This window comes from Gilliamella sp. A7, from assembly GCF_002142015.1.
Taxonomy (GTDB): Bacteria; Pseudomonadota; Gammaproteobacteria; order Enterobacterales; family Orbaceae; genus Gilliamella; species Gilliamella apis_A.
In genome coordinates this window covers 1-50,138 of record NZ_NASN01000016.1, presented here as the reverse complement: position 1 = coordinate 50,138, position 50,138 = coordinate 1, and the positions used below count along the sequence as shown (strand labels likewise).

Sequence of the window (50,138 nt, the reverse complement as noted above, 5' to 3'; positions counted from 1 at the left end):
AAGTAATCGGAAGAATAGGCAATAAAAATATTATCTATTCAACCTTTTTAATATTAAGTTATCAACGTGAAATACTGTTATAAGCACGTTTATAAACATTTTTATAAATATAGTCATAACTATTATTCAGGCAAAAATACTTAATCCTGATTGAACAACCTCAACATGATGATCAATTTTTTGTTGAATTGGATTGATATCATCCAATAGTTGCTCTGTTTCAAATTGTTGTGGTTGTTGATAAGAAGATGACTGTTTAGAATCATTCATCATTGAAAAATCACTGATGTTAGTGTGTTGTAAAGTGATACCTTGTTGTTCCAATGAAGTTCTTAACATGGGGAGTGCTGATTCTAACACCCCCTTAACCATATTATGCGCAACTGCCATGTGCAGATCGATTTTGTCATCAATCATGGCTAATTTAATATGTAATGAGCCTAGTTCTTGTGGATTTAATTTTATTTCGGCATTTTGAATACCTTGTCGACTGATCAAACAAATTTGTTCATTTAAAGATGCTTGCCACTTACTAATATCCATTGGCATCGGTAAATTTAAGTTCAATGTGGTTGAGTTTGTTACAGAGGTTGCTGGGTTAAATAACGATGATTGGCCATTTAGCGCTGTTGATAAAGCCATTTCTGATGGTGTATTAGCCAAATTAGTAGTAAACAATTTATCTGTCAGAGTTGACGTTAAATCAGTATGATGATCATTGCTATGATTATTTACCAGCGTATCTGTTGGTTGTGTCTGATTAATGATCAAATGTGTATTTTTGGTCGTTTGTGGTTGATTATTTTCCCAAGCCAATAAATGACTAGGGTTTGGTTTATTGGTTTTGTTGATTAATTGCACACTGTGATTAATTGAGGCAATAATCTCGGCAGCTTTTTCATCAATATTGATGAGCTGTTTGATATCATCAACACATTGTATATCCAGCTTTGAGTCAATCATGGTTGGATTAGCTTCTAATAATGGTTTAGTTTCATATATTGGTTGATTTTGCGGTTGAGTATCTGATTGTCTATTTTGCTGTATATCCTCTTGCTGATTGAGTGGCATAGAAAATAGTATGAACAACTCTTGACTATCGATTCGTTCTTTCTGTTCTAACTCATTGTCTTTTAAGCTTGTAGCATTAACCTGATTATTATCACTTCGCCATTGCTGTTTTTCGGTAAGTTGTAATAATTTTTGGAAAAAATCATCATCAAGAATAGATAACTTGTTGTCGTTTAACTCAAATTGTTGAGATGAGATTAATGGAATATCGCTAAACTGATTAATATTCATTCAATGTTCTCCTTGCTATCTGCTGTTGAGCAAATTCATCGGTTAATTTTTGTTGTAAACGACTCTGTTGTAGTAACAGTTTTTTATGTTGTTTATCTAATAATGTAGTATAAGTATTTAGGCTTTTTTGTGATTGATTAAGCTCATTGGTGATCTGCTTTTGTTTTATATCTAAAGTTAATAGTAGTTTTTTTTGTTGCGCTATACCTTGTTCAATCGCTGTAATAAAAGCATTAAAATTATTTAATTCCGATCCTTTAATGCCACTGGATAAAGCATTATTTAGCCGTTGTTGGTACTCGTGATAATAATCATTTAATACATTTAGTTGTGATTGTGCATTACGTTTATTTTCGTGTGCATGTTTTAATTTAATCAATTTGTCATCAACTGCTTTTTCAGCGAGCTTTTTTAACGTTATAAATGCAAATTTACCATGATGTTGATTGGCCATAATTCTTTCCTAATTTATCAGCGAGCTGTAACAATATTGATTAATTGTTGATAAGCGTCTTGATAACTACAATACTCATTGATTCCTTGTTGTAAAAATTGCTGCATAGCTGGAAAAAGTGAGATAGCTTTATCTAATAATGGATCGGTTCCAGCAACGTAAGCACCAACATTAATCAAGTCCCGATTGCGCTGGAAACTTGAAAATAATTGTTTAAATAACCGTGATTTTTTTTCATCTTCTGGCGGGGTAAGATCGGTCATTACACGACTGATTGACGCTTCGATATCAATGGCTGGATAATGCCCCGATTCAGCTAGTGAACGTGATAACACTATATGACCATCAAGAATTGCCCTTGCTGAATCCGCAATAGGATCTTGTTGGTCGTCACCTTCGGTTAATACAGTATAAAAAGCAGTAATTGCCCCTTTTCCTTTGGCATCATTACCTGCTCTTTCAACTAATGCTGGCAATTTTGCAAATACTGATGGTGGATAACCTTTGGTTGCCGGCGGTTCACCGATGGCTAAGGCTATTTCCCGTTGTGCCATGGCATAACGGGTTAGTGAATCCATGATCAGTAATACATTAAACCCTTGATCACGAAAATTTTCGGCAATTTTTGTGGCATAAGCTGCACCTTGTAGACGTAATAATGGCGATACATCGGCTGGTGCCGCGACAACTACTGAACGCGCTAAGCCTTCTTCACCAAGGATATTTTCGATAAAATCTTTTACTTCCCTGCCTCGTTCGCCAATCAGACCAACCACAATAATATCAGCTTTGGTATACCTAGCCATCATACCAAGTAGGACACTTTTACCAACACCAGAACCAGCAAAAAGCCCCATTCGTTGACCTTGGCCAACGGTTAATAATGCATTGATAGCACGAATACCGACATCTAATACTTGATGAATAGGCGTGCGAGCCAGAGGGTTTAGTGATTTATTGATTAATCCTTCATATTCAATATTTTCTGGTAAAGGTTTGCCATCCAATGGTTTGCCCATTGCATCAACTATTCGTCCTAATAAGCCCGTACCAATAGGTAAAACTTTATGGCTAAAATGAGTTAAATCATATTGTGAGGTATATACTCTGGCATCAAGTAATATGCCATCGGTTGATTCAAATGGCATCAGATATAAGGTTTTACCATTAAAACCAATAACTTCACACTCAACAGCTTGTACTTTTCCATCTAATTGCCGTTCGACAAAGCAGTTAGAACCTAAAGGTAATTTTAAACCCACGGCCTCTAAAACTAAGCCCGAAGCTTTAACTAAGCGACCATATTGACGGATTAACGATATTGACTGTAATTTTTGTTGCGCACAATCAATTTTAGTCATCCATTGCCTACAAAAGTCCACCTTAATGTTCAACTCCATGTACATTATCTGAGATGATTTGCCAATGATGGGTTACACTGGCGTCGATCTCATTGGTTTGGGTAAATATTTTGCAACCCCCTAATTCGATATTGGCATCGGCTATAAACTGCCATTGCTGTGGTTGCAACTCATTATTCAGTTGTGGTTCAAGCCATAACAAGTCTGTTGGATTAATTCGTACTACAATTGGTGGGTTAACAATTGTATTTTGTTCAATTAATGATTTTATAATATGTAATAATTGTTTTTGTTTTACTTTTGATAATGAACCAACTGTTTTTTCGGCAGCAAGTAAAGCTAAGTCAAATAGCTTTGGTACAATTCTCTCATCAATTTGGCTAATCGATTGTTGAAAGCTGATTGCTAAATTTTTGATGGCATTTATGCTAGTTAATTTTTCTGCCGTTAACTGTTGTTCTATTGTGTCCAGCCCTTCTTGGTGACCGAGAGTGAATCCTTGCTCATAGCCAGTCTGTTTGCCAATATTGAAACCTTCTTCTTTACCTAAATTAAAGCCTTCTTGGTATGCTTCATCTCTTGCTTGTTGTTTAATATTTTCGAGTTCTAGCAATATTGTCGGGCTATTAATATCAAAAGAGTCTTCATCTTGATCATCGTGGCTATCTGGCTCTAATGGTGGCGCAAATTCTTCCAACTCTTCTGGCTGTTGCTGGCTGGTTAATGGTGATAATTCGCTAAGTGCCAAATCTTGGAAATGCAATGGTTTCCAACTTACACTATTAGTATGATTATACATATTCATCATCACCACTTGTTAAGATCATCTCACCAGTTTCTGCTAAGCGCCGTGCAATAACCAAAATTTTCTTCTGTTCGGTTTCGACTTGCGACAAGCGAACTGGTGGTCTGTTTTCTAAATCTTCTCGTAATATTGAGGCAGCGCGTTGTGACATATTTGCTAATAGCTTGTCGCGTAGCGTTTCTGTTGCCCCTTTCATGGCGATGATTAAGGTTTCATTATCCACCTCTTTGAGTAGACGTTGGATACTTCTATCATCGACATCAACCAGATTTTCAAATAAGAACATTTCATCAATGATTTTTTGAGCAAGTTCATTGTCATAATCACGTAATGCATTGATAACCAATTCTTCTTGTTGTGATTTCATCAGATTGATAATTTCTGCTGCGGTGCGGATGCCACCCATGTTATTAAGTTTAATATTTTGTCCATGTAATAAGGTTGATAATGATGTCGATAACACTTCTAATGCTGATGGTTCTACACCACCGAAAGTTGCAATACGTAGCATGACGTCATTACGTAATTGGTCATCAAATAAATTTAAAATCTCAGCAGCCAAATCGCGATTTAAGTGAACTAAAATGGTGGCGATAATTTGTGGATGTTCTTTTTTAACTAAATCAACCGCACGTGCAGCACCGACAAAGTTAAGCATTTTTAAACCATCAGTGGTATCTTCGATATCGGTATCTAATAGTTCATCAAGTAAGCGGTTAGCTTTATCACTACCAATTGATTTTTCTAGAACTTTTCTTAAATAGCCATTGGTATCCGTATTTAATACTGCACAATCATCAAGAGTATTTTGACACTCATTAAGAATATTTTTCAGTTGTTCTTGAGTTAATTGTGGTAATCCCATCATGGCACTGCTAATTTTTTGTACCTCTTTATGGTTTAAAAATTGCATTACTTTGGCTGCTAATTCTTCACCTAAAATCATTAAAATTGTCGCCGCTTTTTGCGCTTCAGTTAAATTCATTACTCGGTGTCCTTATTGTTCATCCAACCACGTATAATCAGAGCCAATACACGTGGATCTTTCTCGACAATTTTGCGGATGTATTGCTGTTGTTGCATATTATCTTCAAAAATTTTCTGTTGCAGTTTACTGTGCGCTTTGTAATCAAGCTTATCCTCACTAGCCATTGTGCCATCAGATGAACTGTTATCAGTATTAAGATATTGTCTTTGAATTTTAATCCATATCGAGCGTAATACTTTGCGCCATACAAACCAGATTATTAAAATGTAAATCAGATATTTAATCGCGACTTTCAGCATGTCGAAAACTTCATGTTTTTGTAAAAAGAGCATGGTGGCATTTTCATCTTCAATTTGATCGGTAAATTTTAAATTAGCCACTGTTAATGAATCACCACGCAAGTCAGAAAACCCCATTGCTTGACGGGCAAGCGCTTCAATATGGGTGAGTTCCTCTTGATCTAGTTTTACCCATTTTTCAACGGCTTCCTGTTCTGAATTTTCTTCATTTGCCGATGTGATTTCATCGGCTGAAATAAATTTATAATTAACTAAAACAGCGACAGATAAACGCTTGATACGACCTTCAGGGATTTTGCTGTGAATAACTTGACGATTAACTTCAAAGTTCAATGTTTTATTTGACTGTAAATGATACATTTTTTGTTTATCGTCTTTATCTTTGGTATCGCTCTCACCATCAATTGGTGCACTAGGCGTTGGTACCGGTTGATTAGATAAAGCGCCCGGCACACCACCGATAATGTTGCTTGATGCTAATTGGCTATTTTCAATTTGTTGCTTACTGCGAATAGTTTGGTTGCTGGCATCACTATTGGGATCATAAATTTCCGATGTTGACTCTTGCCGACTAAAATCGATATCAGCATTCACTTGTACCTTAACATTTTGTTGTCCCAAAATAGGGATAATAATTTTTTCTACTCGTTCTCGTACTAGATTTTCGATGCGTTCACTATATTCTAATTGGGCAATATTAACGTTACTGTCACGGTATCTTTCACCGGTTAATAAATTGCCTTTTTGATCAATAATCGTCACCTTATCTGCTTGTAATTCTGGAACACTACTCGAAATTAAATGAATGATGGCATCGATTTGACCTTGAGATAAAGCTCGACCTGGTAATAAAGTTAATGCAACAGATGCCGAAGGGAATTTTCTTTCTCGAACAAATAAAGAGGGTTTAGGCATCGCTAAATGCACTCTGGCATCATCTACACTACTAATAATGGCAATGGTTCTCGATAGTTCGCCTTCTAACGCCCGTTGATAGTTGATTTGTTCATTAAACTGACTCATGCCAAAACTTTCTTTGTCGAGTAGTTCAAAACCAATTGCGCCACCTTTAGGCAAACCCTGCTGGGCTATTCGTAAACGAGTATGATAAATTTGATTTTGGGGAATTAAGATAGTTGTGCCAGAGGATGAAAATTTGTAGGGAATATTTAACTTATCAAGTTGGCTAATGATTTCACCGCCATCCTTATCATTCAAATTACTAAATAATACGCCATAATTATCGTCTTTAAGCCATAAGTAAGTAATACTACTAATTGCTATTACAATTACTCCTACAATAAGGAGTAGCATTTTACGATTTATTTTTAATTGATTAATAAAAGGTAACTTACTCAATATTGATTCGCCTTTGTTACCAACTGCCTGGCTATCCATATGTATCCTAACACTAAACTGACTAGATTAATTCTAGGGTTTATTATCTGTGTATTTAAAAAAATCAATAGCTAAAAAAGCATATGCTTTACCCTTTAGTTATCGCTTTTAGATTGTTATCTTTATGATAATTTACGTTATAACTTGATTAAGACGAATAACCGTGACCTTTATTATGAATAGTATTGATGCCTTCAATAGTACAACATTAACCCAACTTGATTTTTCACATAAGCAATCTATTAATCATAGTGAACAAAATTTTATGGCTGAATTAAAAATGGCATTAGATAAAATCAGTCAAACACAAATAGACGCTAGCCAGCAAGCTAAAGCATTTGAGATGGGTGAAGCCAATATCGCATTAAATGAGGTGATGGTTAGCATGCAAAAGTCTTCAGTTTCTTTACAATTTGGTATTCAAGTTCGCAATAAATTAGTCGCAGCATATCAAGAAATCATGAATATGAACGTTTAAACCATTATCGGATGGTTACTTATCGACTAGATGATATATTTTGGTTTTAAAAATAGTATTAATTAATCACCAATTTTTATCCTAAATTGGCCTAACCTCACCACTACTGTTGTTACAACGACTATCGAGATACTCTTTATAAGATTATTTTTGAAGTTAAAAATGCTTTAGTTATTGCAAAATGAGTTAGTTACCAGTACAAGCAAAGTGTTTACATTAACGATGTAAAATTAATCAAAAAAGTTTGCGGAGTGAGGTTTTTGGCAGATAAAGATAGCTAAAAAACCCCGTTCCTCAATTATTTTTATTCTATTTTTTTGACTACTCTGTGAAAAATCTAAATTAAATTGGCGATTGTTTGGTAGCTATCTATTTTTGCTTGATAATCAACCTGCTCACCAATTAATTGGCTTAATTCATTATGTCGCAGATGGATTAATTGCTTTAATTGCTCATGATAACTAAGAATATTATTGATATACATTTGAATAATATTTTGTTGTGATAATGGTATATTATCAATAGTAGTTAACCCATTTTTGAGTTGAATATCACGTGCTAACTGCTGATACTGAGTTTGCCAACTAATTAATAATTCCCAATTTTCTTGTTGTGCATTAATTAGCATTTGCTCAACAACATAATTAAGTTGCTCGTATTGTTCTAGTACTAGACTCGTATTCAATGTTGCTACATCCATAACTATGCTATCTCTCGCCAAGCTTGGGCAATATTATTAAGCAGATCAAAACAAGTTTGCAGTATTTGCGTATCATTATGTAGATTAGCGAAAACCAGTTGCTGACTGATGTATTGATATAATTGATCTAAATTTTCAGCAATTTCACCGCCTTGCTCTAAATCAAGGCAACTTTTAAGCCCATTATCAATGATATTAATAGCTTTAGAAATGGCTTTTCCTTTACCAGCAATATTACCTTTTTGTATATATAACTCAGCTAAGCGAATAGCATTTAATGCGCCATCAAATAACAAAACAATAAGCTGATGAGGTGAAGCCTGACTAACGCTGGTTTCTAAATTAACTTGTTTATAAGCTTGAGATCCCATTTTATACATTGTTATGCCTTATTTTTTCAAATTCGCCATCATTTCAAATTGGGTGGTAAGGTAATTACTCATACCATTTAATTCATTGATTAAGATATCTAGTTTTGTGAATTGTACCCGATAACGCTCGATAGTTTGGTCAATAGAGTTATTAACTTGGTCATAGCGTTTATCTAATGATTTTAAGGTAGAATTTAAACCGTTAGTTGCCGTATCAATCATGCCGTCGCTATCAATAAAGCTACTTACTTTGGCAAAGACTTCGTTGGCAATGCCAGTTGTTTCACCATCACCAGTAAATAAAATGGCGACTGCGTCACTGTTTTCTTTAAGGGCTTTTTCTAATTCGTTTTCTTTAATCACTAGCTTGCCATTACTATCCATATTGATACCAATTTGTGCTAGTACCGATAATTCTCCTGTTTGACCTTTAGAAAATATAGAGCGAATACTTTGATCAATATTACGTAGTGTTGAATCACCAATCAGTGGGCCATTACTATTATTTAATTCATCTGAATTGGCATCACCAGCGGTAAATTGCGTTAAGCTTGATATGGTTGATTGTAATTGATTAAAGGCATCAACCCACTCTTTAAGGGCTTCTTGAGCTTTGTCATTGTCAGCACTGATGGTTAAATTTTGCGCTGTTGTAGTGACTGCTTTTAATGTGATATCGACACCAGGAATAACCTCTTTGACGGTATTTGATGAACTATTAATCGTTATACCATTAAAGCTAAATTTAGCATCTTGCGCTTTAGCTACTTCACTCATAGCTGATGAATCAGCTTGATTAGCATTAAAGCCAATTAGTGAATTAAGCTTATCATCATCGGATGATATAGAGGTAATGGCTTGTTGTTCACCAGTTTCTTTCGATGTGATAACCAGTTGATAGCTATCAGTTCCAGAACGGACAATAGTTGCATTTACCGTTGTGTCACTGGTTGAACCATCTTCATTAATCACCTTAGCTTGATTGATTGCATTGGCAATCGATTCGAGCGATGTATCATCTTTGCCTAACGTGATATTTAATTTTTGGCCATTAGCTTGTTCTATTGTGAGGGTACGGGTTTCATTATCATTACCTAACGTTGATGTTTTATCATTTATAGCATTCGTGGCAACACTATGCGCAGTGGCAAGTTGTTCGACGCTAACCGCATAATTACCTAATTGGGCCTTGCTATTTACATTAGTGGTAAAATAGTTGTCATTACCAGATGCAAAACGCGCTTGAAACAGCTCTTTTTTTTGCAGTTTTGCTGTTGCGCTGTTGAATGTTGATAATGCACTTTTTAATTTACCAAAACCGCTTATTTTATTATTAACTGCTTTTTGTTGGGCTTTTATCGGTGTAAGACGATTTTTCTCAACGGCTTCTAATTGATCTAATACTTCATTTAAATCAATACCAGAACCAATTCCTAATATACTCATTGCCATGATTGATTATCCTAATATAAATTCTTTCATCCCTTGTTTTATCGACCAATACCGTAAAAAGTTTAGCTGTTTTTAGTTTTTTATCTTTACTAATAAATAAGTCGGTTTTGGCAATGAGAATATTGATAATCAGTTTTATCTATTAAAAAATGAGTTAGTTATCTCAATCAATAGTGTTGTTAGCTGTCCTTTATGTTGCCTAACATTAAAATTGTGTAGTGAAACTTCCAATATTATTACTATTGATTGATATAGAAAATATATTGCCATGAATTAAATTGGGACAAGCTTAAGCTTTGTTGCCACAAATTTTTATTAAAGAAGGCTATCAACCAGTCGATTCGGCGATACATAACATCGATTACTACACATATAAATATCTATAATGTCCTTTAATCATGTCCATCAAACGACTTAGTTATTCCGCTTTATTTAACCTCAGCAAATAAAAATTCAAAAAAATATTAAAGTTTCCTTTTTTAATACCGATAACTAAACCATCAGCATATATATTGAATTATTTTTCAATATCTCGTTGATCTAACTAATCAAATTAAAGGAGATAAAAATGGCACAAGTAATTAATACTAATACTATGTCTTTAATGGCAAGAAACAACCTTAATCATTCTCAAAGCGTGCTTGGAACTGCAATTGAGCGTCTATCATCTGGTATGCGTATCAACAGTGCTAAAGACGATGCGGCTGGTCAGGCAATCGCTAACCGTTTTTCTTCTAGCATTCGTGGTTTAACTCAAGCTGCACGTAATGCCAATGACGGTATTTCAATTGCTCAAACTACTGAAGGTGCATTAAACGAAATCAATAATAACGTACAACGTATACGTGAATTAACTGTTCAAGCAGCAAACGGTACTAACTCTGAAAGCGATCTTGTATCAATTCAAAATGAAATCGATCAACGTTTACAAGAGATCGACCGTGTATCAGCACAAACTGACTTTAATGGTACTAAAGTATTATCAGAAGATAAAACACTTAACATTCAAGTTGGTGCAAATGATGGTGAAATCATTGCTATCAATTTAAAACAAATTGACAGCGATAAATTAGGTTTATCTGGTTTTAATGTATCTGATGCGCCAACCGCAGATCCATTAAAAACAATCGATGAAGCATTATCAAAAATTGATGAATTACGTGGTGAGCTTGGTGCGGTACAAAATCGTTTTGAATCAACCGTAACTAACATTAACAATACTGTAAATAACTTAAGTTCAGCACGTAGCCGTATTGAAGATGCAGATTATGCTGAAGAAGTATCTAATATGACTCGTGGTCAAATCTTACAACAAGCAGGTACTTCAGTATTAGCACAAGCTAACCAAGTACCACAATCAGTATTGTCTTTATTACAATAAAACAATACAAGTACATAACTAGAATTACGGTCACTCTAATTTTGTACGATAACAATAGTGGTATTTTTTAATACCACTATTGTTAATAATGTTAATTACCTATTTTTTAATATCTTATTCTTGCCATTAACTCAATCAATTATCGTCATAATAATCATTAGCATTTTTTTACATTGGTTCAGAAAAATGAGTGATAGTCTGTATAACTCTCAAGGTGTAGTGAATCAAATCGATTGGCAACAATATCTATATTTAGTTCGTAATGAAGCGTTGAAATTAGCTGTTCGATTGCCAACCACGATCGAACTTGATGATTTACTGCAAGTTGGTTATATAGGTTTATTAGAGTCTATTAAACGCTATGATGCATCTCAAGGTTATACTTTTACTACCTTTGCTACTCCGAGAATAAAAGGGGCTATGCTAGATGAATTGCGTAGTCGAGATTGGTTGCCGCGGCAAACACGGAAAAAAATTAAAGATGTCACTAATGCTATTAATCAATTAGAACAAAAATTAGGCATACCTCCCAATGATCAGCAAATAGCTGCTCATCTGCAATTATCTCTTACTGAATATCACAAAGTATTATTAGATTCAAATTATAGCCAAATCTGTTCTTATGATGAGATTCACAAAAAACTCGGCGATAATTTAGATGCGTTAATTGAGCCTGACGCCGATAACAATCCTTTTGCTTCCATTATTAATGATGAAACTCGTAATATTATTGTTCAACAAATTGGTAACTTACCAGAAAAAGAAAAAATGGTTCTAGCTCTCTATTATCAAGAAGAATTGAATTTAAAAGAGATTGGAAAAGTGTTGGATATTAGCGAATCTCGTGTAAGTCAATTACATAGCCAAGCAATTAAACGAATACAGAGTAAAATTGTTTTATAAAAAAAAGAATTAAAACAGTAAAACATGGAAAAATAAATTGAAAATAAATTGAAATGATTTTTTTATTGACCTTTCGAGTTTAAAAATGTAACTTTAAGTTTAAAAAAAGTGGTGTTAGTTGTGTTTTGTTAATTTTGCGTTTTTTTATGCGAGCGCAAACAGATATGGATTGTGGTGGTTAAATTGGGAAATATACAAGATGACGATATTTTGAAATGTATTCATCATTTAAATCTTTCAACGCTTTTATTAAGTCAAAAGATGATTGAAAAAGATAAAGTGATGGCGATGTATCGATTAGGAATTGATGAAAAAACAGCTGATGTCTTGAGTAATTTAAGTGCTTCTCAAATGTTGGTTCTATCTGAAACCAATCAATTAACATTTCAATTTAGATTTAAAAATTCGGCAATGATGGAAAAATTAACTGAAGAGTCTCGCGTTAGTGATATAAAGCAGATGCATACAGGGATCCTTCTATCAAGCTTACTTTTAGATTCAATTAATAAGTAGGTAGATGATAAAGATGAGTAGCACAAGCATTATTCAAAAGTATAAAGAAGTTCAATTAGCTATTCGATTAATTTCACTCGGCGCTAGAATCCAAATGTTAGAAAGTGAAACCAATTTAAGCCGTGGTAAATTAATTAAATTATATAAAGAAATTCAAGGATGCCCTCCTCCTAAAGGTTTACTTCCCTTTTCAACCACGTGGTTTATGACTTGGGAGCCCAATATTCATTCAAGTATGTTTTATAATGCCTACCACTTTTTAGTTAAACATGGTATTAAACCTGGTATTCAAGCCATTTTAAAAGCCTATCAACTCTATTTAGAGCAGTGTTCCTTTCCTCAAGATGAAGAGCCTATTTTAGGATTAACCCGAGCATGGATTTTAGTTAAATTTGTTGAAAGTAATGTCATGCAGCAGTCAAGTTGCAAGGAGTGCAAAGGGCGATTTATTACCCATGCTTATCAACCGCATAATAGCTTTGTGTGCAGTTTATGTCAGCCACCATCAAGAGCAGAAAAAAATAATAAAACACATAAAGAGAACCATGCCAAATGTTTACAAGTTTTATCAATACCAAATGCATTTAATTTAGTTACAGCAAATCAGGTAACAATTTAAGTAAATATTAAGCAGTAAAACAGAGTTAGTTATATTTTATGGAGATAAAGGAAAGCCAATGCTAATAATTATAGGATATATTGTGGTTATCGCTTCAGCCTTAGTCGGCTATGTGCTAAGTGGCGGGTATTTGGCGGTACTTTTTCAGCCATTAGAGTTTCTCATTATTGGTGGGACAGCTATTGGTGCTTTTATTGTAAGTAATGAAAAGAAAGTTATCAAAGCAACACTTAAATCGCTAGGTAATTTATTTAAAACCTCAAAATATAATAAAACACTTTATTTAACATTAATTAATTTAATGTACACCATATTAACTAAAGTGCGTCAAAGTGGTGGCTTATCGATTGAAGAAGATATTGATAATCCCAAAGAGAGTGAGTTATTTAAAAAATACCCACTTATTTTAGCCAATCCGCAAGTTTGTGATTTTATCACTGATTATTTACGTTTGATGATCAGTGGCAATATGGAAGTATATGAAATCGAAGCACTAATGAATGAGGAAATAGAAACCTATACTCATGAACTTGAAAAACCAGCTGATGCCATTGCTAGCGTCGGTGATGGTTTACCTGCTTTTGGTATTGTAGCGGCTGTTATGGGGGTAATTAACACCTTAGCACAAGCAGACCGACCAGCTAGCGAATTGGGTGAGCTTATTGCCCATGCTATGGTTGGTACCTTTTTAGGTATTTTACTTGCTTATGGTTTTGTATCGCCTTTAGCAGCCTTATTAAGGCAAAAAAATGCCGATACAGTAAAAATTTTAGAATGTACTAAAGTGATTCTTATTGCCAGTATGCATGATTATGCTCCGCAAATTTGTATTGAGTTTGGTCGCAAAACAATTTTTTCCCACGAACGGCCATCTTTCTTTGAATTAGAAAAATATATTCAAGAAGTGAAAGATAAAAATGCTAACACAAGAGAAAATAATGAATAATGAAAAAGAAGTCAGTAAGAATAGTTATTTCTAAAAAGAAATCCGGCCATGGCGGTGGCCATCATGGTGGATCATGGAAGATTGCTTATGCTGACTTTATGACGGCGATGATGGCGCTATTTCTCGTCATGTGGTTAATTGCTAAGTCCAGTCCACAGGAGTTACAAGGCATTGCTGAATACTTTAGAACACCATTGATATTAGGTCAAAATGGTGGCAAAAATATCAGTGATAGTGAAAGCCCGATACCGGGTGGTGGCGATGATATATCAAAAAACTTGGGTGAAGATAAAAATACCATATTGAATGATCATCCTGTTGAGTCTGATTTGAATCAAGATGAAAAAAAGCAATTAATTGATGCAGCGAGTAAAATATATGAAGTATTTGAACTTGATCCTCGACTACAAAAATTAGCCGCTAATCTTATTGTTGAACTAACTGAAATGGGACTAAGAATTCAGATTTTAGCCACCGATGATAAACCGATGTTTGATGTCGGTAGTGCGGTGATTCATTCTAATATGCAAGAAATTTTGTATGCTTTAGCGCCAATCATAAATTCGTTACCTAATAAAATGACGTTATCTGGTCATACTGATGAGCGTCAGTATATAACCGGTGATCGTGGTTATAGTAACTGGGAGTTATCCGCTGATAGAGCAAACTCATCAAGAAGAGAACTGATCGCTGGCGGATTAGATTCCAATAAAATTATTCGCATTATCGGTTTAGCCGATACAGTGGGATTAAATAAGCCAAATTACAGCAAAGATGCCAATCGCCGTATTAGTATTTTAATTTTGAACAAATCAGCGCAGCAATATATTGAAGATGAAAATACCATGACAGGCATCGATTTTTTAAAACAGGCCAAACAAATTAAATCAGAATAATATCAACATAAATAATCAGATTAAGCAGGTTAAAAAATTAAAATCAAAAAAAATCCATTTTTATCTAAAAATAATTAAAGTTTTTAAATTGTATGCCGATATAAATAATAACAATTTAGTTTAATAATTTTATTATTAACAGAGATTATATTTAGGAGCTTTTATGTCAAATTCATTGATGAATACCGGTATTAGTGGATTAAATACAGCACAAAATATGCTTAATGTGATTAGTAATAATATTAGTAATGCACATACAGTTGGTTATAACCGCCAGCAGCAAATTTTGCGTCAAGCAAACGGCACTAAATATAATTTTGGCTTTGTGGGTAATGGTGTTGCGGTATCATCAGTTAACCGCGCATATAACAGTTTTGTGGTTGGTCAATTACGCCAATCACAATCGCAAAACGGTTCGATAAAAGCCTATTACAATGAATTATCAAAAGTCGATAATTTACTAGCTGAAAACGAAAACAGTATTTCCTCACAATTAAATAATCTGTTTGCTAGCTTAAATAAGCTCTCTTCCAATGCAGGTGATGCAGCAACCAAACAGACAGTGATTAGTGATCTTACCTCTTTAGTTAGCCAGTTCAATAAAACGGAATTGAATTTAAAAAATCAGATTGCCAATATCAATACTGAACTGACAAATAACATAGATAAAGTTAATACTTATACCCAACAAATTGCCGATCTCAATCAAAAAATTGCCAAATTACAGGCTGTCAGTGGTGGTCATGAACCTAATTCTTTACTAGATGAACGAGATCAACTGGTAACTGAATTAAGCGAACTGATAGGTATAACTGTTACTGAACAAAATGGCCAATATAATATTTCGCTTAGCAATGGTTTAAGCTTAGTACAAGGCGCATCGACAAATCAGTTATCGGTGCAGCCTTCGGCCTCTGATCCTGCCTTAAATACGATTATTTACACCCATAATTCTGGTGCGACACAAGAACTGACAAGTCAAAATATCGCATCAGGCCGATTAAATGGATTATTAGCTTTCCGTGATGGACCACTCCTTGAAGCTCGCAATCAATTAGGGTTGCTGGCGTTAAATTTAGCTGAGCGCTTTAATGAAGTACATACGTCTGGCGTTGATGTTAATGGCGATCCTGGCGAAAAACTATTTGATTATCATAAACCGACTAGTATTGCTAATAACCAAAATCAAGGTAATGCTACCGTTAAAATGGATTATAACTCAGTAACTGAGGTCAAAGCTTCTGATTATAAAATAGAGTTCAATGGCAACGATTGGGTAGTAACCAGATTATCTGATAATCAACAAATTACCCCACAAGTTAGCGATGGTAAGTTAGTGTTTGATGGCTTATCGATTGAAATAACTGGCAATGCTGTTGCTGGTGATAGCTTTTTACTTAAGCCTGTTGCCGATGTAGCCTCATCATTACAGTTGCTGGTTAAAGATGTAAATAAACTCGCGACCGGTATTAACGATGATGAAAATGGTAGTGGTGATAATCGAAATGTGGCAAAACTACTTGATATACAAAATGAAAAACTAGTTAATGGGACTAAAACCTTAAATAGTGCTTATACATCATTAGTTAGTTATATAGGTAGTGAGACGCAGACAGCTAAAATTTCAGCGCAATCGAGTCAAAATATCACTCAACAAATTTATGAGCAGAATCAATCTATCTCTGGTGTGAATATCGAAGAAGAATATATTTCTATGCAAGTTTATATGCAATATTACCAAGCAAATGCCAAGGTTATTGATGCAGCAACGACAATATTTGATACCATTTTAGGTTTGGCCAAATAATAAAAGGATTTAAACATGCGACTTAGTACTCATTCAATGTATCAAAAAAATCTAAATAGTATTTTAAATACCAATACCAAGTGGCAAAAGTCAGGATTACATTTGGCAACCGGCAAGAAAATATTATCACCTTCAGATGATCCAATGGGTGCTTCACAAACATTAATTTTAAAGCAAGCTCAATCAAGAAATAACCAATTTCAGGCAGCACGAGATAGTGTTGATAAATCATTAAGTCGGCAAGATACAGTATTAAAAGAAGCAAATACTGTGATTCAATCAATCCAAGAAACTTTAGTTTATGCTGGTAATGAGACGTTAAATGATGAAAACAGACAAGATTTAGCTAATAAGCTACAAGGATTAAAAGATCAGTTAATTTCGTTAGCCAATGCTAAAGATACCAATGGTAATTATTTGTTTGCTGGTAATAAAAATGATACCCCCCCTTTTGTGGTCGATGAAAGCGGTAAAGTGAATTATGTCGGTGGTGCAACCACGATTAATGTTTTCATCGATGATACCCGTGAAGTATCGCTAAGTTTTACTGGTCAACAGATTTTTATGACAGGCGCCAATACAGAAGTAGAAAGTGATGTCTTTGCGAGTATCGATTATGCCATAGAAGCATTGCAAATTGGTTTAGATGATAATGATCCTGAAGCTATTGAACAGTTTCGATTAGGTTTATCTAAAGCCAGTCAAGGTGTTGATAACTCATTTGAAAACATCTCGACTGTTAGAGCTGCAGGCGGAAATGTATTGGCTGAAGTCGAAAGATTAACCGCACTGGGTAAAACCTTAGATATTGATTTTGAAACGCAAATTAGTCAAATTGAAGATGTTGATTGGTATGAAGCAATTTCAGATTATGTGATGCTACAAGCAAATTTACAAGCAGCTCAATATACATTTATGAACATGCAAAATATGTCATTATTTCAAATGAAATAATCTATTATTGATTTTCATACTTCCTAAACATGACTATTCATCTAACAAACAGGGGGTTACACCTCCTGATTATCAAATTTCTTACTATTATCATTTTATTGTCATACTGTTTTTTATATTGCTATGCTGATGACCAGCTATTTGCCAAAGGGTGAGAAACGTGATTATAGGTGATCTCGATATGTGCAACTAACGCATTATTAGTTATTTATTGACTATAGCGCAGAGTTTGGTCTACTTTTTGGCTGTGATAATAATGTAATTTATTTAACAGTTATATTTATTTAAGCACTATTTAAAGGCGATTTGTCTAAATCCAGATATTGATTTTTGCGGTGTATTTTTGGCAATTTGCTCGATCCGACCAATAATTTGGATCAGTTTCTCGCTATAGTTAGGATCAGTTGCATAGTGTGCGTCTTGTAGTGCTTTGGCTGCTGTTCTAGCATCGGGAGCATTAACCACGGCACGATAACGTGGGCTTTTGGTTAATAAATTAAGGTAATCAGTTAATGCATGTTGTTTACTGTTGTACACCCTAAATTCATCTTTAATTTTAACCATATTGTTATTTAGGAATTCTTGAGTAGTTAACCTAGTTGAATTACCTTGCCATGATGAGGTTGTTTTTATACCGAAATAGTTATAACTCGGCTTATTATCAGCCGTTTTTATCTGTTTTTTACCCCAACCGGTTTCTAAAGCTGCTTGAGCAATAATGACTTCATAAGGGATGCCAGATATTTTCGATGCCTGCTTTGCTGGCTCAAACCATTCGACGACAAATTGGCTAATATGGTCTTTATCAACTTTGTTGAGCGAAGTTGGCAAGGTTGATTCATTAACATTGGCTTTGGTTAAATTGTTGGCTTTATGCTGTTGATAAAGCATTTGCCCTAATGCTGCTGGCGATAAATTGGATGAATTATCACTAAATAAAGATTGTGCCAATCGCATATTAGTTTGATTATTATTCGCTTGAGCTTGTGAATGAATATTAAGCGTAGAATGTGGCTGATTAGTTAATTGTTTAACAATAACATTAGATAGCCCCAAACCTTTACCTGCCGCTTGTTGAGCAATTTGTTGATCAAACATAGAGGTAAATAATTGCATTGCTGATTGATTAAATAAACCGCCATTGGGTACCGCTTTGCGCATAGATTGCATCATCATATTTACAAATAGTGTTTCAAACTGATCGGCAACTTGTTTGATGCTGTCAGTTGATCCACTAACAGCATTACGTTTCAATTGATTAATGCTAGAAAAATCATAAGCAAAACGATTTATAGACTGATTTATTAGGTTTTTCATTTCAATAGTTCTGCTTTAAATAGTTTCCAATGCGGCATGCAAACAACCAGCGGTTTTTAATGCTTCTAGTATCGACATTAACTCAGTAGGATTGGCACCTAATAAGTTAAGTGAATGAATAACTCGATTTAGATCGGCGCCAGACGCTAAATTCTGCAGTGCGCCACCATCTTGCTCGATAGTTACTTCATCATCTGGAACCACTGCTGTGTTGCCACCGGCGAGTGGTGTATTGGGTTGGCTAACTTTCAATTTGTTATTTACCACTACGGATAAATTACCATGTGCAACGGCACAATTGTCTAATTGTACTTTTTGATTCATGACCACGACACCAGTACGTGTATTAATCACCACTTTAGCGGAAATAGGGCTAGCACTAATTTGGAGATTTTGAATTGTAGATAATAATTTAACTCTTGCTTGACTGTCTTGTGGCATGGTCAATTTTACAGTCATGCCATCTAAAGCAATGGCGATATTTTTTTGCACTTTGTTAATGGCATCAGCAATTTTTGTAGCCACAGTAAAGTCAAAATGGTTAAGATGTAAATGCATAGTGCTGTTTTCATCTAAGCGTGTAACTAATTCTCTTTCGATGGTTGCACCACTAGGAATGGTTGCAGCTGCCATTTGATTAACCGTTACACTACTACTTCTACTGCTTGCCCCCATACCACCAACAAAAAGATTACCTTGCGCAATCGCATAAACTTGGTTATCAGCGCCTTTTAATGGTGTCATAATCAATGTACCACCACGCAGGCTTTTGGCATTCCCTAATGACGAAACAACCACATCAATTTGTTGGCCAACACGCGCATAAGACGGTAATTTAGCCGTGACCATTACCGCTGCCACATTTTTTAACTGCATGTTGCTTCCTGATGGCACGGTAATACCTAATTGTGAGAGCATATTGGTGATACTTTGTATCGTAAATGGTGTCTGTGAAGTTTGGTCACCGGTACCGTCAAGCCCTACCACGATACCATAGCCGACTAAGGCATTTTCGCGAACGCCTTGTATTGTCACCAAATCTCTTATTCGCTCGGCATAACTAGAAGGGACAACCACAATTAGCAAAACAAAACAGATAAAAGTACGTAATTTATTTAGCATAATGATACTCATTAAAATGGCGAAAGATTAAAAAACAGGCGCTGTAACCAACCCATTGTTTGTGCTTCATCAATGTAGCCATTACCTACATATTCAATACGAGCATCAGCGACCTGAGTTGATATAACGGTATTACTACCACTTATTGTCCGAGGGTTAACAACACCTGAAAATCGAATAAATTCTGTGCCCTGATTTATTGCAATTTGCTTTTCACCAATCACTTTTAAATTACCATTAATCATGACATCTTGAACGGTGACGGTAATGGTACCGTTAAAGGTATTTTTAGCATTAGCACCACCAGAACCTTTAAAATCATTACTACCTGAGATATCTGTATCTACTTTGCCACGACCAACCAGCCCATCTAAAAAGTGCGGTACGGTTTTTACCCCTAAATTGACCCCACCATTACGGCCGGCATTAATGGATGAACTTTTACTTGCGCTAACGTTTTCTTGTAAAACAATCGTTAATACATCACCAATATTGCGTGGTCGACGATCTTCAAACATCGGTTGATAACCAAAACTACTTGGTTGTGAGGCTTGATAAATGGAACCACTGCTGTTCACAATTTCTGGCATTTTGGGAACAATACTGGTATCGCCTTCAACTAATGCTTTTTTAGGTAATTGACTACAACCAACTAACGACAAAGTTATTAAAATATAAAGATATCTCATTACCGCTATCATTTTGTTAGATTTATAATTGATTTAAACGTTGCAACATTTGGTCAGATGCCGATATTGCTTTACTATTAATTTCGTAAGCACGTTGTACTTGAATCATATTAACCAACTCTTCGGCCACATTCACATTCGACGTTTCAATATAACCTTGGTATAGCAGTCCAGCACCATTTAGTCCCGGTGTATTTTCAGTTGGTGCACCAGAACTTTCGGTTTCTAGATATAGATTTTCACCAACGCTTTCTAATCCGGTGTCATTGATAAAAGTGTGTAATGTTAATTGACCAACTTGTACTTGAGTTGATTGATTAGCTAAGGTGACATTGACGATGCCATCACGTGCTACGGTCATTTTTATAGCATTGGATGGAATGTTGATTGTTGGTTGAATTTCATAACCGGCAGCTGTTACTAACTGACCATTTTGATTAACTTGAAAAGCGCCACTGCGGGTATAGGCTTGCGTTCCATCAGGCATAAGAACTTGGAAAAATCCTTGTCCATTAATGGCAATATCACTACTGTTATCGGTTAATTCTAAATTACCTTGGCTATGAATTCGTTCGGTTGCAACTGGTCTTACACCAGTACCAATTTGTAATCCTGAAGGTAATGTTGTTTGTTCTGAAGATTGCGCTCCTGGTTGGCGAATTGTTTGGTATAACAGATCTTCAAAAACGGCGCGTTGGCGTTTAAAACCACCTGTACTAACGTTGGCCAAATTATTGGAAATAATATCCATATTCATTTGTTGCGCTGTTAAACCGGTTTTTGCAATCCATAGTGATTTAATCATTGCTGTTTCCTATTTTAGTTAAGTTAACGATAATATTTGGTTGGCTTTTTGGGCATTTTCGTCGGCAGTGGTAATTTGTTTCATCTGCATTTCAAATTGACGTGAATGGCTAATTAGGTTCACCATAGCTGTAACCGGATTAACATTACTGCCTTCGAGTACTCCAGACATCAATTTTGCATTAGGGTTATCTTGTAACACGGCACCACGATTATTTATGGTTGCCTCAGTTGCATGGAAAAATCCATTATCACCACGTACCAATTCATTGCGTTCAAGGTGAACTTTTTTTATTTTTCCTACTTGGGCAATGGTGGTGCGTTTATCGCCAGCACCTAAAGCTGATAAAGTCCCATCAGTACTGATACTAACTTGTGAACGCTGAGGTACTGTTAATACGCCATTATCACCAAGTAACGGAAAGCCTTGAATGTTAAGTGTGCCGTTTTCATCGATTTGAATCGCACCATTACGGGTATATCCTTCACTGCCATCAGCTAACTGTACTGCTAGCCAATCGTCTTGGGATAAAGCAACATCTAAATTGCGTCCAGTGTAATTAAAGGCTCCGATTGTTGAATCATAGGTTGGCGTAGTTGCCGTTACCATAGTTCTTGTCGGCATACTACTACCGACAATGGGGACGGCTTTCATTGCTGTTAATTGCGCCCGAAAGCCAACTGTCGATACATTAGCTAAATTATGACTAGTTATGGACTGTTGATTTAATGTTTGGCTTGCGCCAGACATAGCAGTATAAATAACGCGATCCATAAATACTCCTTAAATTATCTTAAATTAACCAATGTATTAAGAATTTGATCCTGAGTTTTGATGGTTTGTGAATTAGATTGATAATTACGTTGGGCAACAATCATATTGACTAACTCTTGGCTCATATCGACATTGGATGATTCAACTGCACCACTGGTTAGTAAACCAAAAGTACCGGTATTAGCTGAGCCTAATACTTCACCACCAGATTTAAGGGTCGCCCGCCAGTTATTGTTACCGGCTGATTCTAAGCCATTAACATTGGCAAAATCAGCCATGGCAATTTGACCTAACAACATCGTTTGTTGGTTAGAATAGACTCCATAAATTGAGCCATCATCACTGATACTATAGCCAACCAGATCACCAGCAGCATAACCATCAACGACAGGGGTTTTAATGCTACCGACTTCTTTACCCATATTTTGTTGAGTACTGTTTGCTAATGACAGCGTGAAGCTATTGTCGGCTGAACCATTAAGCCCATTAATATTAATCGTCATTTCTGGATCACTAATTAATTTGCCTGATGAATCAAACTCCATTTGCCCTAATGCTTGTAGGCTTGCGTTAGGATCACTACTATCAAGATAATGAACATCCCATTGATTATCTGCCGTTTTAACATAAAAAAGCTGAACGTTACGTTGATTACCTAAAGAATCATAAGTGGTGATCGTGGTTGAATAATTAAAGGTATCTGCATCGGTGGCATTAACTGGCTGTTTTTCAGGTACTTTGCTATTTGAATTTAAGTTTGTTTGCAAAGAGGCTTTATTGGTTGCTGATGCATTTAACATCTCTTGTGAAATCTTTAATGGGCCTGGTGCTGAACCTTGTTGGATCTGTGGTGGTGTGCCTGTGGCAAGATAACCGGTTAATTGAAAACCATCGGCTGAGATAATATTACGATCAGCGTCTAATTGAAACTGGCCATTACGGGTATAATAGATTTGACCACTACTATCAACTAAGCGGAAAAAGCCATTACCAGAGATAGCAACATCTAGACTATTATTGGTTGACGTTGTTGTGCCATCATTAAAATTTTGCATAACCGCAGCCACTTTGACGCCCATTCCTACTTTTGAACCAGCATAGATATCGGCAAATGAAATGCTAGCACTTTTAAAGCCAACTGTTGCAGAATTGGCAATATTATTACCAATAACATCTAACTGTTTTGATGCGGCATTCATACCACTAATTGCTTGAGAAAATCCCATATTAACTTATTCCTCTTTAAAGAATTTGACGTACTTCGTCAATACTAATTGAACCAAGTATCCCTAAATCAAGTAATACTTTATTATTAACTTTGCTATTAATTACGCCGTACACAACCGAGTAAGATAGTGGTGTGGATGATACTTTTTGCCCGTCATAAGTGGCATTAACCGAAAACGTATAACTACCATCTGGCGCCAGTGTTCCATCATTCAGTTCCCCATCCCAAGTAAAAGAGCTAACCCCAGCAGGAATCGAACCTAAATCGACCTCACGTACAACATTGCCATTTTCATCTTTAATGGTAATGACCACTGACTCAGCATCACGCATAAGTTCAAAGCCAAATGGTGTGGTAATTGTTTCTTTTTCGCTTTCTGAACCTTCCACTTCTGATGTAGCGACTAAAATTTTATTACCTGGAACCATGACACCTTTACCAATCATGTTGCTGGCATTGACCGATAAGCTATCGTCAATTTGACCTGAAACCATACCTAATGTGGTATTCAGTCGTTCGATACCCGCTAACGTATTGATTTGAGCTAATTGCGAGGTTAACTGACTGTTATCCATTGGATTGGTAGGATCTTGATTTTTCATTTGGGCAATAAGTAATGTTAAGAAATTATCTTGTAGTTCCTGACTAGAGTTACCATCAGACGTACCTTTCTTTAGCGCTTGTGGACTGGCCATATTAGTTGATTCTGAAACTGCTACATTTGAGATACCCATCAATTACGCCCTTTTATTGTCCTAGAGTCAGTGTTTTTAGCATTAAACTTTTTGCGGTGTTAATCACTTCTACATTTGCTTGGTAGCTACGAGATGCAGAAATGGTATTAACCATCTCAGCTACTACATCAACGTTAGGTTTTTGAATGTAGCCTTGTTCGTCAGCCAAAGGATGATTTGGTTCATAAACTAAATTCATTGGCGCAGGATCTTCAATAACTTGTGCTACTTTTACTCCAGCAATACTATTGGAATAACCATTGTCATCGACTTGAAAGATAACTTGTTTGGCTCGATAAGCTTGACCTGAAGTACTGGTCACACTATCTGCATTAGCTAAATTACTGGCACTGACATTCATTCGTTGTGTTTGTGCCATTAAGGCTGAACCAGAAACCGAAAAAATAGAGAAGCTCATGATGATTATCCTTGCTGTAATACCGAAATGACATTTTTAAACTGTTCACCTAAAAAGGTTAAATTACTTTGATAGTGGATACTGTTATCCATAAAAGCAGTTCGTTCTTGATCCATCTCAACAGTGTTGCCATCAGCAGATGATTGATAAGGAATACGATAAAGAAGATTATAATTAGTGAAATCAGCACTAGTTATTTGAATATGTTTTGCAGAAGTAATATTTAGTTTTATATTATTGTGGGTCAATTGATTATTGATGGCTCTGTTTAATTCAGTATTAAAATCAATGTCCCGCGCTTGGTAATTAGGCGTATCACTATTAGCAATATTGGTTGCAAGTATATTTTGACGTTTTTCACGAACATTGAGTGCTTGTTGGTGAAAATTAACGAAAGTATCTAATTTATTTAGCATAAAATCATCTCATCCTGATAGATAAAAAGAATTTTAAGCAAATCAAAAAAAAATCATCGTATAAATAACGATAAAAATTGCCCTTATTTCAACATTCGATAGGTGAGCTTATAAAGTACAATTTAGTTATCAATAATTATATGAACCCCGACAAATATGCCTCAGATTATTAGATTGTTGTTTATTTTTTGTATGTTAGGTAGTTCAAAAATAGTTTGTGCCACTGCACTTGAAAAACAAATTAGTGATCTGATCCATCAACAACTTATTGATGTGAATGTTGATAAAGTTGTTATTAATTATCCAACAGCAAAACCACAATTAAGTTGTGACTCACCAACATTGGCAATATTGAACAAAAATAAACAATGGGGCAATTTAACCATTACCGCCAGATGCGAAAATATCACTAAATATATCCAGATATACGTTGCTGTGAGTGGCCATTATGTTATTGCTAAACAAGCCATTAGTGCAGGAACATTAATTACTGAACAACTGGTAAAAATGCAGTCTGGTCAGCTAGATAAATTACCAGCAACAGTAATTTTAAATCAATCTGAAGTTATCAATCATCTTGCTTTACGTAATATTAATGATGGTGAAGTAATAAAAAATTCAATGCTGCAGAAAAACTGGCATGTTAAGGTCGGTCAAACTGTAAAGGTTATTATTAATGGCGAAGGTTACTCAATTGCAACGCGTGGCAAAACACTGAGTAATGGGGCGTTGGGAGAATCGATTAATATTAAACTTAATACGGGTAATGTTGTTGAAGGTGTTGTTAGTGAAAAAGCTATCATTATTATTAATAAATAAAATTAATGATTTTTTGATTTTTGCCGATAATTAGAGTAAACCAACCCTATAAACCTTGACTTGAATTAAAGGAATTTTATGAGTATAGATGCAACAAAATTGGTTACAGCAGTATCGGGATTGCTGAATCGTGATTTAATAAATGGACAAAATAAAGAAACTAAAGCATCTGTGCAAATGTCAAATAGCTTAAATTTGAATAGCAATGTCAAATTAAGCCAAAACACTATCGCATTATTACATTCGACAGAAAATGATATTGATATTAGTAAAATTGAGAAAATAAAACAGGCCATTACTAATGGTAACTTAGTCATCAATCCAAATAAAATTGCAGACGAAATTATTAAGCAAACTCTTGAAGAGATTGAAAGCTAATTAATTTTTGAAGGAATATCATAATGTTAGAGTTAGATAACATTTTTAATAATGTAACAGTCATGTTGCAATCACTTTCAGATATTCTAGAGTCTGAACAGCAAATCCTAATTGGGACTAATACAATTAGCCAATTAAATGACGTTATAAATCAAAAAAGCCAATTACTTATCGAATTAAAGTTACTTGATGAAAAACGGCTAAAAGTAAGTGCACGCTATAATATCCAATCACCTTATAGTGAAAACCCTGAGCTAGCGTTGAAATGGCAAGCCATCACTAATACCACTCAGCGATTAGCTCAAATCAATCGAGATAACGGTATACTTATTCAAAATCGTATGAATATGACACAACAATCGATTGATTATTTGAAAAGTATTAATAACCCCGCGGTTTACACTTATCACGGTTATCAACAGCCTGAAACGATTTCATCTAAACGTGCTAAAGTTTAATCATTTTAATGCTATTTAAAGCTAAACGAGCTAAATAACCAGTAATTTGGGGTCTTATTAAGCCAATAACTTTAATCAGTTGCGTTCATACTGTGCTATCAAAGTAAAGTGTAATTAGACAGTAAAATTGGTTTAACTGATATATGGCTGATGATAGTGATCTAGAGAAAAGTGAACAACCCACCGATAGTAAATTAAAAAAGGCTAAGGAAAAGGGTCAAATTCCTCGATCTCGTGAGTTAACATCGCTAATGATATTGTTAGTTGGCATTATGTTATTTTGGATAATGGGAACAAACTTTGTCAGCAAATTAAAAACAATTATTCAGCACGCCATGTTAGTTGCCCACCGAACCGATGATGATAAACAGATTATTTTCAATTTAATTAATTTATTAACCGCTGGATTTTGGGCAATTTTACCTATTTTTGTGGGATTAGTTATTGTCGCTATCATTGCTCCGCTTAGTGTTGGTGGTTTGCTGTTTAGTCTACAATCGATTAAACCTAATTTAGGTAAATTGAATCCTATTAGTGGATTTAAACGGTTATTTAGTCTGCGAATTTTTTCAGAACTGTTTAAAAGTATTCTTAAAGTGGTTTTAATCGCTTTTGCTGCAGCTCTATTTTTGATACATCAATTTCCTAATATGTTAGCACTACCCAGTATGTATTTAAATAATGCGTTATCTCAGGTAATGCAATTGCTGATTTATGCTAGTTTATTGATTGTATTAGCCTTAATACCAATGGTAGGTTTTGATATTTTTTACCAAATATGGAGCAATTTGAAAAAGTTAAAAATGTCGAAGCAAGAAGTGAAAGATGAGTTTAAAGAGCAAGAAGGTAATCCGCAAATTAAAGGGCGTATTCGACAAATGCAGCAGGCAATAGCAAGGCGTAGGATGATGAAAGATGTCCCTAAAGCTAATGTTATTGTGACTAACCCAACCCATTATGCGGTTGCTCTGCAATATGATGAAAAAACCATGAGCGCTCCCAAGATATTGGCTAAAGGTACCGATAATATAGCGAGCAGAATCAAACAAATTGCTCAAGAGCATCAGATCCCACAATTAGAAGCGCCACCTTTGGCTCGAGCATTATATCGCCATGGTGAAATAGGTAAATCAATACCAGCAGAGCTATATGCCGCGGTAGCACAAATTCTCGCTTGGGTTTATCAATTAAAAAGATGGCATAGATATGGTGGTGAAAAACCACTCAAACCAACCAATTTATCAATCCCAGAATCTTTATCTGTGAATAAATAAAGGTAATTGCAATTGTTATGATGAAATCAAAATTAACTAATCTATTATCAATAAATAGCTTAAAAAATGGTCATTATCGAATTTTAACTGGACCAATGCTGATTCTATTGATTCTTTCGATGATGGTTTTACCTTTACCGGCATTTATTTTAGATCTCTTTTTTACTTTTAATATTGCCTTATCCATTATCATTTTGATTGTGGCACTGTTTACTAAGCGAGTTCTCGATTTTGCCGCTTTTCCCACCGTTTTATTGTTTGCAACTTTATTGCGCTTATCTCTTAATGTTGCCTCAACTAGAGTGGTGTTACTAAAAGGCCATACTGGTAGTGATGCGGCTGGTCGAGTAATTGAAGCTTTTGGTCACTTTTTAGTTGGTGGTAATTTTGCCATTGGTATTGTTGTGTTTATTATTTTAGTTATTATTAACTTTATGGTAATCACTAAAGGCGCGGGTAGGATAGCTGAAGTAGGTGCTCGTTTCGCATTAGATGGTATGCCGGGTAAGCAAATGGCTATTGATGCCGATCTTAATGCTGGATTAATCGGTGAGGATGAAGCTAAAGCTCGGCGTGCAGAAGTTACTCAAGAAGCTGATTTTTATGGCTCCATGGACGGGGCAAGTAAATTTGTGCGTGGTGACGCTATCGCTGGTTTATTGATTATGGCGATTACCATTGTCGGTGGCTTATTAGTTGGCGTGATGCAGCATGGTATGACATTATCCGATGCCAGTACAACCTATGTGCTATTAACTATTGGTGATGGATTAGTTGCGCAAATTCCTTCGCTAATTATTTCCACTGCTGCCGGTGTTATTGTGACGCGGGTCACTTCACAAGAAAACATCAGTGACCAAATGTTAAAGCAGTTATTTAATAATCCACAAGTATTAATTTTAACTGCGGTTGTAATTGGGTTACTTGGCCTTATTCCGGGTATGCCAAATTTAGTATTTTTAATGTTTACGGCTATTTTATCGCTCATTTCGTGGTGGTTAAGCAAACAAAAGAAACTTGAAAAATCAGTCTCTACTCCGCAACAAAATATAGCAGCAACTAAACCGTCAAATGTTGACGCTTCATGGTCTGATGTCAATATTGAAGATATTTTAGCGATGGAAGTCGGATATGGCTTAATCCCTATGGTTGATCAAAACCAAAATGGTGAATTATTAGGCCGAATTCGCAGTTTACGCAAAAAGTTTGCCCAAACATTAGGTTTTTTACCTCCGCAAGTACATATTCGCGATAACCTCTCATTATCACCTTATCAATATAAAATTTTTATAAAGGGTGGCGAAATAGGTCAAGGTGAAATTATGAATAACAAGTGGTTGGCGATTAATCCTGGCACAGTGACCGAAAAAATTGATGGTATTGCAACAACTGAACCCGCATTTGGTTTACCTGCGGTTTGGATAGATGCCAATAATAAAGAAGCTGCCCAAATATTAGGTTATACCGTGGTTGATACCAGTACTATGATTGCTACTCACTTTAATCATTTATTGCATCAATTTGCCAGTGATCTATTAGGGCGCTTAGAAACGCAAGAATTACTGGATCGCATCAAACAAGATATTCCTAAATTAGTCGAAGATTTTATTCCTGGTGTCGTACCATTAACCACGTTTCATAAAATTTTACAAAACTTGTTGGCCGAAAAAGTCTCTATTCGAGATATGCGCACGATTATTGAGACAATTTGTGAACAAGCACCTAACCAAAATGATGCTTACCATTTACTTAGTATTGTTAGAATAGCATTGGGTAGAGTGATTACTCAGCAGTGGTTTCCGGGAACAGAGCCGGTAAAAGTGATTGGATTAAGTATCAGTTTAGAGCGAATATTACTGCAAGCGTTACAAAATACTAGTAATGTTGAGCCTGGTTTGGCGGAACATATACTTCAACAGCTTCAGCAAGCCCTTAATCAGCAAGATGCAATTGGTGCACCGCCAGTTTTATTAGTTAATCATACCTTGCGAGCTATGCTGGCGCAGTTTTTAAGACCTAACTTTCCACAATTAGCGGTATTATCAAATTTAGAAATTAGCGATAATCGTGAAATCAAAGTGACCTGTCAAATTGGTAGTGAATCATGATGATAACATTGAATTTACTACCTAATTTTGCTGGTCACTTAATTGAGCTATTGCTTTTCAAAAATAGTTCCTTTTTTGAACGGCGAATCTTTAAAGGTAAATTTGGTTAATAAAATATAACTAATTCCACCAACAACAAAACCGACAATCCATGTTAAGCTAACTTCATAAAATGCAGCCGCTGAGCCAATCAGCATTGCTAGAATCGCTGCAGGGTTAAAACCAGCAAATTGACCGTTATTATCATATAGCGTGTTTACATCAATTTTTTGTCGACGTAATAGATAGTATTCTACCAATAAAATTGCCACAATTGGCCCTAAAAATGCCGAATAAATTAAGATAAATAAACCTAATCCTTTAGCTGACGTATCTTGAACTAACACCCATGGGAAAGAAGCAATAGCTAATAAACCCGTAATGGTTACCGCCACTTTATATTTCGCTTTAGTTAATAAAGTAATTACGTAAGCAGGTGGGATGATGTTAGCAACAATATTTACGGCAATGGTACCTAATACAATAAAGGATGAGACTACAATGGTAATATATGGATTATTTACTACAATGGCGAACGCTTTAACTGGATTCGAGTTACCGGTGACTGATGCTAACATTACACCAATAGTAATAATAAAGCCGTAAGCGATAAAAATGGGTAAAAAATAGAGTAGGCCACGTTTGCGATTGCTAAAACCTGATTTTAGCTCTCGTGAATAATCAGCCGCACTAAGAAAAATTGCTGCATAATTACCCAAGAACATCATAATAAAGCCACAAAATGGTAGTCCCCAAGTTCCTTCGGCATTTACCCATTTATCGATAATAATATCTTGGTGATTGTTAAGTAATAGAATAAAGACATAAACTAATGCACACAGAATCACCACTGAAATTAGGGTTTCGACCCATTTTATGGCATGGAATCCATATAGTGATAAGGCTATTTGGAAAAATTGTAAAATAAGGAAACAAATAAATACATTATCGAAATCACCATTAGATAATATTTTTACAATCTCATTGAGTGCCGTGGCACCGATCCAGCTTTGAAAACCATACCAAACAATAGCAGGAATACCGCGGAGCAATGAAGAAATAATCGCACCTTTTATGCCAAATGACATTCGCAATTGCACGACATAAGGAATACCTGATCGATATCCTAGACGATCATTAAAGACAAAAATTGTGGTAATGATTAATATTGCGATAAACGTTGCGGCAAACGTTTGGAAAATATTCATGGTGGCGACACCAGCTACGACTAAGCTAGCACCTAAGGTCATATTACCCAAATTCATACCATCACCAATCCACATAAAGGCATAAGCCAAAGGATTCATTGTTCTATCTTTGCTAGATTTGGGTAATAACGAACTATCAATCTGCAATGGTGTCGTCGATGACTGTGCTGTGTTATTCTTCATTATTTTCCTTTCCTACCTATTTTATTTTTTTATCGTTTTAATTTTATGATTAACGTCGAATAAAACTACCTCTCGGCGTTGCATCAATACCAGAATCAATCTGATAAATGGTTTTTCCTCGTAATATGGTTTGCACAACTTGAGCACCAATTTGTCTACCCACATAAGGGCTAAATTTATTACGATATTCGAGATCTTGTGCAGTTAAAACATAGTCTGAATGAGGTTTTATAAAGATAATATCTGCGTCTTTACCAACTTGAATTGATCCCTTGGTGGGTAAGTTATATCTTTCGGCTGGATTTTTAGCGATGATATCGGCAAACTGTTTTAATGACATACCGCGTTTTTGAACGGCTTCATCAAACAAAATATCGACATTATTTTGCACACCTGAAATTCCTCCCCATGCATCAAACGCATTGGCTTTATCTTTTAAATCGTAGGTACATGGTGAATGGTCAGATACGGCGGTGATAATGTGGCCGGCAAAGAGATATTTCCACAAACCTTCTTGTGCTTGTTGATCACGGATTGGCGGAGAACATTTTGCAATTGGGCCAATTGCATCTAATTGATCTGTAGTGAAATAGAGGTAATGAATACAGGTTTCACAAGTGACATTAACACCTTCTTGACGTGCTTTTATTACTTCTTCAACTCCTTCTGGACAAGCTACATGGCAAATATGAATTGGGCAACCGGTTTGTTTGGCAAAAAAGATAGCTCGGCGAATAGCTTCTACTTCAGTGAATGCCGGACGAGTTGCTACGTATTGTGATAATTTGTTTTCCCCTCGTGCTTTGGCTTGTTGTCCCAGAATATCTGTAATTGCTGCATTTTCGGCATGAATAGCTAAAACTTTACCGGTTTTGGCTATTTGGCGCATCCCTTCCCATAATGCATAATCATTAACATTAGCGAAATCACCGTCAAGATTTGGATCACCACAGGTTGCCATAAAGCATTTAAACGCAGCAACACCTTCTTGAACTTGTTCTTCAATACCATTATTGGTTAGGTTGTAGGGAACTAATCCACCATATGAAGCAACATCAACATATAATTTACCTTCGCCAGCAGCATATTTGGTACGCAGTGTTTCTCCGCTGGTAGTGGCAGGAAGTTGATTTAATGGCATTTCGACAAAAGTTGTCACCCCACCTTTTGCACATGCTTTGGTTCCAGTAACATAACCTTCCCATTCATGGCGGACACCGCCAGGTTCGCTAATATGCACATGAATATCAACCATTCCCGGGCTGACAATTAAACCTTCAGCATTGATAATTTGCTCTGCTTGCTCCAAATTAGGGCCAATAGCAGCAATTTTGCCATTTTTTATTGCAATGTCGGTATTAGTCTCGCCTGATTCGAGAATAACAATACCATTTTTAATGATTAGATCGTACTGCATAAGCGTTTTCCCAAGTAAAGTGATAACAAATTAAACACATAATAATTCATATTATCAGTATTATTGGCATTATCAAATTATTCATAATAATCTTTTATTTATGCAATAAGCATGCCAATAATTGAACAGTTAACCGATAACTGGTCTAATCTAATTTTTTCAATTGTTAGCGCACTAAAATGATCCATTTATATACCAAAGGTTGATGTGTTTGCACTATTTTGGTTTGTTGGCGTGAGTGAACAAATATGGTTAGTCGAGTGGAAAGTTTAAATGATTTTCCTTACATTAAAATAACCGTTTGTATATAGGCTATCTTAATGTAAGGTTATTTATCGATATCTATTATTCAGCGACAACAGTAAAACGTTGTTTGATATGTTGGGCTTTTTCTGCTTCATCAATCATTGCGACCGCATAGTCAGCGTAGCTGATTTGACTTTTACCTTGGCTGTTAACTAAGAATTGCTCGCCACCAACAGTATAATGACCAGTTCTTGCTCCATCAGCAATAAACTCAATTGCTGGGCTTAAATAGGTCCATTGCACATCATCACAGGTTCTTAGTTGATCTAAAGCTTTCGCCATATTGTTGGCTAATGGTTTAAATTCATCAGGGAAATCTGGTGAATCGGCTAAACGAACGGTATGCTCTGGGTCGACGTATAAACTGCCGGCACCACCAACAACTAATAAACGGTTAGGTTTACCGCTTAAAATATCGGTTAAATGTTTAAGGCTAGTTTGATGTAATGGTAATGATTCAGGTGTCCAAGTACCAAATGCATCAATAATCACATCAAATGGTTTTAAATCGTCATAAGTTAATTGAAATAGATCTTTAACTAATACTTTCGCTTTTGCGTCGCTATTTGAACTTGGTTTACGTACGATAGCTGTGACATCATGTCCTCGTGATAATGCTTCTTTAACCAATAGTTGTCCTGATTTACCATTTGCACCAATGACTGCAATTTTCATCTTGTTCTCCTTAATACGACTTAAATAAATTAATTTTTTTAGCTTAATATCCAAAGTTTCTATTGTAAAGTAGGTACCAAGTAGTAATATAGTTACCGTTTAGATACTATTGTTGAAATTAAAGGAATTTTATTATGCAGGCAATTGAAAATTTACCGCCATGTCCTGTTGAAACCACTCTATTATTAATGGGTGACAAATGGAAAGTCCTAATTGTGCGAGATTTGCTGACAGGTACCAAACGTTTTGGGGAACTGAAAAAATCACTAAATGGTATATCACAAAAAGTGCTTACTTCTCATCTACGCACTATGGAAAAAAATGGCCTAATCACCCGTAAAGTATACCCACAAGTGCCACCTAAAGTGGAATATACCTTAACTGAAGTCGGAGAAAGTTTAAAACAAGTACACGATGCGATGTTAGATTGGGGAAGTATCTACAAATCAAAATATAGCACTAAAACGAGTAGGGTTTAAGTTTACTCAGAAAAGGGGCTATTCTGCCCTTTTTTAATAAATATGCTTGGCGCTTAGCCATCAAATTCTTCCCAACCAAAATAAAATTCATCTCGGTTTAGATTTATATTACAAGCAATAATTATTGTCTTTGGATAAGGGTTTGTTCAGTTTTCGATGTGGTATATTTATAGTAATCGTCAATACCATCCCAGCGTAGTATTTGTTAAATACAATAAAGCTGAGATTCTATGCTATCGTCTTTCCTATAGCTAATGCTGTGGTTGATAAATTCAATGTAATCAGAGCAATGATTAAAAATTACTTATTGAGTCAATTTAAATTTTTAAATAATGGCAGTCATGAGAATAATTGACTTTGCTATCAAGATTTCGCAGTCGATAACAATAAATCGATTACTAGCAATATATACTGATGATTATAATAAAAACAAATTAAAACAATACACTAATGTTATTTTTAAATAACAGATTAAGTTGTTTTGCCACCGCATAATAAGCGTCAATATCGCTATTTTCTTTAATCTGTATTACTATGATTTAATTGATATTCATTCAACAAATTGATTATGAGTAAATCATCAACTAATTTAACCATTAAAGATATAGCTAAATTAAGTGGCGTCAGTAAATCAACGGTTTCACGAGTGATTAATCACGATCCTATGGTGAAGGAATCAACTCGCAATAAAGTGATGGCAATTGTTGAACAATATCAATTCACTCCTTCTAAATCAGCAAGAGCAATGCGCGGTTATGGGAATAAGGTTATCGGTATTATTGTCACACGCCTTGATTCAATATCTGAAAATCATGCAGTGCAAAGTATGTTGCCGATTTTTTATGCTAATGGCTATGATCCTATAATTATCGAGAGTCAATTTAGTGCCGCAAAAGTTGCCGAACATCTGACGATGTTAAGAGAAAAACAAGCTGATGGTATTATTGTGTTTGCTTTTACGGGATTGGACAGTTCATTGTTAACGGTTTGGCAACATAAATGTGTGGTGATTGCTAGGCCATTTCCGGCTTATTCTTGTATTTGTTATGATGATATTGGTGCAGTAAACAAAGCACTAACTTACTTATATCAATCAGAAAAACATAAAAAAATAGGTTTTATTGGTGTTGATAAGCAAGATCAAACTACCGGTGGTTTACGTTATCAGGCCTATATTGATTTTTGTACTACCTATAAAATTCAAGCCAACGCCGTACTTGGTAATTTAAGTTATTATTCTGGTTATGAGCTTGCCGAATCGGTGTTAGTTCATTCACCAACAGCGATAGTTTGTGCTACTGATTCGATTGCTTTAGGCTTAAATAAATTTTTATCGGAAAAAAATATTAATAATATTGTTGTTATTAGTATCGGTAGTAGTGAATTGCTAAATTTCTTATTTTCTCAAACGATAACGGTTGATCTTGGTTTTGATAAAGCTGGCATCTATGCGGCAAACGAGCTATTACTGATGTTAGAAAAACAAGTAAACGCTAAAATTATTACTGTTCCATCCCAACTATTGAAATAACTCACTGTGTATAACATTTAGCTGTGATTATCTGAATAATGTGAGGTTTATCACAAAAAGGGAACGTTCCCATTTATTTAAATAGTCATTCCATTTATGCTTAATCTCTATCAAATTATGATCGAAATGATTTAACTAAAAACCAAAATATTGGCTTAAATTGAAAATAAGGAGACTTAACAATGGCGAAAGCACCTAAAGTTTCAGCCGCATCAATTATGCAACTAATTGAGCTGGTTGGCGGAAAAGAAAATATTGCCAGTGTCACCCATTGTTTAACCAGATTAAGATTTGCGCTTGCTGATCCGAAAATAGCCAATGTTGACGCTATTGAAGAATTACCTTTTGTCAAAGGTTGCTTTAATAACGCCGGGCAATTCCAAGTTATTATTGGCACGGATGTTGACCGTTATTATAAATTACTCACTGAACAGTTAAATATTGATGAAGCGACTAAAGAGCAAACCAAAGCCGCAGCTAAACAAAATATGTCGTGGTTTGAACGGTTAATTTCAAACTTAGCTGAAATCTTTGTGCCATTGTTGCCTGCTTTAATTGCTGGTGGTTTATTACTTGGCTTGCGTAATGTGATTGGTGAAATGCCAACTATTGACAATAAACCTCTAATACACACTTTCACTTGGCTGATACCAATTAACAATTTCTTATGGTTACCGTGTGAGGCTATCTTCGACTTCTTACCGGTAGCCATTTGCTGGTCTACGGTGAAAAAAATGGGGGGATCGCCGGTTTTAGGTATTGTTTTAGGTATAACGTTAGTTTCACCACAATTGATGAATGCTTATAATTTGGGTAAGGTTATTCCTGAAGTCTGGGATTTTGGTTGGTTTACCATTGCTAAAGTGGGTTATCAAGCACAAGTTATACCGTCAATTTTTGCTGGTTTAGCTTTAGGATGGATTGAAACACGCCTTCGTAAAATTATTCCTGATTACTTAAATTTAGTGATTGTACCAATCGTTGCCTTAATGCTATCAGTCGTCTTAGCCCACTTTGTTTTAGGGCCTATTGGACGCATGCTTGGCAATGGGATTGTTTATGTGGTTAAGTATTTAATGACAGGTGATTATGCCTTTATTGGTTCAGCTATTTTTGGCTTCTTCTATGCACCTTTGGTTATTACTGGTATTCATCACACCACATTAGCTATCGATATGCAGATGACTGAAAGTATGGGTGGCACACCTATTTGGCCAATTATCGCCTTATCCAATATCGCCCAAGCATCAGCGGTGGTTGGTATCATCTTAATAAGTAAAAAACATAATGAACGAGAAGTCTCTATTCCTGCGGCAATATCTGGCTATCTCGGTGTGACAGAGCCAGCGATGTATGGTATCAATTTACGTTATAAATTCCCGATGTTTTGCGCCATGATTGGTGCCGCTTGTGCCGGATTAATTTGTGGTTTATATGGAGTGTTATCTAATAGTATTGGCGTCGGTGGATTACCCGGTATCCTATCGATAAAACCAGTCTTCTGGTCGATTTATGCCTTGGCTATGTTGGTAGCCATTGTGGTGCCAATCGTATTAACCGCCATTGTTTACAAAATAAAACAGAAAAAAGGCACGTTAAATATCCGATAACGGTTATAAATAGGGGATTTTCTACGGTTTTAACCGCTGGTGAATTTGAATCTACTGATTAAAAATAAAGAGCAAGCGATGAATAAAATAGCTATTCCATGGTGGCAAAACGGTACCATTTATCAAATCTATCCTAAAAGTTTTCAAGCCAGTCAAGATCAGGCAACCGGTGATTTGTTAGGTATTATCAGCCGATTAGATTATCTAAAAAAACTCGGCATTAGCGCAATTTGGTTAACGCCGATTTACCCATCACCGCAAATAGATAACGGCTACGATGTTGCCGATTATTACGATATCGATCCGGCTTATGGTTCAATAGCGGATTTTGAATTATTAGTCAAACAGGCGCATGAACGTGGCATCCGCATTATGATGGATATGGTGTTTAACCATACCTCAACCGAGCATCCATGGTTTAAATCAGCCTTAGATAAATCTAGCCCTTATCGCTCATTTTATATCTGGAAAGATGCTAAGGCTGACGGTAGCGAGCCCAATAATTGGCGCTCCAAGTTTGGTGGTAAAGCATGGCAATGGCATGAACAATCTGGGCAATATTACTTACACCTATTTGCTAAAGAGCAAGCCGATCTTAATTGGGAAAATCCACAAGTTCGTAACGAAATTAAGAAAGTATGCCAATTTTGGGCAGATAAAGGCGTTGATGCATTAAGACTAGATGTGATTAATTTAGTCTCCAAACAACAGGATTTTGTTGATGACAACAATGGTGATGGTCGACGTTTCTATACCGATGGCCCCAAAATCCACGAGTTTTTACAAGAGATGAGTCGCGATGCTTTCCAACCTAATGATCTCAAAACCGTTGGCGAAATGTCTTCGACCTCATTAGCTAACTGTTTGCAATATGCCTCGTTAGACGGAAAAGAGCTCACTATGACTTTTAACTTTCATCATTTAAAAGTTGATTATCCAAATGGCTATAAATGGGCATTAGCTAAACCAGATTTGCTTGAGTTAAAGAATATTATTGGTGATTGGCAAACTGGGATGCATGCTAAAGCATGGAATGCCATTTTTTGGTGTAATCATGACCAACCGAGAATTGTGTCACGCTTAGGTAATGAAAACCAATATCACCGTGAATCAGCGAAAATGCTTGCTATGTTGCTATATGGATTACAAGGTACGCCATATCTCTATCAAGGTGAAGAGATCGGCATGACCAATCCGCATTTTAATAGTATTAACCAATATCGTGATGTCGAAAGTTTAAATATCTACCAAGAAAAAATAGCTGAAGGGATGAATGAAGCGGAAATTTTAGCAATTTTAGCGAGTAAATCACGTGATAACAGTCGTACGCCTATGCAATGGGATGATAGCTTAAATGCTGGTTTCACAACGGGAGAACCATGGATTGAGGTGGCAAATAATTATCGACAAATTAATGTCAAAGCCGCATTGGCTGATCAGAATTCGATCTTTTACTGCTATCAAACATTAATTAAATTACGCAAAGAGTACCCAATATTTATTTTTGGTGATTATCAAGATTTAACCGCCAATGTTGCTGATTATTGGTGTTACTTGCGCCGCTACAATAATCAACAACTATTAGTGATAACCAATCTAACTGAACAACCTGTTAACTGGCAGTTACCAAAAACCTTACAAGGTACTAATTGGCAAAGATTATTGAGTAATTATCAGCAAGCAACCGCATTCGACTCGGAAATCCAATTAAGACCATACGAAGCATTATATTTATTGGCTGGTGATGATAAATAATAAGCTTTAGTAAAATTGAATGTAAAAAAGCGCCGTTATTAAAATGAGCGCTTTTTATTAATCATTATGATTGATATAAGTGATTACGCATAGTTAGTAAAACCGCTAATGCTTTTTGGCGATTAGGTTGGTCAGGTAATCGCGATGACAATGATGCGGTTTCAATTTTTGCTAATAACGACTCAGCAAGTTGCATAATCTCATCATAGCTTAATTTACCTTGCTTAATGGCTAACAGTTCGTCGCGATTAGGTCGTTTATTGGTAATGGTTCCTTTTGTCATGATTTCGTAGGCAACTTGCAATAACCGAATGGTATGCATCATGTTTTTAGCATCAAAGTCATTGCCATTTTCAATATTATTTTTATAACGTTGTTGATTACGATTGGCGACCCATTGCCAATACGCTTTATAGTCACGGCAATGCGATGAGAAGCCATCACGATTAAAACTCAAATAAGCCATCACAGGGGTGTCGATTTTCACCGAAGATAAACAGAGTTCCGTTGAATCTTCATGCTGAATAATGCCATGATAACCACAACTACCTGACGCATCATAGAAAAGGGCATATAAATCTCTACCATGAGGTATATTAACCAAACCACAACACTGTTGCTGTAAACCATTTTTGGTTAACCAGTTGGTCATTGGATAAGTATGTTGCCCTTGAATGATATAACAAAAATCCAGTACTGTTTTTCGTTTAACTTCCACTGGATTATTAATTTTTTTATTTAACCCTTTAGCTTTTTTTATTTGCGATATTGCATAATGAGCAAATGTTTGTTCGGTTTGTTTAGATAAAAAAAGATCGAGGGTCAACTGCTGCATAATCGGATGTTGATATAAAATACATTCCGAGCTGGAAGCTAACACTTCTAAAATATTAGGGTTATTTTTAAGCAGTAATTCAACAAACCGGCCTAATTCATAATAGACAATATCATTTGAGGCATTACTAATTTGCGGAATGTATTCAAGTCCATAAAATTTTTCTTTTGGTAGATAAAATACCCCTTTGATATCAGTATCGGATGTTTCAGTGGCTAATCCAAAAGCACGGCTACCACTGATAACCTCAAATAAGATTAAATTTTGCCTTTTTAAATCATCAATTGTCATTTGATATTCTTTTCCCTATTGCAAATCCATCAATGTTTTTATGAAAAATTGATCTAATTTAGCTGGTTTAAAATGTCGCTCTGTTATTGGTGCAACCTGTTGCAAAATATCATTCATCGATTGTTCAATAAATAGTAATATTTCAGGATCGATAGCGATAAGTTGTGATTCAGCCATGGTTGCTTTTTGCTCAATAATCTTATTGATTTTGTTACGTAAATTTTCGGGCAATAGCGTCAATAATGGTGCTATTGCCATCGGTGCGATTTGCTGTTTTTCTAAACACCATTTAGCACATAATAGTGGTCTTAACACATAAAATAACTTTTTGACACCAATTTGTTGCCCTTCACTACTTTGCCAAGCACTTTTCGCTATACCTAAATAGTGAAAAATATTACCGCGGGCATTAAAAAATTCTGCGCATAATTGCCATAATGGCTCAGCAATTGCAGCATTTTGCTGATAAATGATTGGTGACTGCAACCACTCAAATGGCGTAGTATTGGATTTGCGAATTAACTGTAACGTTTTTTTCAAATCCCATCCATGTAAATCCAACTCATCGTCGATTGGAAAAGTCAGATGAGAAGCAGGATTATCAATTGATAAATATTTATCAAGTGGATGAATATAAATAAAACGAACATCATAATCACTATTTGGTGAGGGAAATCCCCATGCTCGGCTACCAGACTCACAGGCAAAAATGATATTGATGTTATATTGTTGTTCTAATTCAATAAGTTTTTCTTGTATACGGTTTTGCATTTTCAATAACATCCTTATTAATTTTTATAATAACCATCAATTGAATAAAATTTTTAATCATTCATTTCAGCTATTAATGCGTCTAAATCTTCTTTAATCTCGTCATCAGGTTCGATGATTGCCAATTCTTGTATTGCTATTTTGATATTGTCTGACCATAATGACCGCTCCCAAGCTTTTATAGCATTTAATGCCATAGTTCGATGTCGTATTAGCGGGCTTTTTAAAGCGATTAATAATAAATTTTCACCAACCTCAGGAAAACGATTAAGTTCTTGTAATATCATTAATAATATATAATGTGCATCATCTTCGCCAAAGCCATCATCCAATGTTGGTCCAGTTGCGAGTTTAGCAAAATCATATTGTTGATTAGCTAATTGAATAACTTGTTGGATTCTTGATATTGAATCACTATGCATCAAATCATTCCACTGATCACCATTATATTTTTTCTGATATTCAAATCGTGCTGGCCATGCATCAAAACCATATTGAGAATAAAGTTCTGCTGCTAGCGAAAATTGATTCTCATTGTTAGCCGTTAGGCTTTCTTCAATCAATTCTAGCCATTTATCTTGTTGGATAAACTGATTAGCTTTTTCGATTATTTCATCTTTTATTTGTTCGTGCCAATTAGGCGTATTTTCATCTACCTCTTCAGCAACAAAATTATGTATTAATTTGACCGTTCGTAATATATTCAGATCGACTAAGTTTGGTTGTTTAAGTAGATGAGTTAAATAACTGGCACAAATTTGAGCACCAACATCATAACAATATATATCCTCAGCAGGCCCACCGTTAATTAAAGCTTCTAGAATTTCACCGATTGAGCTAATTAATTCATTATCAATACTCTCTTGCTCTAACACCTTATCTAATTCACCGGCTACTGCGCAGGTATAAGCAAGATATTCATTCATAATGCTATTTTGATAACCAGCTCTTAACAACCAATCTTTGCTTGCTGATGATAATGGATAGTTGGTTAACCGTTCGACGATTTGAATACGTCCCCAACCATCAACTTTTTGGGCTAGTTTCATTAAGGTATTTTCAATATCATTTTCAGATGATAATGTATTTTCTAATGCAATAGCAGAATATAAGCTAAACTCATTATGCATACCGAATAACATAAATAGTTCGGTTTGTTCGGTGGTAAAACAGCCCAATATAGCAATACTAAATTTAATGATTTCACGATCAGGGCTATTAATGGCTAACCAATAGACAAACTCATATAATTTATCAAAATCAACATCAATGTTCGGTATTGCTTCAGCTAAATCATCAATAAAGCTTAATGTCCGTTCAGTGGTGACTAAATTATACAGTTGCTCGATATTTGATTGATTAGGTTGTAGTGTTATTTGTTGAAGCAACATTAGCATGTTTTCTGCACAATTTTGTTCTGTCGATGCGCCGTGATGATTGATAACACCATCCATTGCTCCATCTGCCCATTTGAATTCGTTATTATCCAAAGATTCATCAGGAAGCGTTTGCGCTATCTCTGGTAATTTATCAGCATTTTGATAAGGGAGTAAAAACTGATAAATACTGATTCTATTGTTATCCCATACTATTGGGAATGGTTGCTCTGTTGTTGTGTTTAAATTCGTTGTCATTGTTTATCCTTAAAATATCTTATCGTTATCGTGAATGATTAATTGTTTATATCAAAATGTTATAAATAATTATTAGTTATCATATTATTACCGTCATGATCATCGAGGAAGTTATCCTCGATATTATTTATCCTTTCACACAGACCACTTGTCGTAGTTGATGAACAATCTCAACTAATTCATTTTGTGCCGTCATTACAGCATCAATATCTTTATATGCCATTGGAATTTCATCAATAACATTGGCATCTTTACGACATTCAACATGTGCAGTTGCTTTAATTTGATCTGCGATGGTAAATTTCTTTTTCGCTTCTGTGCGACTCATAACCCGTCCAGCACCATGAGAACAAGAGCAAAAGCTTTCTTCATTACCCAGTCCGCGAACAATGTAGCTTTTCGCTCCCATTGATCCTGGAATAATCCCTAATTCCCCTTTACGGGCAGAAACTGCGCCTTTACGAGTAACAAAGATCTCTTCACCAAAATGATGCTCTTTTTGCACATAATTATGGTGACAGTTAATTGCCGACATATGTGTTGTAAATGGTTTAGTAATGATTTTACGCATAGCTAAAATCACATTGGTCATCATTGCTTCACGGTTAAGTCGAGCAAACTCTTGTGCCCAATGAACGGCATCGACATAATCCTGAAAATGTTCAGTACCTTCTTCTAAGTAAGCTAAATCTCTATCTGGTAGATTTTTTATATGGACTTCCATATCTTTTCTGGCCATCTCAATAAAAAAGCGGCCAATGGCATTACCGACACCACGCGATCCACTATGTAACATGATCCAAACTCGGTTGGCTTCATCTAAACAGATTTCGATAAAATGGTTACCTGTACCAAGTGTTCCTAGATGTCGATAGTTATTGGTATTTTCCAAATGAGGATACTTGTCAATTAACTTTTGAAAACCTGGTAATAATTGTTGCCAATATTGGTCGATCAAAGTCGGTGGATTATGCCAACTACCATTATCTTGTTTATGATTTTTGGGCGAGATACCATGTGGTACCGCTTTTTCTATTTCAGTTCTTAATGGTAATAAATTATCTGGTAAATCTGTTGCCATTAATGATGTTTGTACGGCTATCATCCCGCAACCAATATCCACACCGACGGCTGCAGGAATAATGGCGCCCATTGTTGGGATTACACTACCAATAGTCGAACCTTTACCAACGTGAACATCTGGCATTACAGCAATATGTTTAAAAATAAAAGGAAGTTGTGCAGTTTTGCTTAATTGCTCTTTCGCTCCTTGATCAACGGGTACTCCTTCTGTCCACATCTTAATCGGTTTGGCATTTTCGGTTTGCAATAAATGATATTGAGTCATTTTTAATTCCTTTTCTCTTTTTCATTTCATTTAACAAGTTATCACTTGTTGATAAGTTTAGTTTTATAAAAATATTTTTTATATCTTCATATTAATTATTGCGAAAAGCGTGCCAATTAATAAAAAAAGCTAAAATTATTTTTTAATTATATGTTTTTAAATGAAATAAATTTTTCCTTCATTATTGATTAAAATTTACATGGTTTTTTTTAATGGTATTTTTTATAATTTTAGATATTAATTTATAAAAATAGATAAGTTTATGAAAAAGAATGTGGTGTTTGGTTTTCTCGGAAATGTCCTTGACCAACGAGGCAAAGGTAAACGACGATGGAAGCATTGGCGACCAACCATTGCTTTATGTCATCATGCCGATAAACCTATTTCTCGTTTAGAATTACTTTATTATCAAAATGATTATCATCTACTTTGTGAAATCATTAATGATATTAAACTGTTATCACCACAGACTGAAGTTAGACCAATAGTCATAGACATAGCAGATCCATGGGATTTTGAGCAAGTTTATACTTGCTTATTTGATATTGCCGAAAAATATACCTTTGAGCCTGATAAAGAAGAATATTATGTTCACATTACTACTGGGACACACGTTGCACAGATTTGCTGGTTTTTATTGACTGAATCACGTTACTTTCCGGCCAAATTGCTCCAAATGTCACCGCCACAACCAAAAGATATTAGCGCTAGCAATAATGAGTTAAATGACGATGACATACTAGCAATGACTCCTCGTGGCACAATGAATCAGATTGATTTGAATCTACATCGATATGATAAGATCCTGACTCGTTTCCAACATTATGCATCTCAGGCCACCGATCTTTTAAAATCGGGTATTGCCACCCGTAATCAGCGATTTAATCAGCTAATAGCCGAAATAGAACAAGTTGCTAGTCGATCACATGCGCCGATTTTATTGTCTGGGCCAACTGGTGCGGGTAAATCATTTTTAGCTAAACAGATTTATTTACTCAAACACAATAATCATCAAATTCAAGGGCAATTTGTTGAGATCAACTGTTCAACATTACGCGGTGATGGCGCCATGTCAACCTTGTTTGGTCACGTTAAAGGTGCTTTTACTGGTGCCAATATTGCGCGCACCGGATTACTTAAAAGTGCCGATGGTGGCTTATTGTTTTTAGATGAAATTGGTGAACTGGGGCTTGATGAGCAAGCGATGTTATTAAAAGCCATTGAAGAAAAACAATTTTATCCTTATGGTAGTGACAAACCGATTCAAAGCAATTTTCAATTAATTGCTGGTACCAATAAAGATCTCAAACAGGCTATAGCACAAGGTGAGTTTCGTGAAGATCTTTTTGCAAGAATTAATCTTTGGAGTTATCAATTACCAGGATTGGCGGAAAGAAAGGAAGATATTGAACCCAATATAGATTTTGAGCTAGCCCGTTATGCCAAAGAATATGGCATTCTGCCACGATTCAATCAACAATCCCGTAATGCCTATCTGAAATTTGCCACTTCTCCTCAAGTAAAATGGCAAGGCAATTTTCGTGAACTCAATAGTTCGATTACCCGTATGGCGACATTAGCACCACAAGCCAATATTACATTACAACAAGTTGAGCAAGAAATCGGTCGTTTACAGCAAAATTGGCAGCAAACAACCAAAAGCTATAACGATTTAATTCCAACTGAAATTGATGAATTTGATCGCTGCCAGTTAGAAAAAGTATTAGAAATATGCCAAAACAGCGCCTCCTTATCTGAAGCAGGCCGAGCACTATTTGCTGTTTCAAGAAGCAAAAAACAGCGCAGTAACGATGCTGATCGTTTAAAAAAATACTTAGCTAAATTTGGCCTGAGTTGGGAAATAATACACAGTAATAATTGATGATCTAATAAAAAATAATTTATCAGTTTACATTTTAATAAACTTTAGTCTAGAATACGGCCGCTTTCCTGAATAGTGCTGCTGCAGGAAACAGTAATTATCTTCTCAAATTGAGAGGACGGTATTTTATTGTTTTCTAGGTGGCTATTATGTCTACATTTACCCGTTTACAAAAACGTTTATCCCGATGTGGGATTGAAACTCATTTTAATAATGATATTTATACATTTAATAAACAAAATATTACAGCACAAGTATTATTACCTAATCCGTTACCTTTAGAAGAAAAAGCGGTTGAGCAATTACTCGATTTTGCATCGGTAACAATCCCAAATAGTGATGGCAAAGTTTGCGCTGCAAGGGCTACGCCAGACTTTCATCCTGGTGCGATTGCACCAGTTGGAAGTATTATTGCCACGACTCCTGATTTAATTATTCCTGCGGCGATAGGCACGGATATTAATTGTGGGATGCGCCTGTTTACTACAGGCTTAAGTCTTAATGAGGTGGATGAACAAAAATCAAGTCTCATTGAACAATTGAAACAAGTGTTATTGCACGATGAGCGCGATGTGCCAATTACCCCCACTTCTTTTCAGGCGCTGTTTGATGAAGGTCTTGCAGCTTGGTTAGGAGCTTTACCGCAACAAGGTTTATGGAATAGTGTCGATTTTGAGCGGCTCTCACATGAAATTAGTAAAATTTCTGGCAATGATTTACTTTCGGCGGATAGTCAGTATGCTCCCGAAGCCTTTTTTGAAAAACGGACGATTATTCGTCCGGCAAGTCTGGGCACAGTAGGTTCAGGTAACCATTTTGTTGAATTACAAATTGTTGATGAAATTATTGATCGCCATGTCGCTTATCAATTAGGTTTAAAGAAAGGTGCTATTGTGGTGATGATTCATACTGGATCACGTGATGTCGGTTTTTATATTGGCAAGCGTTGGCAAGATAAAGCCAAAGCATTATGGCCGGTCGATCAAAAATACCCTAAATCAGGTTTATTTGCTTTGACAGACAATCATGCTCAAGAGTATTTGCAAGCGATGGGCGTTGCTGCTCGTTATGCTTGGATAAATCGCATTGTGATCACAGAGCTAGTGCGTAAAACGTTTAGTACACTCTTTAAGCAAGATGCTAGTCAACTATTGGTTGATATCTCACACAATGTCATTTTTCCTGAAAATGGCATGAATATTCATCGCAAAGGTGCAACACCTGCACATTTAGGTGAAATAGCATTGATACCAGGCTCTATGGGCGATTATTCTTATGTTGCAATAGGAAAAGGTCATCCTGATTGGTTATGGTCTTGTTCGCATGGCGCTGGACGAGCTGAAAAAAGGCAAACGATGCGTAGTAAAAAATTGGCCTCTGATAACGCCTTATTGCCATGGCAATGCGTTACTTTAAAACAAGAGCGACTATTTGAGGAAGCGCCTGCTGCATATAAACCGATTACGCCAGTCATTCAAGCACAAGAGAATGCCGGTTTAATCCAAACCGCAGTCAAACTTAAACCGTGGATAACCTTTAAAGTATGATGTGAAAAGATGTCAGTTTCTCCAAAAACTGGCATCTATATAGCGAGTTAATAAAGACAATGACTAATGTCATTATCTTTATTATGTTAGTTTTATCATTTCTGATTTGATTTGTTATTTTAATCAATCATCAATAACCCGTAGCTAAACCATCACCACAAGGATCGATTGCACCGATTAATCTATGATTATCACCAGTAATTAAAATTGCTCAACATAACCTTACTGTATTTTATCGCATCTATTTTCTTATTAAGAAAAATTAAGATGGTATAGACTCCTCAATATTTTTTACAAAATTTGGGGGAAAGTAAAGGAAAGTCTAAAAGATTTTATATAAAGATTAAAATTATAATTAATCGAACAAAAAGTTAAACATGTAAGCATCTTTATGATGAACAAAGTATTTACAATTAAAAATTATCTACAGAGATTACCTGTTTAGATTAATCACTGCTAGGTATAAACAAAATATGATATATTACTTTTTAAGTGATTTTACAAAGTGTTATGGTAAATAATGAATAGTTAAAACAACATCAATTTTATCAATAACATTATTACTCTTAAAACTAATATTCGCTTCGTTAGCCAAAAAATTGTTGATGAATATTTGTAGTTTTAGTAATTTTTAATAACGGTAAATAATATGATAAATTCAATTCATGATATCAATTATATAATTGATAATTTTGGTTTTTCTGGCATAACACTTATCATTTTGTTTTTTATCTGCCTAATTATTAATTGGATTAGTAAAAATATATTTCCTTATTATTTTCGAAAATCAAAGTTAGAAAAATTGGATGAATATAAAGATAAATATATTGAAACTAATAAATTTGATGAAAAAACAAATGTTATAAACAAAATTTTAGAAGAAGAATATGGACGTATTTTATTAAAGGAAAGAAATATCTTTAAACAGAAAATTATAATTTTTTTGTTACATTATAATCTTTGTCGAACAATTAAAGAAGCCAAGAAATTTGCTATATATCTAATATTTGAAGAATCTAAAAAATCTTTAGTATTTAATAAAACCTTTGCTTTATATAGATTTTTTTTTACAACGATACTAGCTATCTTATCTCTGTATTTATTTTCATATGCAAGAAAACAAGCACCACAATTTAATGATGTTTTTGAAATGTATATATGGTTTATATTAATTTTGTTAAGTTATTTTCTAGGTATAGTATTTGTCATGGTTAGTATGTTAGTAATTCAAAATTCAATATCAGTAATGAAGTTAATAAAAAGAAACCCAGAGCACTTTATCATGAAAATATTTCTATTAATAAAATAGCAGAAATTATTGGTACAACAGTAGAGACTGTTGAAAAGATTATTAATAAAGCATAATATCATCATTGAACACATTGATAATGTTTTTGATTAGAAATTATATTTTATCTATCTAATTTGTGCATCTTTTTAGTCTAAATTAGTCTTCTGCTAGAATCATTTAGTTTAATTTAAACAGTTGTTAAGATATCTAGAAATGTTTTATTTCGTACAACTGCATCAGAAAAAATACTATTTGATGAAACGAATGTTACATGTGTTTCAGATCCTTTTAAATAACCATAGTACATGCATCCATTATTGCTAAAGACTTTAGTAAATGACCTATTAATCATAACTCTTTCAATATCGTTATCATCAGCTTTAAAATCACAAATAATATAACAATAGAAATTATTTATGTTGTTAACAATTTTTTTGAGTTTTTCTTTATATTCATCAACCTGATCTATTGCAGAAGTTTTTTCTTTATAATCAATATTTCCTTTTTTGAATTCAACCAAGACAACATCTTTATGCAAATCACTATCTTCTGGGCTATTATACAAAATAAATAAATCAGGTCTTTTTTCTGATTTAAAATCAGAATTACCTCTTCCTATTTCGGAATTGATTCTATTTATTGTTATATCAGATGCTGAGTATATATATGACATAAATTTATCATCTAGGAGCCAAACGCAATTTTCATATAAGTGATTTTTAGCCTTATTTTTTTCAATAACCACACTAGTTTTTTGTGGAAAAAATAAGTTATGCAAAATATCCTCATTGTCGCCTGAATTAGTTAAAGATAATCCTTTTTTTGCTATTAAATCTCTATGAAAAATGTATTTTGCAAGTTCATGTTTATTTTGATCAATCACATGATTAAGTAGTTCATCAATAGAAACGTTAGGCTTTTCAAGTAACGTAGCCAGCCTATCTTCTTTTTCATTTATTTTATTTCTAATTTTAGTAATTATTTCTTTTTCATCAAAATTTATACTATTAACATCAATATTTTCAAAATTAAAATAGCCATATTTTTTCTTTATTATTTCTAATTTTTTTTTATTTTCGTGTACTAGATTAGGCTCGTTTTCGTATACTATTTCTAAACATAAGTTCTTTAGATCTTTTTCAAAATTATTATCCGGGATATTAGATAAC

General features: G+C 35.0%; 47 protein-coding genes. 21 read left to right on the top strand and 26 right to left on the bottom strand.

Annotated elements, in window-relative coordinates:
* Positions 1-126: 126 nt before the first annotated feature.
* From B6D18_RS06110 to fliF, 6 genes are read right to left on the bottom strand one after another with little or no spacing between them, the layout of a single operon-like run.
* On the bottom strand, positions 127-1,302 hold the full coding sequence (locus B6D18_RS06110; RefSeq protein ID WP_086363631.1) for a flagellar hook-length control protein FliK: 1,176 nt from the start codon (positions 1,300-1,302) through the stop codon (positions 127-129).
* Positions 1,292-1,756: a flagellar export protein FliJ gene (fliJ, locus tag B6D18_RS06105; RefSeq protein ID WP_034900944.1), complete on the bottom strand. Its 465-nt coding sequence runs from the start codon at positions 1,754-1,756 to the stop codon at positions 1,292-1,294. Before fliJ ends, B6D18_RS06110 begins: the two co-directional genes overlap by 11 nt.
* Positions 1,757-1,773: 17 nt before the next feature.
* Entirely contained in the window at positions 1,774-3,117 is a 1,344-nt protein-coding gene (fliI, locus tag B6D18_RS06100) for a flagellar protein export ATPase FliI (RefSeq protein WP_254048623.1), read from the bottom strand.
* A 22-nt stretch (positions 3,118-3,139) separates the two neighbouring features.
* Entirely contained in the window at positions 3,140-3,916 is a 777-nt protein-coding gene (locus B6D18_RS06095; RefSeq protein ID WP_158092530.1) for a flagellar assembly protein FliH, read from the bottom strand.
* Complete coding sequence (fliG, locus tag B6D18_RS06090; protein ID WP_086363628.1) at positions 3,909-4,907, bottom strand: flagellar motor switch protein FliG; 999 nt, start codon at positions 4,905-4,907, stop codon at positions 3,909-3,911. Before fliG ends, B6D18_RS06095 begins: the two co-directional genes overlap by 8 nt.
* Positions 4,907-6,607 (bottom strand): flagellar basal-body MS-ring/collar protein FliF, encoded by a 1,701-nt coding sequence (gene fliF, locus B6D18_RS06085; protein ID WP_086363627.1) that lies wholly within the window; start codon positions 6,605-6,607, stop codon positions 4,907-4,909. Before fliF ends, fliG begins: the two co-directional genes overlap by 1 nt.
* 175 nt (positions 6,608-6,782) lie before the next feature.
* On the opposite strand from fliF, the gene fliE reads away from it, so the two are divergent.
* Complete coding sequence (fliE, locus tag B6D18_RS06080) at positions 6,783-7,085, top strand: flagellar hook-basal body complex protein FliE (protein ID WP_034900954.1); 303 nt, start codon at positions 6,783-6,785, stop codon at positions 7,083-7,085.
* Positions 7,086-7,422: 337 nt separating this feature from the next.
* On the opposite strand, the gene fliT is transcribed toward fliE, so the two are convergent.
* From fliT to fliD, 3 genes are read right to left on the bottom strand one after another with little or no spacing between them, the layout of a single operon-like run.
* Positions 7,423-7,770: a flagellar protein FliT gene (fliT, locus tag B6D18_RS06075; RefSeq protein WP_158092529.1), complete on the bottom strand. Its 348-nt coding sequence runs from the start codon at positions 7,768-7,770 to the stop codon at positions 7,423-7,425.
* A 17-nt stretch (positions 7,771-7,787) separates the two neighbouring features.
* Complete coding sequence (gene fliS / locus B6D18_RS06070) at positions 7,788-8,165, bottom strand: flagellar export chaperone FliS (protein ID WP_086360376.1); 378 nt, start codon at positions 8,163-8,165, stop codon at positions 7,788-7,790.
* Between the two features lie 9 nt (positions 8,166-8,174).
* Positions 8,175-9,608 (bottom strand): flagellar filament capping protein FliD, encoded by a 1,434-nt coding sequence (gene fliD, locus B6D18_RS06065; protein WP_086363625.1) that lies wholly within the window; start codon positions 9,606-9,608, stop codon positions 8,175-8,177.
* A 568-nt stretch (positions 9,609-10,176) separates the two neighbouring features.
* Here fliD and B6D18_RS06060 point away from each other — a divergent pair.
* The 8 genes from B6D18_RS06060 (at position 10,177) to flgL (ending at position 17,627) form a co-directional block, all read left to right on the top strand.
* Positions 10,177-10,989: a flagellin gene (locus tag B6D18_RS06060; protein ID WP_086363624.1), complete on the top strand. Its 813-nt coding sequence runs from the start codon at positions 10,177-10,179 to the stop codon at positions 10,987-10,989.
* A gap of 186 nt (positions 10,990-11,175) precedes the next feature.
* On the top strand, positions 11,176-11,892 hold the full coding sequence (locus tag B6D18_RS06055) for an RNA polymerase sigma factor FliA (protein ID WP_086363623.1): 717 nt from the start codon (positions 11,176-11,178) through the stop codon (positions 11,890-11,892).
* A 192-nt stretch (positions 11,893-12,084) separates the two neighbouring features.
* Positions 12,085-12,405, top strand: a complete 321-nt coding sequence (gene flhD / locus B6D18_RS06050) for a flagellar transcriptional regulator FlhD (protein WP_086363633.1) — start codon at positions 12,085-12,087, stop codon at positions 12,403-12,405.
* Positions 12,406-12,418: 13 nt separating this feature from the next.
* Positions 12,419-13,024 carry a flagellar transcriptional regulator FlhC gene (gene flhC, locus B6D18_RS06045; protein ID WP_086363622.1) on the top strand — a complete coding sequence of 202 codons (606 nt, stop codon included), beginning with the start codon at positions 12,419-12,421 and terminating at the stop codon, positions 13,022-13,024.
* A gap of 58 nt (positions 13,025-13,082) precedes the next feature.
* Positions 13,083-13,970, top strand: a complete 888-nt coding sequence (gene motA, locus B6D18_RS06040; RefSeq protein ID WP_086363621.1) for a flagellar motor stator protein MotA — start codon at positions 13,083-13,085, stop codon at positions 13,968-13,970.
* Positions 13,970-14,866, top strand: coding sequence for a flagellar motor protein MotB (gene motB / locus B6D18_RS06035; protein WP_086363620.1), 897 nt, complete (start codon positions 13,970-13,972; stop codon positions 14,864-14,866). Before motA ends, motB begins: the two co-directional genes overlap by 1 nt.
* Positions 14,867-15,029: 163 nt before the next feature.
* On the top strand, positions 15,030-16,673 hold the full coding sequence (gene flgK, locus B6D18_RS06030; protein WP_086363619.1) for a flagellar hook-associated protein FlgK: 1,644 nt from the start codon (positions 15,030-15,032) through the stop codon (positions 16,671-16,673).
* A gap of 15 nt (positions 16,674-16,688) precedes the next feature.
* On the top strand, positions 16,689-17,627 hold the full coding sequence (gene flgL / locus B6D18_RS06025) for a flagellar hook-associated protein FlgL (RefSeq protein WP_086363618.1): 939 nt from the start codon (positions 16,689-16,691) through the stop codon (positions 17,625-17,627).
* Positions 17,628-17,918: 291 nt separating this feature from the next.
* Here the strand turns inward: flgL and flgJ are convergent, their stop codons facing one another.
* From flgJ to flgB, 9 genes are read right to left on the bottom strand one after another with little or no spacing between them, the layout of a single operon-like run.
* Positions 17,919-18,944 (bottom strand): flagellar assembly peptidoglycan hydrolase FlgJ, encoded by a 1,026-nt coding sequence (flgJ, locus tag B6D18_RS06020; RefSeq protein ID WP_086363617.1) that lies wholly within the window; start codon positions 18,942-18,944, stop codon positions 17,919-17,921.
* A 15-nt stretch (positions 18,945-18,959) separates the two neighbouring features.
* Positions 18,960-20,066 carry a flagellar basal body P-ring protein FlgI gene (locus tag B6D18_RS06015; protein ID WP_086363616.1) on the bottom strand — a complete coding sequence of 369 codons (1,107 nt, stop codon included), beginning with the start codon at positions 20,064-20,066 and terminating at the stop codon, positions 18,960-18,962.
* A gap of 11 nt (positions 20,067-20,077) precedes the next feature.
* A complete protein-coding gene (locus B6D18_RS06010; RefSeq protein WP_086363615.1) occupies positions 20,078-20,755 on the bottom strand; it encodes a flagellar basal body L-ring protein FlgH in 678 nt (225 codons plus the stop codon).
* A gap of 22 nt (positions 20,756-20,777) precedes the next feature.
* Positions 20,778-21,560, bottom strand: a complete 783-nt coding sequence (gene flgG / locus B6D18_RS06005) for a flagellar basal-body rod protein FlgG (protein ID WP_086363614.1) — start codon at positions 21,558-21,560, stop codon at positions 20,778-20,780.
* A gap of 18 nt (positions 21,561-21,578) precedes the next feature.
* Positions 21,579-22,334, bottom strand: coding sequence for a flagellar basal body rod protein FlgF (locus B6D18_RS06000; protein ID WP_086363613.1), 756 nt, complete (start codon positions 22,332-22,334; stop codon positions 21,579-21,581).
* Positions 22,335-22,348: 14 nt separating this feature from the next.
* Positions 22,349-23,560: a flagellar hook protein FlgE gene (flgE, locus tag B6D18_RS05995; protein ID WP_086363612.1), complete on the bottom strand. Its 1,212-nt coding sequence runs from the start codon at positions 23,558-23,560 to the stop codon at positions 22,349-22,351.
* A 16-nt stretch (positions 23,561-23,576) separates the two neighbouring features.
* Positions 23,577-24,296: a flagellar hook assembly protein FlgD gene (flgD, locus tag B6D18_RS05990; RefSeq protein WP_065579055.1), complete on the bottom strand. Its 720-nt coding sequence runs from the start codon at positions 24,294-24,296 to the stop codon at positions 23,577-23,579.
* Positions 24,297-24,309: 13 nt separating this feature from the next.
* The gene (gene flgC / locus B6D18_RS05985) at positions 24,310-24,717 is read right to left on the bottom strand and encodes a flagellar basal body rod protein FlgC (protein WP_086321101.1); all 408 of its coding nucleotides are present in this window, start codon (positions 24,715-24,717) and stop codon (positions 24,310-24,312) included.
* Positions 24,718-24,719: 2 nt separating this feature from the next.
* Positions 24,720-25,130, bottom strand: coding sequence for a flagellar basal body rod protein FlgB (flgB, locus tag B6D18_RS05980; RefSeq protein WP_086363611.1), 411 nt, complete (start codon positions 25,128-25,130; stop codon positions 24,720-24,722).
* Between the two features lie 156 nt (positions 25,131-25,286).
* On the opposite strand from flgB, the gene flgA reads away from it, so the two are divergent.
* From flgA to flhA, 5 genes are all read left to right on the top strand, one after another.
* Positions 25,287-25,949, top strand: a complete 663-nt coding sequence (gene flgA / locus B6D18_RS05975; protein WP_086363610.1) for a flagellar basal body P-ring formation chaperone FlgA — start codon at positions 25,287-25,289, stop codon at positions 25,947-25,949.
* Positions 25,950-26,027: 78 nt separating this feature from the next.
* The gene (flgM, locus tag B6D18_RS05970) at positions 26,028-26,327 is read left to right on the top strand and encodes a flagellar biosynthesis anti-sigma factor FlgM (protein ID WP_086363609.1); all 300 of its coding nucleotides are present in this window, start codon (positions 26,028-26,030) and stop codon (positions 26,325-26,327) included.
* Positions 26,328-26,350: 23 nt separating this feature from the next.
* Positions 26,351-26,785: a flagella synthesis protein FlgN gene (locus tag B6D18_RS05965; protein ID WP_034901007.1), complete on the top strand. Its 435-nt coding sequence runs from the start codon at positions 26,351-26,353 to the stop codon at positions 26,783-26,785.
* A 143-nt stretch (positions 26,786-26,928) separates the two neighbouring features.
* Positions 26,929-28,059, top strand: coding sequence for a flagellar biosynthesis protein FlhB (flhB, locus tag B6D18_RS05960; RefSeq protein WP_086363608.1), 1,131 nt, complete (start codon positions 26,929-26,931; stop codon positions 28,057-28,059).
* A 20-nt stretch (positions 28,060-28,079) separates the two neighbouring features.
* The gene (gene flhA / locus B6D18_RS05955; RefSeq protein ID WP_086363632.1) at positions 28,080-30,167 is read left to right on the top strand and encodes a flagellar biosynthesis protein FlhA; all 2,088 of its coding nucleotides are present in this window, start codon (positions 28,080-28,082) and stop codon (positions 30,165-30,167) included.
* 47 nt (positions 30,168-30,214) lie between these two features.
* Here flhA and B6D18_RS05950 read toward each other — a convergent pair whose 3' ends face one another.
* The 3 genes from B6D18_RS05950 to B6D18_RS05940 all read right to left on the bottom strand — a co-directional run bounded on the left by B6D18_RS05950 (position 30,215) and on the right by B6D18_RS05940 (position 33,995).
* On the bottom strand, positions 30,215-31,597 hold the full coding sequence (locus tag B6D18_RS05950) for an NCS1 family transporter (RefSeq protein ID WP_086363607.1): 1,383 nt from the start codon (positions 31,595-31,597) through the stop codon (positions 30,215-30,217).
* 49 nt (positions 31,598-31,646) lie between these two features.
* Positions 31,647-33,014: an allantoinase AllB gene (gene allB / locus B6D18_RS05945; RefSeq protein ID WP_086363606.1), complete on the bottom strand. Its 1,368-nt coding sequence runs from the start codon at positions 33,012-33,014 to the stop codon at positions 31,647-31,649.
* A 345-nt stretch (positions 33,015-33,359) separates the two neighbouring features.
* On the bottom strand, positions 33,360-33,995 hold the full coding sequence (locus B6D18_RS05940; protein ID WP_086363605.1) for an NAD(P)-dependent oxidoreductase: 636 nt from the start codon (positions 33,993-33,995) through the stop codon (positions 33,360-33,362).
* A gap of 134 nt (positions 33,996-34,129) precedes the next feature.
* On the opposite strand from B6D18_RS05940, the gene B6D18_RS05935 reads away from it, so the two are divergent.
* From B6D18_RS05935 to treC, 4 genes are all read left to right on the top strand, one after another.
* On the top strand, positions 34,130-34,474 hold the full coding sequence (locus B6D18_RS05935; RefSeq protein WP_086358394.1) for a helix-turn-helix domain-containing protein: 345 nt from the start codon (positions 34,130-34,132) through the stop codon (positions 34,472-34,474).
* A 568-nt stretch (positions 34,475-35,042) separates the two neighbouring features.
* Positions 35,043-36,005 (top strand): trehalose operon repressor TreR, encoded by a 963-nt coding sequence (gene treR / locus B6D18_RS05930; protein ID WP_086353950.1) that lies wholly within the window; start codon positions 35,043-35,045, stop codon positions 36,003-36,005.
* A 182-nt stretch (positions 36,006-36,187) separates the two neighbouring features.
* Positions 36,188-37,615: a PTS trehalose transporter subunit IIBC gene (gene treB, locus B6D18_RS05925; protein ID WP_086363604.1), complete on the top strand. Its 1,428-nt coding sequence runs from the start codon at positions 36,188-36,190 to the stop codon at positions 37,613-37,615.
* Positions 37,616-37,693: 78 nt separating this feature from the next.
* Positions 37,694-39,370 carry an alpha,alpha-phosphotrehalase gene (gene treC / locus B6D18_RS05920; RefSeq protein ID WP_086363603.1) on the top strand — a complete coding sequence of 559 codons (1,677 nt, stop codon included), beginning with the start codon at positions 37,694-37,696 and terminating at the stop codon, positions 39,368-39,370.
* A 64-nt stretch (positions 39,371-39,434) separates the two neighbouring features.
* Here the strand turns inward: treC and B6D18_RS05915 are convergent, their stop codons facing one another.
* From B6D18_RS05915 to B6D18_RS05900, 4 genes are all read right to left on the bottom strand, one after another.
* Entirely contained in the window at positions 39,435-40,496 is a 1,062-nt protein-coding gene (locus B6D18_RS05915) for a DNA polymerase beta superfamily protein (protein WP_086363602.1), read from the bottom strand.
* A gap of 15 nt (positions 40,497-40,511) precedes the next feature.
* Positions 40,512-41,267 carry a nucleotidyltransferase domain-containing protein gene (locus tag B6D18_RS05910; RefSeq protein WP_086363601.1) on the bottom strand — a complete coding sequence of 252 codons (756 nt, stop codon included), beginning with the start codon at positions 41,265-41,267 and terminating at the stop codon, positions 40,512-40,514.
* Positions 41,268-41,320: 53 nt separating this feature from the next.
* Entirely contained in the window at positions 41,321-42,901 is a 1,581-nt protein-coding gene (locus B6D18_RS05905) for a hypothetical protein (protein WP_086363600.1), read from the bottom strand.
* Positions 42,902-43,028: 127 nt separating this feature from the next.
* Complete coding sequence (locus B6D18_RS05900; RefSeq protein ID WP_086363599.1) at positions 43,029-44,249, bottom strand: RtcB family protein; 1,221 nt, start codon at positions 44,247-44,249, stop codon at positions 43,029-43,031.
* 262 nt (positions 44,250-44,511) lie between these two features.
* Here B6D18_RS05900 and rtcR point away from each other — a divergent pair, with 262 nt between their 5' ends.
* The 3 genes from rtcR (at position 44,512) to B6D18_RS05885 (ending at position 48,987) form a co-directional block, all read left to right on the top strand.
* Positions 44,512-46,131 (top strand): RNA repair transcriptional activator RtcR, encoded by a 1,620-nt coding sequence (rtcR, locus tag B6D18_RS05895; RefSeq protein WP_086363598.1) that lies wholly within the window; start codon positions 44,512-44,514, stop codon positions 46,129-46,131.
* Between the two features lie 149 nt (positions 46,132-46,280).
* On the top strand, positions 46,281-47,678 hold the full coding sequence (locus B6D18_RS05890) for an RtcB family protein (protein ID WP_086363597.1): 1,398 nt from the start codon (positions 46,281-46,283) through the stop codon (positions 47,676-47,678).
* Between the two features lie 649 nt (positions 47,679-48,327).
* Complete coding sequence (locus B6D18_RS05885; protein WP_086363596.1) at positions 48,328-48,987, top strand: hypothetical protein; 660 nt, start codon at positions 48,328-48,330, stop codon at positions 48,985-48,987.
* A gap of 169 nt (positions 48,988-49,156) precedes the next feature.
* On the opposite strand, the gene B6D18_RS12580 is transcribed toward B6D18_RS05885, so the two are convergent.
* Positions 49,157-50,138, bottom strand: a 982-nt coding sequence (locus B6D18_RS12580; RefSeq protein WP_158092528.1) for a hypothetical protein, incomplete at its 5' end; no start/stop codon positions are given.

Bases quoted from the DNA above. Each gene is read 5' to 3' on its own strand.
- B6D18_RS06110 (WP_086363631.1), bottom strand. From the start codon at position 1,302: ATGAATATTAATCAGTTTAGCGATATTCCATTAATCTCATCTCAACAA.
- fliJ (WP_034900944.1), bottom strand. From the start codon at position 1,756: ATGGCCAATCAACATCATGGTAAATTTGCATTTATAACGTTAAAAAAG.
- fliI (WP_254048623.1), bottom strand. From the start codon at position 3,117: ATGACTAAAATTGATTGTGCGCAACAAAAATTACAGTCAATATCGTTA.
- B6D18_RS06095 (WP_158092530.1), bottom strand. From the start codon at position 3,916: ATGTATAATCATACTAATAGTGTAAGTTGGAAACCATTGCATTTCCAA.
- fliG (WP_086363628.1), bottom strand. From the start codon at position 4,907: ATGAATTTAACTGAAGCGCAAAAAGCGGCGACAATTTTAATGATTTTA.
- fliF (WP_086363627.1), bottom strand. From the start codon at position 6,607: ATGGATAGCCAGGCAGTTGGTAACAAAGGCGAATCAATATTGAGTAAG.
- fliE (WP_034900954.1), top strand. From the start codon at position 6,783: ATGAATAGTATTGATGCCTTCAATAGTACAACATTAACCCAACTTGAT.
- fliS (WP_086360376.1), bottom strand. From the start codon at position 8,165: ATGTATAAAATGGGATCTCAAGCTTATAAACAAGTTAATTTAGAAACC.
- fliD (WP_086363625.1), bottom strand. From the start codon at position 9,608: ATGGCAATGAGTATATTAGGAATTGGTTCTGGTATTGATTTAAATGAA.
- B6D18_RS06060 (WP_086363624.1), top strand. From the start codon at position 10,177: ATGGCACAAGTAATTAATACTAATACTATGTCTTTAATGGCAAGAAAC.
- B6D18_RS06055 (WP_086363623.1), top strand. From the start codon at position 11,176: ATGAGTGATAGTCTGTATAACTCTCAAGGTGTAGTGAATCAAATCGAT.
- flhC (WP_086363622.1), top strand. From the start codon at position 12,419: ATGAGTAGCACAAGCATTATTCAAAAGTATAAAGAAGTTCAATTAGCT.
- motA (WP_086363621.1), top strand. From the start codon at position 13,083: ATGCTAATAATTATAGGATATATTGTGGTTATCGCTTCAGCCTTAGTC.
- motB (WP_086363620.1), top strand. From the start codon at position 13,970: ATGAAAAAGAAGTCAGTAAGAATAGTTATTTCTAAAAAGAAATCCGGC.
- flgK (WP_086363619.1), top strand. From the start codon at position 15,030: ATGTCAAATTCATTGATGAATACCGGTATTAGTGGATTAAATACAGCA.
- flgL (WP_086363618.1), top strand. From the start codon at position 16,689: ATGCGACTTAGTACTCATTCAATGTATCAAAAAAATCTAAATAGTATT.
- flgJ (WP_086363617.1), bottom strand. From the start codon at position 18,944: ATGAAAAACCTAATAAATCAGTCTATAAATCGTTTTGCTTATGATTTT.
- B6D18_RS06015 (WP_086363616.1), bottom strand. From the start codon at position 20,066: ATGCTAAATAAATTACGTACTTTTATCTGTTTTGTTTTGCTAATTGTG.
- B6D18_RS06010 (WP_086363615.1), bottom strand. From the start codon at position 20,755: ATGAGATATCTTTATATTTTAATAACTTTGTCGTTAGTTGGTTGTAGT.
- flgG (WP_086363614.1), bottom strand. From the start codon at position 21,560: ATGATTAAATCACTATGGATTGCAAAAACCGGTTTAACAGCGCAACAA.
- B6D18_RS06000 (WP_086363613.1), bottom strand. From the start codon at position 22,334: ATGGATCGCGTTATTTATACTGCTATGTCTGGCGCAAGCCAAACATTA.
- flgE (WP_086363612.1), bottom strand. From the start codon at position 23,560: ATGGGATTTTCTCAAGCAATTAGTGGTATGAATGCCGCATCAAAACAG.
- flgD (WP_065579055.1), bottom strand. From the start codon at position 24,296: ATGGGTATCTCAAATGTAGCAGTTTCAGAATCAACTAATATGGCCAGT.
- flgB (WP_086363611.1), bottom strand. From the start codon at position 25,130: ATGCTAAATAAATTAGATACTTTCGTTAATTTTCACCAACAAGCACTC.
- flgA (WP_086363610.1), top strand. From the start codon at position 25,287: ATGCCTCAGATTATTAGATTGTTGTTTATTTTTTGTATGTTAGGTAGT.
- flgM (WP_086363609.1), top strand. From the start codon at position 26,028: ATGAGTATAGATGCAACAAAATTGGTTACAGCAGTATCGGGATTGCTG.
- B6D18_RS05965 (WP_034901007.1), top strand. From the start codon at position 26,351: ATGTTAGAGTTAGATAACATTTTTAATAATGTAACAGTCATGTTGCAA.
- flhB (WP_086363608.1), top strand. From the start codon at position 26,929: ATGGCTGATGATAGTGATCTAGAGAAAAGTGAACAACCCACCGATAGT.
- flhA (WP_086363632.1), top strand. From the start codon at position 28,080: ATGAAATCAAAATTAACTAATCTATTATCAATAAATAGCTTAAAAAAT.
- B6D18_RS05950 (WP_086363607.1), bottom strand. From the start codon at position 31,597: ATGAAGAATAACACAGCACAGTCATCGACGACACCATTGCAGATTGAT.
- allB (WP_086363606.1), bottom strand. From the start codon at position 33,014: ATGCAGTACGATCTAATCATTAAAAATGGTATTGTTATTCTCGAATCA.
- B6D18_RS05940 (WP_086363605.1), bottom strand. From the start codon at position 33,995: ATGAAAATTGCAGTCATTGGTGCAAATGGTAAATCAGGACAACTATTG.
- B6D18_RS05935 (WP_086358394.1), top strand. From the start codon at position 34,130: ATGCAGGCAATTGAAAATTTACCGCCATGTCCTGTTGAAACCACTCTA.
- treR (WP_086353950.1), top strand. From the start codon at position 35,043: ATGAGTAAATCATCAACTAATTTAACCATTAAAGATATAGCTAAATTA.
- treB (WP_086363604.1), top strand. From the start codon at position 36,188: ATGGCGAAAGCACCTAAAGTTTCAGCCGCATCAATTATGCAACTAATT.
- treC (WP_086363603.1), top strand. From the start codon at position 37,694: ATGAATAAAATAGCTATTCCATGGTGGCAAAACGGTACCATTTATCAA.
- B6D18_RS05915 (WP_086363602.1), bottom strand. From the start codon at position 40,496: ATGACAATTGATGATTTAAAAAGGCAAAATTTAATCTTATTTGAGGTT.
- B6D18_RS05910 (WP_086363601.1), bottom strand. From the start codon at position 41,267: ATGCAAAACCGTATACAAGAAAAACTTATTGAATTAGAACAACAATAT.
- B6D18_RS05905 (WP_086363600.1), bottom strand. From the start codon at position 42,901: ATGACAACGAATTTAAACACAACAACAGAGCAACCATTCCCAATAGTA.
- B6D18_RS05900 (WP_086363599.1), bottom strand. From the start codon at position 44,249: ATGACTCAATATCATTTATTGCAAACCGAAAATGCCAAACCGATTAAG.
- rtcR (WP_086363598.1), top strand. From the start codon at position 44,512: ATGAAAAAGAATGTGGTGTTTGGTTTTCTCGGAAATGTCCTTGACCAA.
- B6D18_RS05890 (WP_086363597.1), top strand. From the start codon at position 46,281: ATGTCTACATTTACCCGTTTACAAAAACGTTTATCCCGATGTGGGATT.
- B6D18_RS05885 (WP_086363596.1), top strand. From the start codon at position 48,328: ATGATAAATTCAATTCATGATATCAATTATATAATTGATAATTTTGGT.